The 56611-nt window shown below is 42.2% G+C and carries 51 protein-coding genes, 6 pseudogenes and 1 CRISPR repeat array (1 of these 58 running past the window's edge); of the genes and pseudogenes, 25 read left to right on the forward strand and 32 right to left on the reverse strand.

From position 1 onward, the window contains the following. The 8 genes from cas7e to PSI14_RS11670 all read left to right on the forward strand — a co-directional run. Positions 1 to 290 carry the end of a type I-E CRISPR-associated protein Cas7/Cse4/CasC gene (cas7e, locus tag PSI14_RS11635; protein ID WP_273576043.1) on the forward strand. 748 nt of this gene lie to the left of the window's left edge, so only the last 290 of its 1038 coding nucleotides appear in the window; the start codon falls outside the window, past its left edge; it ends in the stop codon at positions 288 to 290. A 12-nt stretch (positions 291 to 302) separates the two neighbouring features. Then, positions 303 to 1064 (forward strand): type I-E CRISPR-associated protein Cas5/CasD, encoded by a 762-nt coding sequence (gene cas5e / locus PSI14_RS11640; protein WP_273576044.1) that lies wholly within the window; start codon positions 303 to 305, stop codon positions 1062 to 1064. Next, a complete protein-coding gene (cas6e, locus tag PSI14_RS11645) occupies positions 1051 to 1725 on the forward strand; it encodes a type I-E CRISPR-associated protein Cas6/Cse3/CasE (RefSeq protein WP_273576045.1) in 675 nt (224 codons plus the stop codon). Before cas5e ends, cas6e begins: the two co-directional genes overlap by 14 nt. Further along, a complete protein-coding gene (gene cas1e / locus PSI14_RS11650) occupies positions 1725 to 2645 on the forward strand; it encodes a type I-E CRISPR-associated endonuclease Cas1e (RefSeq protein WP_273576046.1) in 921 nt (306 codons plus the stop codon). Before cas6e ends, cas1e begins: the two co-directional genes overlap by 1 nt. Before the next feature lie 2 nt (positions 2646 to 2647). Further along, positions 2648 to 2941 (forward strand): type I-E CRISPR-associated endoribonuclease Cas2e, encoded by a 294-nt coding sequence (cas2e, locus tag PSI14_RS11655; RefSeq protein WP_273576047.1) that lies wholly within the window; start codon positions 2648 to 2650, stop codon positions 2939 to 2941. 82 nt (positions 2942 to 3023) lie between these two features. Next, positions 3024 to 4456: a CRISPR direct-repeat array (repeat unit 29 nt; unit sequence GTGTTCCCCGTAGGTACGGGGATAAACCG). A 601-nt stretch (positions 4457 to 5057) separates the two neighbouring features. Then, positions 5058 to 6077 carry a hypothetical protein gene (locus PSI14_RS11660; protein ID WP_273576048.1) on the forward strand — a complete coding sequence of 340 codons (1020 nt, stop codon included), beginning with the start codon at positions 5058 to 5060 and terminating at the stop codon, positions 6075 to 6077. Then, the gene (locus tag PSI14_RS11665) at positions 6077 to 7228 is read left to right on the forward strand and encodes a BamA/TamA family outer membrane protein (protein ID WP_273576049.1); all 1152 of its coding nucleotides are present in this window, start codon (positions 6077 to 6079) and stop codon (positions 7226 to 7228) included. Before PSI14_RS11660 ends, PSI14_RS11665 begins: the two co-directional genes overlap by 1 nt. A gap of 35 nt (positions 7229 to 7263) precedes the next feature. After that, positions 7264 to 8358 carry a DUF4056 domain-containing protein gene (locus PSI14_RS11670; RefSeq protein ID WP_273576091.1) on the forward strand — a complete coding sequence of 365 codons (1095 nt, stop codon included), beginning with the start codon at positions 7264 to 7266 and terminating at the stop codon, positions 8356 to 8358. A 74-nt stretch (positions 8359 to 8432) separates the two neighbouring features. On the opposite strand, the gene PSI14_RS11675 is transcribed toward PSI14_RS11670, so the two are convergent. Further along, positions 8433 to 8903 (reverse strand): MarR family winged helix-turn-helix transcriptional regulator, encoded by a 471-nt coding sequence (locus PSI14_RS11675; RefSeq protein ID WP_273576050.1) that lies wholly within the window; start codon positions 8901 to 8903, stop codon positions 8433 to 8435. Positions 8904 to 9373: 470 nt separating this feature from the next. Between PSI14_RS11675 and PSI14_RS11680 the strand changes: the two genes are divergently transcribed. After that, positions 9374 to 10621: a VWA domain-containing protein gene (locus PSI14_RS11680; RefSeq protein ID WP_273576051.1), complete on the forward strand. Its 1248-nt coding sequence runs from the start codon at positions 9374 to 9376 to the stop codon at positions 10619 to 10621. A gap of 53 nt (positions 10622 to 10674) precedes the next feature. Here PSI14_RS11680 and PSI14_RS11685 read toward each other — a convergent pair whose 3' ends face one another. Both PSI14_RS11685 and PSI14_RS11690 read right to left on the reverse strand, forming a co-directional pair. Beyond that, complete coding sequence (locus tag PSI14_RS11685; RefSeq protein WP_273576052.1) at positions 10675 to 12480, reverse strand: ABC-F family ATP-binding cassette domain-containing protein; 1806 nt, start codon at positions 12478 to 12480, stop codon at positions 10675 to 10677. 377 nt (positions 12481 to 12857) lie between these two features. Beyond that, positions 12858 to 13439, reverse strand: coding sequence for an Ail/Lom family outer membrane beta-barrel protein (locus tag PSI14_RS11690; RefSeq protein ID WP_370688849.1), 582 nt, complete (start codon positions 13437 to 13439; stop codon positions 12858 to 12860). 453 nt (positions 13440 to 13892) lie between these two features. On the opposite strand from PSI14_RS11690, the gene PSI14_RS11695 reads away from it, so the two are divergent. Further along, entirely contained in the window at positions 13893 to 15167 is a 1275-nt protein-coding gene (locus tag PSI14_RS11695; protein ID WP_273576053.1) for a bifunctional O-acetylhomoserine aminocarboxypropyltransferase/cysteine synthase, read from the forward strand. Positions 15168 to 15568: 401 nt separating this feature from the next. Here the strand turns inward: PSI14_RS11695 and PSI14_RS11700 are convergent, their stop codons facing one another. The 5 genes from PSI14_RS11700 to PSI14_RS11720 all read right to left on the reverse strand — a co-directional run bounded on the left by PSI14_RS11700 (position 15569) and on the right by PSI14_RS11720 (position 20897). Then, entirely contained in the window at positions 15569 to 16846 is a 1278-nt protein-coding gene (locus tag PSI14_RS11700; protein ID WP_273576054.1) for a F390 synthetase-related protein, read from the reverse strand. Continuing rightward, on the reverse strand, positions 16843 to 17649 hold the full coding sequence (locus PSI14_RS11705; RefSeq protein ID WP_273576055.1) for an MBL fold metallo-hydrolase: 807 nt from the start codon (positions 17647 to 17649) through the stop codon (positions 16843 to 16845). The genes PSI14_RS11700 and PSI14_RS11705 overlap by 4 nt, the downstream gene beginning before the upstream one ends. Continuing rightward, entirely contained in the window at positions 17642 to 18661 is a 1020-nt protein-coding gene (locus PSI14_RS11710) for an NAD-dependent epimerase/dehydratase family protein (RefSeq protein ID WP_273576056.1), read from the reverse strand. Before PSI14_RS11710 ends, PSI14_RS11705 begins: the two co-directional genes overlap by 8 nt. After that, positions 18658 to 19656: a 3-oxoacyl-[acyl-carrier-protein] synthase III C-terminal domain-containing protein gene (locus PSI14_RS11715; RefSeq protein ID WP_273576057.1), complete on the reverse strand. Its 999-nt coding sequence runs from the start codon at positions 19654 to 19656 to the stop codon at positions 18658 to 18660. Before PSI14_RS11715 ends, PSI14_RS11710 begins: the two co-directional genes overlap by 4 nt. A gap of 587 nt (positions 19657 to 20243) precedes the next feature. Next, positions 20244 to 20897 carry a phosphatase PAP2 family protein gene (locus PSI14_RS11720; protein WP_273576058.1) on the reverse strand — a complete coding sequence of 218 codons (654 nt, stop codon included), beginning with the start codon at positions 20895 to 20897 and terminating at the stop codon, positions 20244 to 20246. 379 nt (positions 20898 to 21276) lie between these two features. Between PSI14_RS11720 and PSI14_RS20200 the strand changes: the two are divergent. Continuing rightward, a pseudogene (locus tag PSI14_RS20200) lies at positions 21277 to 21450 on the forward strand (phosphorothioated DNA-binding restriction endonuclease); the annotation flags it as partial. A 57-nt stretch (positions 21451 to 21507) separates the two neighbouring features. On the opposite strand, the gene potD reads toward PSI14_RS20200, so the two are convergent. From potD to PSI14_RS11775, 11 genes are all read right to left on the reverse strand, one after another. Continuing rightward, entirely contained in the window at positions 21508 to 22557 is a 1050-nt protein-coding gene (gene potD, locus PSI14_RS11725) for a spermidine/putrescine ABC transporter substrate-binding protein PotD (protein ID WP_273576059.1), read from the reverse strand. Between the two features lie 219 nt (positions 22558 to 22776). Further along, a complete protein-coding gene (gene potC, locus PSI14_RS11730) occupies positions 22777 to 23556 on the reverse strand; it encodes a spermidine/putrescine ABC transporter permease PotC (RefSeq protein ID WP_273576060.1) in 780 nt (259 codons plus the stop codon). Further along, the gene (gene potB, locus PSI14_RS11735) at positions 23553 to 24413 is read right to left on the reverse strand and encodes a spermidine/putrescine ABC transporter permease PotB (RefSeq protein ID WP_273576061.1); all 861 of its coding nucleotides are present in this window, start codon (positions 24411 to 24413) and stop codon (positions 23553 to 23555) included. The genes potC and potB overlap by 4 nt, the downstream gene beginning before the upstream one ends. After that, positions 24397 to 25512, reverse strand: a complete 1116-nt coding sequence (gene potA, locus PSI14_RS11740) for a spermidine/putrescine ABC transporter ATP-binding protein PotA (RefSeq protein WP_273576062.1) — start codon at positions 25510 to 25512, stop codon at positions 24397 to 24399. Before potA ends, potB begins: the two co-directional genes overlap by 17 nt. Before the next feature lie 437 nt (positions 25513 to 25949). Then, positions 25950 to 26582: a bifunctional 4-hydroxy-2-oxoglutarate aldolase/2-dehydro-3-deoxy-phosphogluconate aldolase gene (locus PSI14_RS11745; RefSeq protein ID WP_273576063.1), complete on the reverse strand. Its 633-nt coding sequence runs from the start codon at positions 26580 to 26582 to the stop codon at positions 25950 to 25952. Then, the gene (locus tag PSI14_RS11750) at positions 26548 to 27558 is read right to left on the reverse strand and encodes a sugar kinase (RefSeq protein WP_273576064.1); all 1011 of its coding nucleotides are present in this window, start codon (positions 27556 to 27558) and stop codon (positions 26548 to 26550) included. Before PSI14_RS11750 ends, PSI14_RS11745 begins: the two co-directional genes overlap by 35 nt. Before the next feature lie 3 nt (positions 27559 to 27561). After that, on the reverse strand, positions 27562 to 28980 hold the full coding sequence (gene uxaC / locus PSI14_RS11755; RefSeq protein WP_273576065.1) for a glucuronate isomerase: 1419 nt from the start codon (positions 28978 to 28980) through the stop codon (positions 27562 to 27564). Between the two features lie 19 nt (positions 28981 to 28999). Further along, entirely contained in the window at positions 29000 to 30502 is a 1503-nt protein-coding gene (locus PSI14_RS11760) for a fructuronate reductase (protein WP_273576066.1), read from the reverse strand. A 77-nt stretch (positions 30503 to 30579) separates the two neighbouring features. Then, positions 30580 to 31764, reverse strand: coding sequence for a mannonate dehydratase (uxuA, locus tag PSI14_RS11765; RefSeq protein ID WP_273576067.1), 1185 nt, complete (start codon positions 31762 to 31764; stop codon positions 30580 to 30582). A 123-nt stretch (positions 31765 to 31887) separates the two neighbouring features. Further along, the gene (locus PSI14_RS11770; protein ID WP_273576068.1) at positions 31888 to 33198 is read right to left on the reverse strand and encodes a TRAP transporter large permease; all 1311 of its coding nucleotides are present in this window, start codon (positions 33196 to 33198) and stop codon (positions 31888 to 31890) included. 151 nt (positions 33199 to 33349) lie between these two features. After that, positions 33350 to 33856 carry a TRAP transporter small permease gene (locus PSI14_RS11775; RefSeq protein ID WP_273576069.1) on the reverse strand — a complete coding sequence of 169 codons (507 nt, stop codon included), beginning with the start codon at positions 33854 to 33856 and terminating at the stop codon, positions 33350 to 33352. Positions 33857 to 34117: 261 nt separating this feature from the next. Between PSI14_RS11775 and PSI14_RS11780 the strand changes: the two genes are divergently transcribed. From PSI14_RS11780 to PSI14_RS11790, 3 genes are all read left to right on the forward strand, one after another. Next, positions 34118 to 35110, forward strand: a complete 993-nt coding sequence (locus PSI14_RS11780; protein WP_273576070.1) for a TRAP transporter substrate-binding protein — start codon at positions 34118 to 34120, stop codon at positions 35108 to 35110. A 119-nt stretch (positions 35111 to 35229) separates the two neighbouring features. Continuing rightward, positions 35230 to 35979: an FCD domain-containing protein gene (locus PSI14_RS11785; protein ID WP_273576071.1), complete on the forward strand. Its 750-nt coding sequence runs from the start codon at positions 35230 to 35232 to the stop codon at positions 35977 to 35979. Between the two features lie 206 nt (positions 35980 to 36185). After that, a complete protein-coding gene (locus tag PSI14_RS11790) occupies positions 36186 to 36509 on the forward strand; it encodes an antitoxin of toxin-antitoxin stability system (protein ID WP_273576072.1) in 324 nt (107 codons plus the stop codon). A 318-nt stretch (positions 36510 to 36827) separates the two neighbouring features. On the opposite strand, the gene PSI14_RS20050 is transcribed toward PSI14_RS11790, so the two are convergent. Both PSI14_RS20050 and PSI14_RS11800 read right to left on the reverse strand, forming a co-directional pair. Beyond that, positions 36828 to 37760, reverse strand: a complete 933-nt coding sequence (locus PSI14_RS20050; RefSeq protein ID WP_306309279.1) for an HNH endonuclease family protein — start codon at positions 37758 to 37760, stop codon at positions 36828 to 36830. 126 nt (positions 37761 to 37886) lie between these two features. After that, positions 37887 to 38483 (reverse strand): annotated as a pseudogene (locus PSI14_RS11800) (DUF262 domain-containing protein); the annotation flags it as partial. A gap of 277 nt (positions 38484 to 38760) precedes the next feature. On the opposite strand from PSI14_RS11800, the pseudogene PSI14_RS20205 reads away from it, so the two are divergent. Both PSI14_RS20205 and PSI14_RS20210 read left to right on the forward strand, forming a co-directional pair. Continuing rightward, positions 38761 to 39132, forward strand: a pseudogene (locus PSI14_RS20205) (IS1 family transposase); the annotation flags it as partial. Between the two features lie 253 nt (positions 39133 to 39385). After that, a pseudogene (locus PSI14_RS20210) lies at positions 39386 to 39541 on the forward strand (hypothetical protein); the annotation flags it as partial. Positions 39542 to 39579: 38 nt separating this feature from the next. Here the strand turns inward: PSI14_RS20210 and PSI14_RS20215 are convergent. Continuing rightward, the gene (locus PSI14_RS20215) at positions 39580 to 39702 is read right to left on the reverse strand and encodes a helix-turn-helix domain-containing protein (protein WP_370688850.1); all 123 of its coding nucleotides are present in this window, start codon (positions 39700 to 39702) and stop codon (positions 39580 to 39582) included. 124 nt (positions 39703 to 39826) lie between these two features. Here PSI14_RS20215 and PSI14_RS11810 point away from each other — a divergent pair, with 124 nt between their 5' ends. From PSI14_RS11810 to PSI14_RS11820, 3 genes are all read left to right on the forward strand, one after another. Next, on the forward strand, positions 39827 to 41023 hold the full coding sequence (locus PSI14_RS11810) for an MFS transporter (protein WP_273576074.1): 1197 nt from the start codon (positions 39827 to 39829) through the stop codon (positions 41021 to 41023). 462 nt (positions 41024 to 41485) lie between these two features. After that, positions 41486 to 41848 carry a ubiquinone anaerobic biosynthesis accessory factor UbiT gene (gene ubiT, locus PSI14_RS11815; protein WP_273576094.1) on the forward strand — a complete coding sequence of 121 codons (363 nt, stop codon included), beginning with the start codon at positions 41486 to 41488 and terminating at the stop codon, positions 41846 to 41848. Further along, complete coding sequence (locus PSI14_RS11820) at positions 41842 to 42360, forward strand: GNAT family N-acetyltransferase (RefSeq protein ID WP_273576075.1); 519 nt, start codon at positions 41842 to 41844, stop codon at positions 42358 to 42360. The genes ubiT and PSI14_RS11820 overlap by 7 nt, the downstream gene beginning before the upstream one ends. Positions 42361 to 42418: 58 nt before the next feature. On the opposite strand, the pseudogene PSI14_RS11825 reads toward PSI14_RS11820, so the two are convergent. Further along, positions 42419 to 42703 (reverse strand): annotated as a pseudogene (locus PSI14_RS11825) (GIY-YIG nuclease family protein); the annotation flags it as partial. Between the two features lie 294 nt (positions 42704 to 42997). Between PSI14_RS11825 and bhsA the strand changes: the two are divergent. Further along, positions 42998 to 43249, forward strand: coding sequence for a multiple stress resistance protein BhsA (bhsA, locus tag PSI14_RS11830; RefSeq protein ID WP_273576076.1), 252 nt, complete (start codon positions 42998 to 43000; stop codon positions 43247 to 43249). A 117-nt stretch (positions 43250 to 43366) separates the two neighbouring features. Beyond that, positions 43367 to 43798, forward strand: a complete 432-nt coding sequence (locus tag PSI14_RS11835; RefSeq protein ID WP_273576077.1) for a YhbP family protein — start codon at positions 43367 to 43369, stop codon at positions 43796 to 43798. A gap of 46 nt (positions 43799 to 43844) precedes the next feature. On the opposite strand, the gene nrdG is transcribed toward PSI14_RS11835, so the two are convergent. The 4 genes from nrdG to pyrI form a co-directional block, all read right to left on the reverse strand. Then, a complete protein-coding gene (gene nrdG / locus PSI14_RS11840) occupies positions 43845 to 44309 on the reverse strand; it encodes an anaerobic ribonucleoside-triphosphate reductase-activating protein (protein ID WP_273576078.1) in 465 nt (154 codons plus the stop codon). A gap of 4 nt (positions 44310 to 44313) precedes the next feature. Further along, a complete protein-coding gene (nrdD, locus tag PSI14_RS11845; protein ID WP_273576096.1) occupies positions 44314 to 46248 on the reverse strand; it encodes an anaerobic ribonucleoside-triphosphate reductase in 1935 nt (644 codons plus the stop codon). A gap of 289 nt (positions 46249 to 46537) precedes the next feature. Continuing rightward, positions 46538 to 46924 (reverse strand): 2-iminobutanoate/2-iminopropanoate deaminase, encoded by a 387-nt coding sequence (gene ridA / locus PSI14_RS11850; protein WP_273576079.1) that lies wholly within the window; start codon positions 46922 to 46924, stop codon positions 46538 to 46540. A gap of 148 nt (positions 46925 to 47072) precedes the next feature. Then, positions 47073 to 47537, reverse strand: coding sequence for an aspartate carbamoyltransferase regulatory subunit (gene pyrI, locus PSI14_RS11855; protein WP_273576080.1), 465 nt, complete (start codon positions 47535 to 47537; stop codon positions 47073 to 47075). Positions 47538 to 47854: 317 nt separating this feature from the next. Here pyrI and PSI14_RS11860 point away from each other — a divergent pair, with 317 nt between their 5' ends. Both PSI14_RS11860 and PSI14_RS11865 read left to right on the forward strand, forming a co-directional pair. Then, complete coding sequence (locus PSI14_RS11860; RefSeq protein ID WP_273576081.1) at positions 47855 to 48538, forward strand: M15 family metallopeptidase; 684 nt, start codon at positions 47855 to 47857, stop codon at positions 48536 to 48538. A 68-nt stretch (positions 48539 to 48606) separates the two neighbouring features. Continuing rightward, positions 48607 to 49818, forward strand: coding sequence for a DUF819 family protein (locus PSI14_RS11865; RefSeq protein ID WP_273576082.1), 1212 nt, complete (start codon positions 48607 to 48609; stop codon positions 49816 to 49818). A 75-nt stretch (positions 49819 to 49893) separates the two neighbouring features. On the opposite strand, the gene PSI14_RS11870 is transcribed toward PSI14_RS11865, so the two are convergent. The 4 genes from PSI14_RS11870 to PSI14_RS11885 are packed head-to-tail and all read right to left on the reverse strand — an operon-like array spanning position 49894 to position 52475. Further along, a complete protein-coding gene (locus PSI14_RS11870) occupies positions 49894 to 50637 on the reverse strand; it encodes a metallophosphoesterase family protein (protein WP_273576083.1) in 744 nt (247 codons plus the stop codon). Beyond that, on the reverse strand, positions 50634 to 51332 hold the full coding sequence (locus PSI14_RS11875; RefSeq protein ID WP_273576084.1) for a VUT family protein: 699 nt from the start codon (positions 51330 to 51332) through the stop codon (positions 50634 to 50636). Before PSI14_RS11875 ends, PSI14_RS11870 begins: the two co-directional genes overlap by 4 nt. Then, entirely contained in the window at positions 51329 to 51811 is a 483-nt protein-coding gene (locus PSI14_RS11880) for a hypothetical protein (protein ID WP_273576085.1), read from the reverse strand. Before PSI14_RS11880 ends, PSI14_RS11875 begins: the two co-directional genes overlap by 4 nt. Positions 51812 to 51821: 10 nt before the next feature. After that, a complete protein-coding gene (locus tag PSI14_RS11885; protein WP_273576086.1) occupies positions 51822 to 52475 on the reverse strand; it encodes a helix-turn-helix domain-containing protein in 654 nt (217 codons plus the stop codon). An 803-nt stretch (positions 52476 to 53278) separates the two neighbouring features. On the opposite strand from PSI14_RS11885, the gene PSI14_RS11890 reads away from it, so the two are divergent. Next, positions 53279 to 55597, forward strand: a complete 2319-nt coding sequence (locus PSI14_RS11890) for an FdhF/YdeP family oxidoreductase (RefSeq protein ID WP_273576087.1) — start codon at positions 53279 to 53281, stop codon at positions 55595 to 55597. Between the two features lie 59 nt (positions 55598 to 55656). Continuing rightward, the gene (locus PSI14_RS11895; RefSeq protein ID WP_370688851.1) at positions 55657 to 56010 is read left to right on the forward strand and encodes an STM2901 family protein; all 354 of its coding nucleotides are present in this window, start codon (positions 55657 to 55659) and stop codon (positions 56008 to 56010) included. Here PSI14_RS11895 and PSI14_RS11900 read toward each other — a convergent pair. Next, positions 56001 to 56611, reverse strand: a pseudogene (locus tag PSI14_RS11900) (reverse transcriptase domain-containing protein); the annotation flags it as partial. The gene PSI14_RS11895 and the pseudogene PSI14_RS11900 sit on opposite strands and share 10 nt — an antisense overlap.

The following is a 56611-nucleotide window of genomic DNA, read 5'->3' on the forward strand; positions in this document are numbered from 1 at the left end:
AAGCCGCCGTTAAAATCTCCCCATCCGGCAAACAAAATAGCTTCGGTTCCCGCGCTTATGCCAGTTATGTGATGGCAGAAAAAGGCGAATATCAGCCCCGTTCACTGTCTGTCGCGTTTTTAAAGCCCGTTGACGGAGAAGATCAGGCAACCGACGCCATCACAGCATTGGAAAAACAGGTGAAAAACTTCGATAACGTTTATGGCACTTGCGCTGATACACGCTATAGCATCAATGCCGTCACTGGCGAAGGTAGTTTTGTCGAGTTGGTTCAGTTCGTGACTGAGTAAAAAGGAGCCGATATGAAGACTTACTTGGTCTTTCGCTTATACGGCGCGTTAGCCAGTTGGGGTGTTGACGCGGTCGGGGAAAACCGGCCAACAAGCATTTATCCCACCCGTTCAGCTATCTTGGGGCTATTGGGCGCTGCGCTGGGTATCCGGCGTGATGATGAGACACAGCTTGCTGCGTTGCAGCAGAGTGTTAAAGTCGCCATCAAACAGAGCGTTGCTGGCTCATTGATGCGGGATTACCATACTTCTCAGGTTCCCTCTCAAGAGAAAAAACGGACTCACCTGACGCGCAAAAGTGAGTTAAGTGATAAATCTAAATTAAACACCATACTGTCTTCGCGGGATTACCGTGCTGATGGCTTGTGGATTATCGCCATTTCATTAACAGAACAAGCCAGTTTCACGCTTTCCGCCTTGCACGACGCGCTGGTAAAACCGGTCTTTACGCTGAGCCTTGGACGAAAATCCTGTCCTTTGGCACTTCCGATGATGCCGCAACTGGCAGAATATCCGTCACTAAAAACAGCCCTTGATACGCCTTTTCCGCCCTTAACCCAATCAGAGAAAGCTGATCGCTATCGGTTAAGCAGTTATGGCTATGATGTAGTGAGCTACTTTTGGGAGGGAGATAAAGGCGAGATTGATATTCCTGATACCGCAGTATTGACCAGCCAGCTCTGGGATGAACCATTATCACGCCGCCGCTGGCAGTTTACACAACGCACGATGCACCAGATATCGATAACGGAGGGAACACATGTATCTGTCTAAAGTCACTTTGCGACCTTCTGTTTATCATATACAAGCACCGTCACGACAGACGAAAAACGATGTCTATTCTTCCCACCAGCTCTTGTGGCAACTGTTTACAGAACAACAAGAGCGCAATTTCCTTTTCAGGGAAGAGAGAAATTTAAATGGCAGACCTGAATTTTTTGTGTTGTCCACCACCACACCGATCATCAATTCCCCACGGTTTCAGATCCAGACCAAGCCTTTTGCCCCTCAATTACATAACGGGCAAAAACTGGCATTCAAACTCCGCATAAATCCCACTATTTGCCTGACGGATAAAGATTCACGCAAACAACAACGCCATGATGTTTTGATGCATGCCAAGCGTCAGGCGCAGGATTCTGGTATCGGTGCTGATGAGATTGAAACATTGATGATACAAGCTGCTCAAACTTGGATACAAGATGAGAAACGGCGGGCTAATTGGGGTATCCGCTTCGATTTCACCCCAGATATTGAACGCTACACCCAACATCGCAGCTTCAAAGCTTCTGGTCAGAAAGTGGCATTTTCCAGCGTAGATTATCAGGGCGTGCTTACCCTGTCAGATAGTGAGCTTTTTCTTGAGCAATACCGCAAAGGATTTGGCCGGGCAAAATCCTTTGGTTGTGGGTTAATGCTGATAAGGGCACTGTAATGGCATTTATTCCATTAAAACCCATTCCCATCAAAGACAGAAATTCGATGATCTTTATTGGCATGGGGCGTATTGATGTCAAAGATAATGCGTTCGTTGTGATTGATGAAGTCAACGGTGAACGTATGCATATTCCCGTCGGCTCCATCGCCTGTATTATGTTGGAGCCGGGCACTCGTATCAGCCATGCCGCAGTGAAACTGGCCTCAACAACCGGGACATTACTCATTTGGGTCGGAGAAGCGGGTGTCAGGCTCTATTCCGTAGGGCAGCCGGGAGGTGCTCGTTCAGACCGATTGCTTTATCAGGCCAAACTGGCGCTGGATGAGGATTTGAGACTCAAAGTTGTCCGCAAAATGTTTGAATTGCGCTTTGGTGAACCGGCTCCCCAAAAACGCAATGTTGAGCAACTTAGGGGAATAGAGGGCGCTCGTGTCAGGAAAATCTATCAAATATTGGCAAAACAATATGGGGTAAAGTGGCATGGACGCAACTACGATCATACAGATTGGGACAAAGGGGATCTCATCAATCGCTGCATCAGTGCCGCAACCTCCTGTCTGTATGGCGTGACGGAAGCCGCGATTCTGGCGGCTGGTTATGCGCCTGCCATTGGTTTTCTGCATACAGGCAAGCCCTTGTCATTTGTCTATGATATTGCGGATATCCTGAAGTTTGATACCGTCGTTCCCATAGCGTTTAAAATTGCTGCCACCAATAGCATTGGACCTGATAGGCAAGTCAGGCTTGCCTGCCGCGAAAAATTCAGAACAGAAAAAATTCTGAAACGCCTTATTCCCTTAATTGAAGAAGTCCTTGCCGCCGGCGAAATTTCCCCACCGCCCCCACCTGCTGATGCACAGCCCCCCGCCATTCCTGAACCGATATCCATCGGCGATATTGGGCACAGGAGCCAATAAATATGAGCATGACAGTTGTCGTAACAGAAGCCGTTCCCCCTCGGTTACGGGGACGTTTGGCCATTTGGTTACTGGAGATACGGGCAGGCGTTTATGTCGGGGATATCTCCCATAAAATCAGAGAGATGATTTGGGAACAAATCACGACGCTTACCGAAGATGGAAATGCCGTTATGGCATGGCAAACCAATACCGAATCTGGATTTGATTTTCAGACCTTCGGTGAAAACAGAAGGGAACCGATAGATTTTGATGGCCTGCGTTTAGTGAAGTTTAAACCACTTCCTGAAGGTTAGTTTGGCGGAGTTAAAAGGCGATTAAAATGGTAGAATTTTTCCTGTTAATAAAGTTATTTTAAAACAGATGGTTATACTTAGCGTGTTCCCCGTAGGTACGGGGATAAACCGCCTTGCGGCCAGAAATCACGGCTATCAATGGAGTGTTCCCCGTAGGTACGGGGATAAACCGTGCCGGACAACGATGCTGATATTGAGTTTGTTGTGTTCCCCGTAGGTACGGGGATAAACCTGGTTTTGCTCAATCGATGCCACGTCAACATGGGTGTTCCCCGTAGGTACGGGGATAAACCTTCAACGTCACCATCTTTTAACCGGCGATGCCGTGTTCCCCGTAGGTACGGGGATAAACCGAATAATTTCTGGTGTCGGGTAGAACTGGTGACGTGTTCCCCGTAGGTACGGGGATAAACCGGCGAAAACAGGCACACGGGTATATTTATTTCAGTGTTCCCCGTAGGTACGGGGATAAACCGTTGAATCATTTAAAAAACTTTATCAGGATTTAGTGTTCCCCGTAGGTACGGGGATAAACCGTGAGTGATTCATGAATCACGCTGCGGGCTTTTGTGTTCCCCGTAGGTACGGGGATAAACCGGATTAAAACCATGTCAGATAAAGAATCACCATGTGTTCCCCGTAGGTACGGGGATAAACCGGCGAAACCTCGAAGGGTGCGACCAACGAGGCTGTGTTCCCCGTAGGTACGGGGATAAACCGCCTTAGATTTCCTGCTGATTTCATGGGGACGGGTGTTCCCCGTAGGTACGGGGATAAACCGGCCGCCTGTGTGTCACGAATTGTTTTTTCTGTCGTGTTCCCCGTAGGTACGGGGATAAACCGGTTGAATGGGATACTGTCTGTACGCAAAAAAAGTGTTCCCCGTAGGTACGGGGATAAACCGCTGTCAGAAATCGGCGCGCATGGAAGCGCCGAAGTGTTCCCCGTAGGTACGGGGATAAACCGTTATTGGTACGGCTGGCTCAGGTAAAACTATGGTGTTCCCCGTAGGTACGGGGATAAACCGTTGACCGCATCCAGATACAGTTCTGGCACTTGGTGTTCCCCGTAGGTACGGGGATAAACCGGATTCCAGCCAGTCGGCTCACCACTTTTAACCGTGTTCCCCGTAGGTACGGGGATAAACCGCCAAATATAAATATGCCTCGCTGGATGATATTGTGTTCCCCGTAGGTACGGGGATAAACCGGAGGCCGCATGAGACATTTTGATTACAACCGCGTGTTCCCCGTAGGTACGGGGATAAACCGGAGGCCGCATGAGACATTTTGATTACAACCGCGTGTTCCCCGTAGGTACGGGGATAAACCGTACGATTACAGAACCGTAAATACACATCTAACGTGTTCCCCGTAGGTACGGGGATAAACCGAGTCGGGCATGAGTGAAGTTCAAGCAGAGAAAGTGTTCCCCGTAGGCACGGGGATAAACCGCTGCACGGTCTTCTGCCTAAAGGAGTTTATGCATGTTCCCCATAGGTACGGGGATAAACCGATGGCCGTATCGATTATGAGATAAGACACTGGGTCATTCAAAGTCATCAGCACTGTCATCGAAAGAGAATATTATATTTAAAGCCAATCAACACTTTGAATACATCATCGGATAAACCAGCCCTGAGTAAGCGGGGTTGGTTTCATGATGGGGGCTTCCGCAATTACAAGAGCAACCTCAAACTTTTATGCATAAAAACACATAAAAATAACTACTGATTAAATAAAATCATCATGTGCCAAAGAGAATTTATCAATAATATCTTTATGGTGATTTATCTTGGTTTAATGAATATATAAATAATAATAAAAAATTTTATTTCAATCGTCTTACTTTAAGTAAGAAAAATATATAGCAACAAAAAATCAACCAAAAAATAATAACTCTATAAAATTAATTGTTTTATCAAAATATTAAGGAGATAAAATCAACTTTATTTGATGATAAATCGAACGAATATTCCAAATTGTGCGATATTCTATCTACAAGCATAATTCGTTAATGATTGTCAAAAATACCTATGATAATCTACGCCGCTTTCCATCCTGCATTGTTCATTTGATAGACAATTAACTGTCAAAAATAGGAAGCGAATTTATTTATGAACTTAACTAACACCAGTAAATTGTTAGCCGCTACTCTGTGTCTTGCAACCTCGTATAGCTACGCAGATAGTGAGCGTCCACTTTTTTCATTGACCATGTCAGAATCCGGCGTTCAGAAAACGAATAATGATGGTAGCTTATCCCGCTCTACCAAATCTGAATCGCGTATTCTGCCAATTTGGGGTGATGAAGCTCGCGCGAAAGGTTACGACCTGCCTGAGCCGTTTGGTGTTAGTTATGGTTATATGAATCTGCGACAAGATGTTGTCGTAGATAGCATTAAATTTCAATTCACCAATCCCCTTGTAGATAATGCCTTCAGAAATATTATTGCCGTCAATGCTGGAGATACTCGGGGAAAAAATGAATCTCATATGCTTAAACTGGATACTTGGGTATTACCTTTTCTAAATGTATATAGTGTATATGGGAAAACCAAAGGTACATCAAGAACTAATCTTGATAGCATTTACTTTATGAACATGGAAGAGCCTTGGCAAAAGGATATTCCTTTTGAATTGAATTTTAAAGGAAAGACCTATGGTGGTGGAGTTACTTTTGCTGGCGGTTATAATCAGTTTTTTGCCACATTAGATGCCAATTATACACGTACTAATCTTGATATTTTAGATGGTGATATCAGCGCTTTTGTCCTCACTCCTCGTGTTGGTTATGAATTTGTGTTTGAGCCACTCTTTTCCGGACAGGGAAATAGTAAGGTTCAAGTATGGGTAGGTGCTATGTACCAAGATATCACCCAACGTTTTAAAGGTGATGTCAGCAAGCTCACTTTACCACCTGACCTAGCTGGCTTGTTTGAACCAATTAAAAATAATCCAGCTGATAACGGCAAATTTCAATCAGACATTAAATTCGATGTCGAACAACACCTTGCCCACAAATGGAATAATACTGTTGGTGCACGGGTCGAAATTACCCGTAATTTCAATATCCTGTCAGAAGTCGGTTTCGGCAACCGTAACAGCTTCTTTATTTCCGGTGAGTTCCGTTTTTAATGTTTGATCGCGCAATATTCAAAAGGCTGGTGATTTCCAGCCTGCTTATTTTTACCATTTCATCTGCACACGCTGATATCTTGCCTGATCGGCAAAAAATTGATGGTTGGTTAAACGAATTAGGCGGCAGCAACCATTTTGATGACCGCAAGAAAATTGACTGGGGCGTATTACCCGGCCCTTTTTACACCCCTGAAATGGGTGTGGGGATTGGTGTTGCCGTAGTTGGTTTATACCGCCCTGACAGTTCTGATCACATTAGCCAGACATCTTCATTGGGACTCAGTGGTTTTGGATCATCAACCGGTGCATTTGGCTTGAATTTCACCAATTATAATTTTCTTGCCAACGATCAATGGCGGTTATTTGTTTCCGGCACACTGAATAACACTCCAACTTATTATTGGGGCAAAGGCTATAACGCCGGTAAAAATAATAGCAATAAAGAGAAATATCATTCGCAGGAATTTGATATTCGTCCCCGCTTTCTTTATCGCGTCACCAATGCCACTTATATGGGATTAGGCTGGAATTTTTCATCCATCAACGCCAGTAATCCAGATACCGGCGCTAAACGCTATTTTGATCAATCTGTTGGCGGTCGCTCCATAGTAAGTTCCGGTGTAAGTGCCTACTTTAGTTATGACACACGGGATTTCTTGCCCAATGCTCAGCAGGGGCAGGCATTTGAGATCGTTTATACTTATTTTTCCCCTGAGTTGGGTAGCGATCACCGTTTCCATACCACGCAATTGCAGTTCTCAACCTATCACCAGTTATCTGAAAAAACGGTTCTGGCCTTTGATAACTATGCCCGTTTCAGTTCAGGCGATGTGCCGTGGAATCAGCTATCATTGCTCGGTAATGGTCAGAGGATGCGCGGCTACTATGAAGGGCGTTATCGCGACAACAACATTTTCACATCACAGCTAGAATTAAGGCATAAACTTGACTGGCGCCACGGTGTGGTCGGTTGGATAGGCACCGGCACATTGGGAAACTCCCCTTCACAATTGGGAACAAAACATTGGCTTCCTTCTGTTGGTGTTGGCTATCGTTTCGAGTTTAAACCTCGCATGAATATCAGATTAGATTTTGGTATCGGTAAAGACAGTACTGGGTTCTACTTTCAGGTCGGGGAAGCGTTTTGAGATTATTAGTTACCCTGTGCCTCTGTTTTTTATTGATGGCATGTGAAAATAAGCTTCACCCTGTTAATTCGGTAGAGCCAGCCCTCGTCAGTGATACTCACGAACAGTCGCAGGAAAATTGGGACGCATTACCTCCTATTGCTCCACCTGAGGGTTTGAGAGCCTGTTGTGCTTTCGGTTATAACCTTAAGGCCCAACTATGGAGTATTCCTATCCCCTTCTACAATATTGACAATATTGTAGAAGCCAAGACATTGGGTGAGCATCACTACAATGACAGTATTATCGGTGCCAGTGCTGCATTGTTGGGGGTAAGCAATGAAAAAGTTGGCTTGCTCTATACCCATAAAGGTGGGTTTATTGATATTTCTCATGTGAGAGATACCGCCGACTATACACTCTATCTGTTCAGTCAAATTAATGCCCATCTTGGTCAAGAATGGAAATTAACCCTGAATAATGAGCTTGCTGCACGCAAAATTCACTTTTTGGCTTTTACGCCGCCGGAAGATCCTGCTGAACACTATACACTGAGTGCTTATTTGGCTGCCAAACTCGCTTTTCAACTCGCAGCCTGGCATGAAATCGCACAATGGTACGGCTATCAATCCGTGCCGGGATTTTCAGAAGGCATTTCGGCTTTTTCTCCGGAAGATCTCTATTCGAATCTGCTGGGCGCACGACTGGCATTGACGTTGATCTTGGAAGGCCACGCATCTTCTGTGGCGCAGTTCTCGGCCTCCATGGCTAAGATTTTGCCGACTGCTTTGCATGAGCTTGGGGATTACCCCCAGTCAGGTACAAAAGAGATGTTTGATAGCATAGATGGCTTATGGTGGAACAGTTATCAACGCATTCCCGAAAAGTTTCTGGTACTGCAACGAAATTACGATATCCACGATAATCGCTATCCATTAATGCCTTCAGGTAAAGAGAGCGTTGCCTTGCGACTGTCTCTGCCTGAACACTATCAGCATTTTTCATTGGGTAAACTGGCTGAATTCCAGTTATGGCCAACCAGTGAGATGAAAAATCTACCTGTTCCAAAACAATATTGGACAGTGAAAGATTTTAAAATGTTGGCGGAAAATGCCCAACGTGAAGACAAGCAACAACTGCTGATCAAATAGGCAATTATAAAACCGATCTTTCAATAACATGTAGAGGAATATACCTAATTGATAGGTGTATTCCTCTATCCGGATTACTTACTCAATCCCCCCAAAACTCTACGTATTGGGGTATGTTGTTTAATCAGTTCCTGCAAAACCTCTTTCAATAACTGACTTTTTCCATTGCCCAGTGGCTCCAGCACGCTTTTTTCATGAGATTCTGCCTCGGTCAGCAACCCTTCTACCACTTTTTGCCCCGTTTCAGTCAAACGTACCAACGTAACACGGCGATCACCGCCACCATTGGAAAAACGAGCTACATACCCCTGTAATTCTAAACGTTGTAAAACACGAGTAATGGTCGGCTGTTTGCTCACCGTTTTCTGTGCCAGAAAGCTAATGCCAATCGGTCCACTTCCCGCTAACGTCGATAATACCCGCCACTCCAGTACTGACAGTCCTTGCGATTCAACAATATCATGGAACTCAGAAGAAACTAGCATCCATGCCTGCCCAAGCAGGGCAGGCAAGTAATTGTCAACAAACACTTTTGAATCTGGCATAAGTTGAACAACCCTTTTTATCTCAGGAAGTTTTTTGTTTTCCGATTTTAAAAGGTTCCCCTGTGAAAAACACGCCCACGACAGTCATTCAGCCAATATTTTCCTGATAACAGTGAGCCAAATCTCGGAACGTATGTATTCAGTCCAAGTTGTTTCAATATCATGTAGATTGTCGCCACAGATGAAGAAATAACAAACAATCCCGCCGATCTTCGATTAAAGCTACACAGAACATTTATTCTCACGACCGATCTCAAGAATAATCGCCCCTTTTTCCACCTATCTAAAAAGCCTATCAAATGAAATAACGGGATAATTTTGCTTATAAATGCGCTATTTTTCCGCAGTGATTCCCTCTACAATTCTGACAAAAAAATCCTGACAAAAAATAACGGCCGTTTAAGGCAAAGATTATATGTGGTAAGGCTCCCGTCAGGGACATTAGCTACGCACTTAAAAGGACATCAAGCATGAATCTTCAAGCAGGACAGAATATCGTTCTATCTACGACTTCTCTTCGATTGACGCTCTCTTACCCAACATCTCCTTCTTTTCGCAGTGAAGTAGATGCTTCCGCTTTTCTGTTGAATGCCAGTGGTAAAGTCAGGGGAGATAGTGACTTCTACTTTTACAATAATCCCACCGCCGCAGATAACAGCTTGGTTTTGGAGACATCTCACCAAAGCAGCATCATCACTCTGGATCTGACAAAAATAGATGCCGATGTGAGCAAAATTGCTATCACGCTGGTGATAGACGGCCCGGATTCAGTTGCCAATCTTCAACAACTGAAATTTGAAGCCCCAAATATTGCTAGCTTCACTGTTTCAACCGCGGGTAGAACTGAAAAGGCCATGATTGTTGCGGAAATTTATCGGCACTCCGGCAACTGGAAACTTCGGGCTCTTGGGCAAGGATTCAATGGTGGGCTGGGGCCTCTGGCTGTGAATTTTGGTGTCGATGTGGAGCAACCTGTGCCTTCAGATAATCCACCTCCTAGCCCAACTATCAGCCTTGAGAAAAAATTACAGGACAAAGCACCACGCCTTGTAAGCCTTGCCAAAAATGCAACTATCAGCCTGAATAAACACAAACTGCAATCAATAAAAGCACGAGTTGCATTTGTTCTTGATGCATCAGGATCGATGCACAATCAATTCAAAAAAGACTATGTGCAGGCTGTGCTGGATCGTATTGCGGTACTGGCTGTGCAATTTGACGATGACGGTTCAATGGATCTCTGGGGATTTGCCTCAAAACACAAAAAATATCAGGACGTAACCCTTGATAATCTTGATGGCTATATTCATACAATACAGACCGCTATAAAACGCTCTATGTGGGAAATTCTTCCTGGTCTCGGCGGTGTAAATAATGAACCACCAGTTATGGAAGAGGTTATCGACTTTTTTAAAGACAGTGATCTACCTGTCTATATTGTGTTTATTACCGACGGTGGTATTAGTAAAACTCGTCAGATCAAAGATGCTATTCGACGTTCAGCAAATTATCCTATTTTTTGGAAGTTTGTTGGTCTGGGTGGTTCGAATTACGGAATACTGGAAGATCTCGATAACTTTACCGATCGTCGTCTTGATAACACCCATTTCTTTGCGATCGACAATTTTGCTACCGTAAAAGAAGATCAGCTGTACGATCTGTTATTGAAAGAGTTTAAAGACTGGCACGATGCCGCCGCCGCTGAACGAATTCTGTAATTATGCAGTATGTAATTTATAACGATGAGCGCCCCGAATTAGGGGCGCCAGATTTATTCTAAAATTTCATAGAGTCTCTTAATTTCCTTTCTCCATATCTCCTGATTTTTCAGCTTCTGATGTTTCGGTTTCCGAGCCAAATCCTCCGCCAGATTTTTTTCCAATACCACAATACGTTGAAGAACTGTCTCTTCATCCGCTAAATCCGCTAATATTTCTGATTCATCAAGTGTGCTTCCCCGATCTCTAACTACTTCTTTTTGAGAAGAGATCACCTTTTTTTGAGAAGAAATCACTTTTTCATTCAGGAATAGATAATATCCATCGCTGGATGTCACTTCTTCCAACTCGCCATTTTTAATCAGCAAAAAACGATTGGCGACGTTATCAATAAACGCCTTGTCATGCGAAGTAATTAATATTGTCATTCCGTTATTAATCAATTCACTTTCCAATTCCATTTTGCCAAAAATATCCAAATGGTTAGTCGGCTCATCGAGAATCAAGAAATTATGTTTATTTAATTTCAAGATTAAAAACATTAGCCTGGAGCGTTCACCACCACTTAATCTTCCCACCAATTTATTAAAATCCGCATATTCAAACCCTGCTGCAATCAATTGTTGCTTACAGGTGATATCGTCGATATTCGGCGTGTTATTTCTAACCACATCAAAAATCGATTCATTCAGCGGGATTTTCTCTAATTCCTGATCGAGATAGCCCATATTACACTGCGGGGAAAAAATGATATTTTCGATATCGTAAGCCGAATTTTCCAACTGCGTATCTTGCTTACTTCTTGCCTTATTGTAAGCCTCAACAAGGGTATGAATCAGGGTGGATTTCCCCACGCCATTGTCCCCCAACAAAGCAATTCTATCTCCCGGCCGGATATACAATCCATTGGTAGAAAATAAAGAATTAAACTGCCCATTCAGTTGATAACCAATCCATTTTTCCTCAATCTGCAACATCTGTTTGGATTTGATCGTGTCAGCATCCAACGATAAACGATAAGTTTCACCTTCGGTGGTTCTGGTCTTACTCTGTTCGAGTTTTTCGACACGCTTTTCCATCGATTTGGCTTTTCTGGCGAACTTTTCGTTATCGTAAAGTTTTGCCCACAGTGCCAAGCGTTTTGCGCTTTCCTGTATGCGTCGAATATTTTTCTCCTCTGCTTTCAATCGCAGAGCATCAGACTCATCTTTTTCTTGTAACGCTTCAAATGCCTGACTGAATGGCAGGGAAAACGACATCAGTTGTTGGTCACGCAAGAAAACTGTCTGATTGGTAACGTTATCCAGAAAGTTTCTGTCATGGGAGACAATGATAAAAGCACTCTTTAGATTATTATTAAAAAAATCCTCGAAGAATTTCAGGGTATTGGCATCCAAGTGGTTACTGGGTTCATCGAATAAAATAATATCGGGTTCCACGACCGCACTCATGGCAAACATCAACTTTGTCTTCTGTCCACCGCTGAGATCAGCGACTTTAGTATTAAAATCAGTATCCTGAAAGCCAAAATTATAAAGCATAGATGCAGCTTTATAGTCACCATATTCATCAACTTGTTTCACTTTTTGGGAAATAGACTCAAGTAAGGTCATTTCAAGCAATGCGCCGTCAATAAACTGAGAAACCATTTCCAATCTCAGACCATTAGCATACTCAATAAGCCCTTCATCCGGTTTTTCAATGCCAGCCAATAGCTTAAGTAAGTGAGTTTTTCCTGTGCCGTTATAACCGACCAATGCAATTCTGTCGTTTTCTTTCATAGTTATGGAAAGATTGCTAAATAATGGCTTTGAATTAATACCAAAGTTAACCTTATTACAATGAATCAGCGTTGACATTGTTATGTCCCCATCATAAAAAAGCTTCGTTAATCTCAGACTGATGATTATTTTTCAAACAAAACTTATATATTCAAAGAAAAATCAGGTCAAGCCATTGTCATAATAAATGAATACATAACTACTAAATTTTATGTAACTTAATGTTATTATTTAATCCCTTTATGAGTAAATTCCGTCAATTATGATAGGAATGATAATTATGTGAATCCATAATTAACGCAATAATTACAAAAAGGTACTTTCCAATATAGAAAAGCACCTTTTGTTATAAGAATCCGATCTTGATTTAATCCCAATAGATATTGAGAGCTGCATCAAAGAGAAATAAACATCCCCCCGAACACATCAAGAAATATACGCCTTAAATTTGTTGTTTAGAAACGATATCCCACACCGATATTAAATCCATTAATGTTAAACCGATCTTCATGACCTTTTAATGATGAACCTTCATAGCCAGCATAAAGGCTGAGATTTGGCATGGGATTGATTTCCACTCCTGCGCCATAGGCTAAACTGGTTGATTTATTATCCGCTTTTACAGAATAATAAATTATTTCCCCATTTCTTCCACGCTCAGTTTCACCCTCGGAAAGATCGACTTTTGAATGGGCAAAACCCAACAATCCATAAACACTCATATAATCATTAATTCGGTAAGCTGGGCCAGCCATCAACGAATAATATTTTAGATCAGCATTGGCTTTCCTAGGCCCGTAATCATTATAGCCGCTATGACTTTCATTACCTTTCATATACGCAAATGAGCCAATAATACTCACAGGAGAATCCCATTCATAACGGTAGTGAAGATTCACACCGCGAAGATTTTTAATATCTTGGATTTTACTTTGAGCGTAACCCACTGCGACAGTCTGTGAATCAGCATAAGCGACTGAGCCACACATAAAACCGGATACGACTAAAGTTGCAAGAAGCGCCTTTCTCATCTCCATTAACGATTACCTTTTATGTTTACTAAACGTTTTAACCGTTTAAAGTATAGATAGTTTCGGTCAGGCTATCGGGTAAAATGCAACAAATGTGAGGAAGATTGAATTATTAACATTATGGTATCAATTTAATTTATAGAGATGCTTCATCAAAAAACCAAATACCTCCCTTTTAACCCAGTATCAAATTGATATCTATTGATATTTATTTTTGATGTTGATCCAACACAATATCACTTTGTAAATTGGCTATAATTTTTTCTTTAATTTTATTAGTCAACAATAAGACATAGAATGATAATTGTACTTATATTCCAGTATGAAATAATCTCTTATAAGATATATCTGTAAGCTAATACAGGAACCGCAATCAACATCCAACAAAAAAACGCGCCACTATTCTTGATTATCAGTCTCAAACACCCGTTACACTTTACTTAACTAAAGGAAATGAGAATGAAATTAGAAACACTATCTATCCATGCCGGTTACTCATCAGATCCAGCAACCAAAGCTGTTGCTGTCCCCATTTATCAGACGACTTCCTATTCTTTCGATGACTCCCAACATGGCGCAGATCTTTTTGACTTAAAAGTCGAAGGCAACATTTACTCCCGCATAATGAATCCAACAAACGATGTATTGGAAAAGCGGGTCGCCGCTTTAGAAGGGGGTATTGGTGCGCTTGCAGTGGCTTCTGGGATGGCGGCGATCACCTACGCTATTCAAACCATTGCAAGGGTTGGGGATAACATTATTTCGGTGGCGAAACTCTATGGTGGTACTTATAACTTAATGGCACACACTTTCCCAAGCATTGGGATTGAGACCCGTTTCGTGGCTCATGACGATATTGCTGCCATTGAAGAGATGATTGATAAGAAAACCAAAGCAATATTCTGTGAATCCATAACCAATCCAAGCGGGAATATCATTGATATCCAAGCACTGGCAGATATTGCCCACTGGCACGGAATTCCCCTGATTGTCGATAATACCGTCGCCACTCCTTATCTATGCCGTCCGTTCGAGCATGGTGCAGACATTATTATCCACTCCCTGACCAAATATATCGGAGGCCACGGTACTTCGATTGGTGGAATCATTGTTGATTCAGGAAAATTCCCATGGGAAAAACATCAAGATCGCTTTGCCATCCTAAGCACACCGGATGCCTCGTATCACGGGATAACTTATACCGAACATTTTGGTGCCGCAGCCTTTATCGCCCGCTGCCGTGTTGGGCCACTGCGCAGCACTGGGGCGGCACTTTCACCATTTAATGCTTTTCTCATCCTACAAGGTCTTGAAACTTTGGCACTTCGTATGGAGCGTCATACTGAAAATGCCCTAAAAATCGCCCAATATCTGGAAAAACACCCTCAAGTGTCATGGGTTAAATATGCGGGATTGCCTGCACACCCAGAGCATGATTTGGCTGTCCGTTATATGGGGGGAAAACCGGCTTCAATTCTTTCTTTCGGCATTAAAGGGGGAGAAGATGCGGGCATCCGTTTTATTGATGCCCTGCAACTGATTGTACGTCTGGTAAATATTGGCGATGCCAAATCATTGGCTTGTCACCCTGCATCAACAACTCACCGTCAGCTAAATGATGAAGAACTGGTAAAAGCAGGTGTATCACGGGATCTGATTCGCCTATCTATTGGAATCGAACACAGCGACGACATTATTGCAGATCTTTCACAAGCGTTGGATGCGGCAAAATAATTATTAATATTGTTTTACCGATAAAGATATTCAACAAGAATATGAATCAGGGCTGGCTAAAACCAGCTCTTCACCATCAGGCTTTAAATGTTATCCATGGTCTCACTCTTGCCACTGACTGAATTAACCCCGCCTGCTCTTGAATTTCGATCACTGGCATAATCGGTTTTTGACATCCTCTGAAGGCCGAGGTTTTACGGCGCACTGGATAAAATCAGGGGTCATATTTTCGCCATCAAACCAGCTATCCCATCCTTCTCCTACCGGCGTTATTTAAGTTCATTGAAAAGCGTAGCTCTTTCATGAGATATGTTAATGGGATATACATTACTTGATTTGCCTTAACTTCACGTAAAAACGAGCAGTATTAAACCACCCGTTCTACAAATTATTCCTTTAAACTATCCCTTTTTCCTGATAATCCGACGACGTTTATTAAACAGATCCGGCAATATCGTTTGTGATACGCACCGCCACTCAAGTTTATCGATATCAACACCCTGTTTGGCAAAATAGTCTGACAGCGCTGATTGGCATTGCTGGAGAATCTCAATGGCACAATCGCCTTCTAATTTCAGCAACAACTCCGTTTGCGTAAGTCGATAATCACTCGTCAGCGGCAGGGTATTGGCAATGATCCGTGAACAAGGATCGGCGAAAATACTCACTATGCCCCCGTCAAGCGCAGGTAAAATTAACTGATCATCACTACGCCCTTCAACGCGCTCTATCGCCAATGCTGGATTGCCACAAGTACACGGGGTTTTCTTCACCACCAAAATATCATCAAGCTGATAACGCACAATTGGCTGAGATTCCCGTGTAAAATCAGTAATGATCGGGTTAAAACGGGATTCATCAATCCATTTTGGCTCTATATGAAGAAATTCTTCATTAAGATGCAGGGTTCCATGCGAGCAAGTACACGCCAGAAAACCTTCCGTTGCCTGATAAATTTCTCCCACCTCCCTGAATACGTTCTCCAACAATTGACGATCCTGCGGCTCCAGCACTTCTGCCACTGAGATCACTTTCGCTGGTGACAAGGACACTTCACCTTGTTGAATTTTCAAGGCGAGCGCCCGCAGTACTTGAGCAGGAGCCACGATAATCGTTGGTTTATACTCTGCCAACGCTTGCACCTGCTGATTAAAATCAGCGAACAAATCAAAAAAACGGAAGGATATCCAGCGATTCTGAACGCTGTCGTAGAGATTGTTTCCTGCCCGCAAAAACAGCGCGACCCGCTCACCATGAAATAAACCGTTCGGTAGCATTTTGGCGAGCATAGTTCCAGCCCAAATATCCCGCTCTTTAGGGCTGATAACGAAAATCCCCCGCTGCCCTGATGTGCCCGATGACATTCCAACGCTGAATTTACCGACCGTCGGTTTGAAATCGCGTGACTGTTCGCTCAATCGCGCACACTCCAAGAGCGCATCACGCTTGAGACCTGCCGTATTCATCCGGTCAAAATTTTCCATCATGATGGCTTTATTCATGAGCGGATATTCCACCAACGGTAAATCACCATATGAGGCAAAATAAGGGCTTTTCGCCAGTACCCTGAGCCTGAATTTCGCTAGCTCTCTCGATTGATGTTGTTCAAGCTGCTGTCGGTTGGAAAATTTCCACTGTTTTTTAGCTCGCCAATAGTACCAAAGCGTTTTAAGTATCATTCCAAATCTCCCTCGTGACATAGCTGGATAGGAATCTGCTTTTGGTCAATTTGGTGCAATTTATTCAATGTTTCGTAATAGGCGCGGCTGTCATCCATAATGATATTCGCCAACTTTGCAGGCCCACGCAGTTCACGGTAGTTACTTGGTGACCAAGCCGCATCGCCCGCCAACAATACCCACCCCTGTTCAGTCAATATACAAAGGCCGAGATGCCCCGCCGCATGACCGGGCAGTGGAATAATAAACATCTGTTTCTGGCTTTCTGGCACAGCATAACCTTCACCCAATACCGCCAATTCTTCTGGCAGCGGACTGGTTTCAAACCCTTCATAAAAACAGGCTCTGGATTCAAAATCTTCTGGGATTAATCCCCGTACAAATGCTTTTTTCAGCGCAGCAATACCGCGTAAGTTGCGAGTTTTCCGCCAACCTTCCCCCGAACAGATAAATTTGGCCTGTGGGAAATCCCGCAATCCAGCAATATGATCACCATGAAAGTGAGAAATGATAATGCCATCAATATCACGCGCTTGAATGCCCTCTTCTTTCAGTTGCATCACCAATGCATCTTTGGTGTCAAAGTAGACTGGCGTGACTGTGCGATATAACCGAATAACCCCACTGCGGGTATGATCGTAAAAATGACTGGCATATCCAGTATCGAGTAGCCAACGTTTGTCATTGCACTCCAGCAACCATGCGCGGGCCGGAAATTTACATATGCGCAGACTGGCACCTTTCAGTGCCATGCAGCCGGGATGAGTGCAGTATCCCACTTCAAAAACACGCATCTTAACCATGTAATCCCGCCTGCTGATCTATCTGTTTTAACCAATTGGCCGTTAAATGAATGCCTTCTTCCATGGTATAAATCGGCGAGTACCCCAGTTCTTCCCGTGCCTTTGAGTTATCCAGTGTCATGGAATAATAAGCCGCCCCAATACCGTAACGAGTCAGTAACGGCTCTTTTCGGGTGAGCATAGCCATTCCTTCCAATACTGCCGCAGCACCATACAGAAATGGATAAGGCAATGATTTGATTCGATAGCCAAACTGCATCTCATCAAATAACTGTCCTAAGGTTTTCGCCAATGGTTGTGGCTGCTGATTGGTAATGTTATATATCGCCCCGCTTTGTAAGCCTTCGCGTTGGGTCGCCAATGACATGGCATGGACAACATTCATTACATAAGTGAGATCCAAGGCATTTTTCCCACCCGCAGGCAAGGCCATAACGCCTTTACTGGATTTAACCTGGACCAGCAGGCGCGGCAATAACACTCGGTCATGTGGGCCAAATAACCCACGGGGGCGCAAAATAATATAAGTTGTGTCTGGATAGCGGCGAATCAGTTTGAGTATGCACTCTTCCGCCAGAAACTTCGTTCGGGCGTAATCATTGGCGAAATGCTGACTACGCTGATTTTCAGTAATATGCTGTTGGTGTGAAAAATTAAAATATACGGCTGGCGTAGAAATATGGACAAATCGCTGGATACCGCATATTCCTGCCGCCTGCGCCAATATATATGTCGCAGTCAAATTGATACGTTCAAACTCATCAGGATCACCCCAGGGAGAAGATTTGGCGGCACAATGCCAGACTGCATCACAATCTGACATCAGCTCGATTGCTTCATCCACCGTTAGCGTCCCCAGTTCAGCACGGCGAAATTTAGCTCCCAATTGAGTTAACAACTCTCCCGCCTGCGGATCACGCCCGGTTGCCACCACCGCCTCCCCGCGCGATAACAGGTAATCAACGGCATTACGACCTAAGCCGCTTGTTGCTCCAGTTACAAGGATTTTCATGGTCTTAAAATCATCTCACTTAATGAAAGCCCAGCCGCTGTGCCAAGCAACATCACATAATCACGGCCATAATAGCGATCGGTAATCATGGCTTCATGCAGAGCACTAGGAATCGATGCTGCGACCTGATTTCCGCGATAACGATAAATATTCATAAATCTCTCATCCCTGATATTCAATCGATTACGAATATGTTTCAGCCCCAAATGGCTTGCCTGATGGGGAACCACGGTATCAATATCGGACATTTCAAGATTTGCGCTCGCCAGTACACGCTCTGTAAAGCCTTCAATTAATGAAGCAGTCAGTTTAAACAGTGGCTTACCTTGCATCTGGAACAGAAAATCACTATCTTCCATGCCCGCACGAAGATTCTTGCGAGTTCCGCCAGCCCGGATCTCACATAATTCGAGACCTTCTGGATAAGTCTCATGTTTGTAGGTCACAATCCCGCTTTGCCCATCCCCTCTTTCGACGATCATACAAGCCGCTCCATCACCAAAAATCAATGAAGATTCCTGATGTGACCAGTCAATGCCACGGGAAGCCATCTCTGCGGAGACAATCGCAATACGCCGATACTGTCTGGTCGCCAACAATCCGCTGGCAACACTCAGAGCAGAGATAAAACTCACACAGCTTGAATTAATATCAAAACAGGCAGTTCCTGCCTTTAATCGGCTCATTTTTAAAATATGTGCCGCAGAATAAGGTAAAGCTTGAATCGGGATTGCAGAAGCTGAAATTAACAGATCAATTGAATCCGGCTGGATTTGATGTGTTTTTAAAGTATCATGTAATGCATCTACGGCTAATTTAGCTTGAGATGCCTGATAATCAGAATGATAACGATATTCTATTCCGGAATGCTTTTCTACAAAACCACTCGGTTTATTTAATTTCAAATCTAAATCGGATGAATACACTTTATTTTCTGGCAAAGCAGTGCCAGACGCAATGATCTTTAATGGGATCAATTCATTTGAATTTTTCATTTTATTATTACTTCCAAGTGTTAATTTTTTGTTTAAATTTATTATCAGAATATAAAGTTAGTTCTGAGTATAGGGTTAGATTAAATAAGTATTTATCAGATAGTCGGTCAAACAGGAAGTAGATATTTATGATACATCATATTACTAAATTGAAATATTCAACACAGATGCATGAAAAATAAAAATTTTTCCCGGCTCACTATTTCGATGCTATAAAATTTTTTTAATGAAATTAAAGTTCCATGAGATTTAATCATGGAACTTGTTGTATTTATGTGAAATAAAGATAAATGTTAATTTACAAATAAACCAACTGAACTTAGTCATAAGAAATAGTTTTATTGGTTTTTTATTTCAATGAAAAACCATTTAAGTCCAGTTCTTCAAAAGAAACAGCAATTAAATATTAATCCAATATTTTTGGTTATTTGCACCCTAAAATGAAATAAATCGCCTAGCTCATAAAGTATATATTTAAAAACAAAAATGATGAAAAAATTACTCTGAATAATATATTGCTGTTCAGAAAAATGATTTCAATAAATCAAGTGCTATTTGATTCCTATTCCATCTTATTTTTCTGCCGCTCATGCACTACTCCGTTTGCTGGTTGGCTTGCGATCAGAACGATCCGCAACCGCCTGTAAAATTAACTGACACAAGATGCCAATAACAATTGCTGTTAATAACCCTGCCATAAGATCGATAAATAAATGCCGCCGCAATTGAATAATGGAAAAACATATCGATACTCCCCACGTTAACCACAACAGCCGCCAGGATTTTTGTTTTCCTTGCCAAAGCGCATACACAGATAATGCGGTCAACGAAGCATGTAATGAAGGCAAACAATTTTGTGATGAATCTATCGCGACCACATGATTAAGTAGCTGATCCACAAACTTATCACCTGTAATCTGTGGATAATCGAGCGTTGTAGGATAGAGCAAGTAGATCAGGCCAGAAAATAGGGCACAACCCTGCATTGCCAACATTAACCAACGTACACGGGATAATGGACTGAACAGATAAGCCAACGGTATCAATAGGAAGAAAGAGAGATAGAACCAGATGCCATTGGAGGAAAATACGATCCATTCATCAATGGCAGAAAGTCGCAATATCGTCACTTGCTCGTTTAAGTAATAGTTAGCCGTAAAATAGTAAACAATAAAAACCGTTCCCCATCCTAATAAACAACATAATAGCCGGTATCCTAACCGTTCGGTTCTCCAGTTCATTCTGGCCTCTTTATCATTTGACAGTCTGTATTATTCATCATCTACTCCGCCTCATTTCTCACGCCATAATCCATTTATTGCATCAGCCACAAGCATGTTCATCGCCTGGATTTATTTAACTTAAGGTCTAAATCAGAGGATATAATTTCTGTTCCGGCAAAAAGTCACCAGAGGAAATAATCTTTAATAAGAGCAATTCCTTTATATTATTAATTTTCACAAAACATTTCCGTTTGTTATTTTTATTTTAAATTCTCGCTTCAGAAATAATGTTTTCTGAGCACAGGATTAGAATAAACTATTATTTATCAGACAATCGAGGGAACAGAAAGAGGATGTTTATTAAATAGAAGAGAACTAAAGTTAAATTCACATCCAATCAATTGACAATAATATGAATTTACTGGTTTCAGAAAGTATTAATGGCGGCCAGATAGTTAAACAACTTTTTTGGAATTTTGCAAAACAGCCAATATTACGCCCCCAGAACAAAAACTATTATCCGTTGGAAAGTTTCATCGCTTGGCATCGTAACCAAGTCTTTAAGGAATAATCCTCAGATATTAAAAGGGGAAGCAACGCTTCCCCAATAACTTAATTGAATTTCAGATCACTGACCTGCTTTCAATTTTTGGAAATACTCTTCGTATAAGATATTGGCATTGCCAACATCATTCTGCCATTCTCCTTTTTGGATCACGGCTTCATCTGGATAGAGAGACTTATCTTCTGTCATTACCTTAGGCAGTAATTTCTTCGCTTCCAGATTCGGGGTTGGGTAACCAATTTTTTTGGCTACTTGTGCTGCAATCTCTGGACGCAACAAGAAATTGATCAACTTCATCGCACCATCGACATTCTTGGCATTCGCTGGAATAGCCAAGCTATCCATCCAGAAAATCCCGCCTTCTTTCGGCCAAATAATCTCAACAGGTGTGCCAGCCTGACGTGCAACATAAGCAGAGCCAGTCCACATCATACCGATATCAACCTCACCTTCCATAAATGGGTTAGCAGGGTTGTCAGAGTTAAATGCCAGTACATTTGGCATCAGTTTTCTCAGTTCCTGATAAGCGGCTTCAATCTCTTTCGGATCGGTGGTATTGCCGGAATAACCCAATTTCAGTAACGCCATCTGGAAAACTTCACGGGCATCGTCAGTCAGCACTAAGCTGCTTTTGTACTTCGGTTGCCAAAAATCAGCCCAAGAAGAGAGGGTTTTTGGATCAATAGTATCGCGATTAACGCCAATTGCCGTTGCTCCCCAAATATAAGGGATAGAGTAATCGTTATTCGGATCAAAAGACTTATGCAGCAAATTCGGATCAAGATTATGGAAGTTGCTCAGTTTGCTGATATCGATTTTTTGCAACATCCCTTCTTTACTCATCTTGGAGATAAAGTAAGTGGATGGAACCACTAAATCATAAGCGCCGTCTTTATAGGTTTTCAGCTTGGTATACATGCTCTCATTGGATTCATAGGTGGAATAAATCACCTTAATCCCAGTTTCTTTAGTGAACTGGTTGAGCAAACCAGGCGGAACGTATTCAGTCCAATTGTAGAAATACAGCGTCTTGCCATCATTAGCAGCCGCATTTACCGAGCCAATGCTTAATGCCATCATCCCTGCGGCTAACAGATAAAACCACTTTTTCATGTCATGTTTCCACACAGTTAGTGCGTCAGTATCGTATATAGGCTCTGCATGAACCTACCCCCCAAAAAACGGCTATTATAAAAGCGACGTTTCATGGGGTAAAGTGACTTGTTTCTTGCTGAATAGACGGTTACGAAAGAAATTTTGGTTAATCGGGGAAAAATTCTATTTTTAATAGAGCAAAAGCGTGGTCAACCTACAACCACGCTTAAAAGAAGATTAAGACTTACCCATGCGATCACGCATTACAAATTGGCTAATCATCACCAAAACCAACGACATAAGTAACAAAATCGTTGCCAATGCGTTCACTTCCGGCGAAATTCCTACTTTTACCATTGAATAGATCTTAAGTGGCAGGATTTCATAGCTCGGCCCCGTCACAAATGAGGAAACAACCACATCATCCATCGACAGGGTAAAACTCAGTAACCAACTCGCCATGACTGCTGGCATCGCCAACGGCAGAATGATTTTTCGCAGGATGGTCAGTTCACTTGCTCCCAAATCACGTGCTGCTTCCAGCATTTTGACATCGAAGTCTTTCAGGCGGGAGTAAACCGTGACAACCACAAACGGCAGGCAGAAGGTGATATGCGAAAACAGCAGTGACCAGAACCCCAGTGAGATGCCGAGCAGCATAAACAGCACCAGCAAGGAAATCGCCATCACGATATCCGGCGACATCATCACCACAAACAGCATACCGCCAACGAATTTTTTGCCACGGAACGAGTAACGATACAACGCCACCGCAGTTAAAGAGCCAATCAAGGTCGCAAACGTGGCGGAGGCTACCGCCATCGTCAGAGAGTGACCTGCCGCTTGAAGCAGGCTGTCGTTGGAAAACAGTAAACTGTACCATTCAGTGGTAAAACCCTGCCATTTAATACCAAAACGTGATTGGTTAAACGAACTTACCAGCAGAATGATAATCGGAATATACAGGTAAGCATAAACGATGGTCATGAAGCCACCGCGCAACAGGCGTCTGATCATTCCAGTTCCACCTTCTTGTTCAATAGCTTAGCCGCACGATAGTAAACCAGCAACATCAGCCCCATTACCAGCGTCAGACAGATGCTGGTCGCCGCCCCAAACGGCCAGTCACGGATGCTGAGGAATTGGCTCTTAATCACATTACCGATCAGCAGGTTCTTTGCTCCGCCCATCAAGTCAGCCACGTAGAACAGCCCCATCGCTGGCAGCAATACCAGCAAACAACCGGCGATAATGCCCGGCATGGTGAGTGGCACAATGATGCGGATAAACGTCTGCAATTTCCCTGCCCCTAAATCGCGCGCCGCTTCCAGACAGGGTTTATCCAGTTTCTCAATGCTGGAATAGAGCGGCATCACCATAAACGGCAGCAGGATATAAACCAGCCCCAATACAACCGCTTCGGGGGTATACATAATGCGCAACGGTTTATCAACAATCCCCACCCACAGCAGAAAATCATTCAAATATCCGCGGGTACTGAGGAACATCTTCAAGCCATAAATACGGATTAACGAGTTCGTCCAGAACGGTACGATCAGCAGGAATAGCATGAGTGGGCGCAGTTTCTGCGGCATACGTGCCAGGAAAAAAGCGAATGGATAGCCAATCAACAGACAACACAGCGTCGCCACAATCGCCATATTCAGCGAATGCAGCAACACCTCGGCGTACAGTGGATCGAACAATCGGGTATAGTTATCCAGCGAGAATACCATCTTCACTAAATTGGCATCATCACGGGTCAGGAAGCTGGTTCCGATAATCATCAGATTCGGCAAAAAGACGAACAGCATCAGCCAAGCGACGATGCCCGTAATGACGATATTCTGGAATAGCTTACGCGTCTTCTTCATCGACCAGCACAACCTCCCAGCTTTCTACCCAAGTCACGGCAATTTTCTGGTTCAGGGAATGGTCAACATCAGGATCATCTTCGTTAAAGAACTCACTCACCATGACCATCTTGCCATTTTCCATTTCGACCACTGAATCCAGCGTCATGCCCTTGTAGTTACGCTCACGGACATAACCAATCAGGCCCGATACTTGCTCACCGTTGTTGATCTCTTCGACGCGCAGGTCTTCCGGGCGCAGCAATACTTTCAGCGTTTGCCCGACCGTCACGGGCAACGAAGTGAAAATATCACATTCATGGCCTTCGACATTGGCGCGTATCCGCTGCTCATCAATACGCTGCAATACTTCAGCATCAAAGATATTGATTTCGCCGATAAAGCGGGCAACAAACAGGTTTTTCGGCTCTTCGTAAATCTCACGCGGAGAACCATCCTGTTCAATGCGTCCGTCGCGCATAACCACGATGCGGTCTGACATTACCAGAGCCTCTTCCTGATCATGGGTAACGAAGATAAAGGTGATGCCGAGCTTACGCTGGAGCGCCTTCAGCTCATTTTGCATCTGCTTGCGCAATTTGTAATCGAGCGCGGACAGTGATTCATCCAGCAGCAGGACTTTGGGTTTATTGATTACCGCACGGGCAATCGCCACACGTTGCTGCTGGCCGCCGGAAAGCTGAGCAGGTTTACGCTGGGCAAACTCTTCAAGCTGAACCATGCGCAATGCTTCTTCAACACGCGGAGCAATCTCTTTTTCCGGTGTCTTCTGCATTCGAAGTCCAAAAGCGACGTTTTCAAATACGGTCATGTGGGGGAACAGGGCATAACTCTGGAAAACCGTATTGACGTGACGGTGCTCGGCGGGAATATCGGTAATATCCTGCCCTTCCAGTAAAATTTTGCCACAATCAGCATCTTCTAGCCCGGCAATCAAACGGAGTACTGTGGTTTTGCCACAACCGGATGGCCCCAGAATGGTCAGGAACTCGCCATCATTGATTGTCAGATCAAGCTGTGAAATAACTTGTTTGCCGTCGAAGCCCTTATTCAAGGCTTTCAATTCAACAAGTGGTGTCAGAGAGGTATTCTCAGTCATTTATGCTATCATCTATCCCTTGGAATAATGCAGATAGAACCGCCACGGGAAAAGACTGTGTCAGCTAGCAGGAAGCATCATTTCTCCGCTAAAGCTCAAAGCCAGTGGCGCCGGTTGAAATTACGAAGCGCGCATGATAAACGCAGTAAGCCCAAATTGAAAGCTGAAACAATAACAATATGTCATTTTTTATTATCATTTCACAAATGGTAACATTGCACACTATCTTGAACCCAATTTAATCGCTTGAAAATAATTTACTACCGGATGCTTTCAATCATTTTTAATTTATTTTATTTTCACTTAAAAACTTAATATATGACCAGTGGCTGGCAGAAAAGACATTAACCGGGAAATGTCATGTGACCAGCCAAGCGTTACACTCAACGTATCAGAGAGATATAAACTCAGGTAAAAATCATAAAGAAATTATCACCTCAGCAGGCATTCACTAACTCAGCCGCCTCTCGTGCCAATTTACCTATCTTTTTCCACTCTTTATCTTGGATCAACTGTGCGCTAACCATCCATGATCCACCACATGCCACAATTTGTGGGATAGCAAGATAATCGCGAATGTTCTTCACACTGATCCCACCTGTCGGCATGACTTGTAACTGTGGGTACGGTGCCAGTAGCGCTTTAATCATCACCGTGCCACCCGATGGTTCAGCAGGGAAGAATTTGACAAAATCGATGCCTAATTCCAGCGCTTGTTCAATTGTGCTGGCGTTATTCACACCGGGAATGATCGGGATACCGGTTTGCCGGCATGCCTGTACAGTATTTGGGTTAAGCCCCGGAGAGACGACAAACTCTGCCCCTGCCGCTTTTGCCTGACGAACCTGTTCACTGTGAAGCACGGTTCCTGCACCGATCAGCATATCTGGCCGTTCAGCCTTCAGCAGGTTAATCGCTTCGGCGGCACGCTCGGTACGAAACGTGATTTCAGCAATAGGCAGGCCGTTATCTGCTAATGCGTGACCAAGGGGAATGATATCTCTGGCCTCTTCAATGGCTATCACAGGCACGATTTTAATCTGACGCAAACGTATCATCATCTCTTGCATTTTCATTCTCTCCGATTTCGTTCGACTTTAAAAAACGCGCGATAACCCCTTGGGTCGCTGCCTGCGGAATAATTGCCCCTTTATGCTGTATCACCCTCCCGGCGAGCTGATGCCCCATTAATGCGGCATCATGAATGGATTTCCCATTTAACCGCCCCGCGATAAAACCCGCATTAAAAGCATCGCCTGCCGAAGTGGTATCAATGACAGGTGTCACAGGTTGGGTCTTAATAGGTTGTGTGGCCTTGCAACCGCTTAAGTCACGATAAAAACAGCCCCGTTCACCCGCTTTGATAATGGCTTGTTTAACCCCCATTCTTTTCAGGCGATGAAAACTTTCCTCAGTTGAAGTATCTCCCCAGAGGCTCGTTTCATCATCGTCAGTGACTAACGCAATATCAGTGATGGCATACATTTGCTGATAACACGCACGAGCTTGCGTTTCATTTTCCCATAAGGCCGGACGATAATTACTGTCAAAGAAAATCACTTTCCCGTCAGAAGATAACTGTTTCAAATCAATGAGCAGCCGTTGGCGATCATTTTCCGGCAAAATCGCCAGACTGATCCCGCTGAGATAGAGCACATCCATGTTCTGCAATCGCTGGCGCAATAGGGGGTAATCAGCATGCTGCAAGAGATAACGCGCTGCTGAGTTATTGCGCCAGTAAAGAAATGTACGTTCACCTTTTTCATCAAGTTGGATCAGGTATAAACCGGGCTGACGCGCGTTATCACGTAACACTAACGAAGTATTAATGCCTTCTTGCTGCCAGCGTGAGATCATGCCTTCACTCAAAGAGTCCGTTCCCATCACCGTGACGAAATGGACATCAAACATATCGCCTCCAGCGCGAGCCAGATAGACCGCGCTGTTCAGCACATCACCGCCATAGTTTTGTGTCATGGCACCAAATGGGATGCCATTCAGCTCAATCATACATTCGCCAATCAGAGCAATTTTCTGAACCTGCATCCTTTAACCCTCCATAGCCTGAAAATAACGTTCAGCATTATTGAAGCAGATATCCTGAACTATCTGCCCCAGCATTTTTTCATCATGGGGGATTTCGCCATTTTCGACTCCGTTCCCCAGCATATTGCAGAGAATGCGCCGAAAATATTCATGACGGGTATAGGATAAGAAACTGCGTGAATCTGTCAGCATACCGACAAACTGGCTTAATAACCCTAATTGGGAGAGTTGCTCTAATTGACGCTGCATACCGTCTTTTTGATCGTTAAACCACCAGCCCGATCCAAATTGGATTTTGCCCCCGGTAGTTCCGCCCTGAAAGTTGCCAATCATAGTCGCGATCACTTCATTATCACGGGGGTTTAAGCAATAAAGAATAGTCTTCGGTAACTCATCGGTTTTATCCATCTCATCCAGCAAGCGCGATAATGGGTAAGCGATATGATTATCCCCAATGGAATCAAAACCGCTGTCTGGCCCTAACAGATTAAACATCCGCGTGTTGTTATTGCGCAAAGCACCAATATGCATTTGCATGACCCAGCCACGTTTTGAGTACTGCTTTCCTAACCAAACCAGCACCGCAGTTGTGAATTGTGCTATTTCTAATTCACTGAGTAATTGCCCTTGTCTGCGCTTTTGCAAAATGATATCTAACACGTTTTCACTGGGGATCGGTGCATAACGTACATGTTCAATACCATGATCCGATGCCACACAACCGTGATCCTGAAAGTGTTCGAGACGCTGCTCTAATGCCTTCAATAAATCCGTAAAACACCCGATAACGACATCTGCGGCTTCCCCTAATCGTTCGAGATAGTCACAAAAACCCGACAACTCAATTTTGAAGATTTTGTCCGGACGCCAGCTTGGTAATACTTGGATAGTAAAGTCTTTATCTTTTGCTATCTGTTGATGATATTCGAGAGAATCAATGGGATCATCCGTTGTTCCTGCCATTCGTACCTGCATTTGCTGCATAATGCCACGGGCAGAAAATTCAGGCTGAGAGAGTTTCTCGTTCGCCTCATGCCAGATAGCCTCTGCGGTGTCAGGCCCAAATAATTTGCCTCTCATACCAAATGGGCGTCGCAATTCCAGATGTGACCAATGATACAGTGGATTACCGATCGTCAGAGGAACCGTTTTCGCCCAAGCGAGGTACTTTTCGTAATCACTGCTTTCAGCATCGGTAATAAGTGCCTCTTCAATCCCTGCCGCACGCATCGCCCGCCATTTATAATGATCACCCTCCAACCAGATTTGACCAAGATTGTGGAAACTACGATTTTGCGCAATCTCTTTTGGATTGAGATGACAATGATAGTCATAGATAGGCATCAATGCGGCGTAATCATGATAAAGGCAGCGGGAAACATCATTATTTAACAGGAAATCTTCACACATAAAGGTTTTCATTATTGTATTTCCTCTATGGCTAAAGAGCCGCAATCGCTTGGCGGGCGCCAACTTTCAATAATTTTTGGTAGGCTTTGGTAACGTTATCAACAAATTCACGGTTTTTTGCCAATTTTTTACCAAAGATCGATTCAATTGCCAGTAACGCTTTCACCACCTCTTCCACCACAGCAACAGAATGACCATATTTGGCATAATCATATTTGGCAAAAATCGCCGCAAAGGTCGCTTTTAATGGGTCACGCACATCAATGGGTCGGCCTTGTTCATCCACACCACTGATATAACGCATCCAACCCGCTACACCAAGCGCTAAGTGGCGGTAATCTCTACCATAGTCACTACTCTGCACGAGATGCCATTCAATAGAATCAACCATGCGCTGTGGCAATTTCTGGCTGCCATCCATCGCAATTTGCCATGTCTGATGTTTTAACGCCGGGTTAGCGAACCGTTCGATCAGGTTATCCACATAGGCCACTAAGTCGGTATCTTCAGGCATCGACAGAGTCGGGGCTTGTTCATTCAGCATCAGTGCATACACTGCCCGACGATAATCGGCATTTGTCATCGTATCGGAGATATGCGCATAGCCGCCCAAATAGCCCAAGTAAGCCAGAAATGAATGAGCGCCATTTAACATGCGCAATTTCATCATTTCAAATGGCGCCACATCGTCCACAAATTGCGCACCGGCAAGATCCCAATCTGGACGCCCATTCACAAAGTTATCTTCAATCACCCATTGGCGGAAAGGTTCGCAGGCAATAGCACACGGATCTTCAACGCCCAGCCGTTGGGCAATTTCGGTTAACGTTTCTGGGGTGGCTGCCGGCACAATACGATCCACCATCGTGCAGGGAAATGTCACTTGGTTTTCTATCCACTGTGCCAGGTTTTCGTCCTGCAAACGCGCCAGACTCAATACGGCCTCGCGGGCAACATGTCCATTTTCCCGAACGTTATCGCACGACAAAATCGTCACCGCGGGTAGGCTTCGTTCAAAACGCAATTTTAAGGCCGCGGTGATATACCCTATGGCTGATCTTGGCACGGCGGGATTGGCAAGATCTTTAATAATCAAAACATTATTTGGATCTAAACGCCCTGTCGCGGCATCGGTACAATAGCCTTTTTCGGTGATGGTCAAAGAGATGATGGCGACATCAGGATGCGCCATTTTTTCGATAATCGCCTGAACGCCATCGATTAAGGGGTGCATCCCTTCTTTCATCGAGCCAATAATTTTTAATGTGATCCCCTCCTGCCCTTTCTCTGCGACGGTATAGCGCATGGATTGTTTTTTCAGATTTTCAATCAGTGAAGCATCATTTAGCATCAGATTAACTTCACAGAATCCCCAATCACTGTCTGTTTGTTCTAATACATGATGCGTATAAAGCGCCTGATGCGCCCGATGAAATGCACCACAGCCTAAATGCACCATACGGGAAGTCAGGCGTTCGGTTGTCCAGCGAGGGCATGGGACAGAAGTGACCACATTGACAAGATTTTTTTCCATGACGGACTCACAAATAAGCGGTAGTGAGTGACATTCATCCACTACCATGCAGGGTTCAAGGGCTGATAGCGCAGAAATTATTTTTGGTAAAATGCACGATGAATGCCCAACTCAAGACCACGAATTTCAGCCAATCCTTTCAGGCGGCCGATTGCCGAATAGCCGGGGTTTGTTTTCTTTTTCAAATCATCAAGTATTTGGTGACCATGATCAGGCCGCATTGGAATAAGGTGATTTTCACCCGCAGCCAACCGGCGATGTTCTTCTTCTGCAACCGCTTTGATCACTTCATACATATCCACATCACCGGCAAGATGTGCTGCTTCGTGGAACGTGGAGGGGTTTTCTTCCCGTAGGGTTGAGCGCAAGTGGAGGAAATAGAGACGGGAACCAAATGATTTGATCATCTTCACCAAATCATTATCCGCGCGCACGCCATAAGATCCGGTACACATCGTATAGCCATTGGCATTGCTGTCTACCGTTTCCGCCATCCAACGCATATCCTCTATCGTAGAAACAATGCGTGGCAGACCTAAGATCTCACGCGGGGGATCATCAGGATGAACGGCCATTTTGATACCGGTTTCTTCCGCAACCGGAATGATCTTTTTCAGGAAATAAGCAAAGTGCTCACGCAATTTGGCCTTATCAATGCCTGTATAACGTTTTAGGTGTTGGCGAAGTTGTTCTAAGGTATAGCCTTCCTCTGCACCAGGAAGACCAGCAATAATCGTGTTTGTCAGTTTTTGTTTTTCTTCTTCTGTCATTGAAGCGAAGCGTGATTGTGCTTGCACAATTTCATCATCGGGATACTCTTCTTCTGCGTCAGGGCGTTGCAAAATGTGAATATCAAAAACGGCAAATTCTATTTGATCAAAACGCAACGCTTTTGAGCCATCAGGTAATTCATATTCGAGATCAGTACGTGTCCAATCCAGGACAGGCATAAAGTTGTAGCATATTGTTTTGATCCCGCAGGCAGCGAGGTTACGCAAGGTTTGTTGATAGTTTGCGATCCATTGCTCGTAATCTCCTGTCTGCGTTTTGATATCTTCATGAATGGGAACACTCTCTACGACTGTCCACTCAAGTTGATTAGTTTCAATCAGTGCCTTACGTTGTTCTATCTCATCGATAGGCCAGATTTCGCCATTGGGAATATGGTGTAATGCCGTTACAATCCCTGCGGCTCCTGCCTGACGGATATCCGCTAATGAAATAGGATCTTCAGGCCCATACCAACGCCAAGTTTGTTTCATAACTCCCCCTATAAACCAGAACGTATTTCCGTGACTTCTACAGTCATCACCTAAGATTTAATAAAACCCCCAAGAAACGATTATCATCAATTCCTCTTTGGTCAACCAATTAAAGAGCGCGCTTTAAGAGGGGGTATAATTCAAGACTAATTCAGGTAACCATAAACTCAATTGCGGCAGATAAGTCACAAGCGCTAGCGCTGAGATCAGCGCAACATACATTGGGAGCAACGGTTTCAGTACCTTATCAATACTCACCTCCCCCACAGAGCAACCCACGAATAAAGCACTGCCTACGGGAGGTGTACAAATTCCAATGGCTAAATTAAACGTCATGATGATGCCAAAATGAACAGGGTCGATCCCCATGCTCATCGCAACGGGTAAGAAAATCGGCGTGAAGATCAAAATGGCAGGTGTCATATCCATAAAGATCCCCACAATCAGCAGGATAATATTAATGACAAGCAGGATGGTCAGTGGATTATCAGAAACCGCCATCAACGCATCCGAAATCAGATACGGCAGATCAGCATTGGCCATCGCCCAGGACATCCCCATTGATACGCCAATCAGCAGTAAAACAATCGATGTGGTAACGGCTGAATCAAGAATAATTTTAGGCAGTTGCTTGAAACTGACTTCACGATAAATAACCACTGCGAGGATAAAACTGTAGAGCACCGCAATGGCTGATGCTTCTGTCGCCGTGAAGATCCCCGCAATAATCCCCCCCATAATCACCACAATCAGCATTAATGACGGGATGGCTTTCCACGCTGTACCCAAAAACTCGCTCCATGTTGGCCGGGGTGCAACAGGATAGCCCTTCCTCTTGGCAATAATGGCAGACACAATCATGAGTGAAACTCCCATAATAATGCCGGGGATATAACCCGCCAAGAACAAGGCAGCAATGGATGTCCCTCCCGAAACCAACGAGTACACAATCAAGGTATTGCTGGGTGGGATCAGCAAACCAGAAGGGCAAGACGCGATATTTACAGCCGCAGACAACTCCGGATCATATCCTTCTTTTCTCTGCATCGGCGCCATTGTTCCCCCTACCGCAGCAGCGGATGCCACTGCCGAGCCTGAGATTGCCCCGAAAAGCATGTTCGCCATAATATTGACGTGCATTAATGATCCCGGCAAACGGCCGCCAATCACCTTAGCCAGATTGATCAAACGCGCCGCAATCCCACCTTGGTTCATCATATTCCCGGCAAGAATAAAGAACGGGATCGCTAATAATGAGAAGTTATCGACTCCCGCAGCCATACGTTGCGCAACGACCGTGATCGCAGATTCCAGCGGCAATGTCATCGTAATGGCGACTAACGAAGATAAGCCGATTGCAAAAGAAACGGGGACACTCAATGCCAGTAATATTGCAAATGTGCCAAAGAGTGCGGTAATGACAGACCAATCCATACTCTAACCTCTTATCTACCCTTCATCTTTCAAGCTGCCTCTTTGTTGGCTGCGCTCACTTGGCAAATCTCAGTCACACAGTTATCTATGTTTCTGGGATTCGTTCCCTTGCCGCTGCGATGCAACTTGAAATCTATTGGGTATCCACAAATTAATGACTCTCAGACACCACTGGCGGTTGACCAGAAAAATGCTGAACTATCGAGATCACATCAACCATCGCATAGAAAATCATCAATATTCCGCTAATAGGCAAACATAAATAGATGTATCCCATCTTCCAACCTAATGCAGGTGTGATTTGACCATTTTCCAGTGTCGATGAAACAAGAAGGCTGCCACCATAAAGCAGCACAATAGAAGAGAACGAAATTATTGCTGCCTGAATAATCAGACCGATAATGCTTTTCTTTACTCCGGTTAATTTCATGACCAGCAGATCGATAGCAAGATGACGATGCTGTCCCGTTGTATATACAGCGCCAATCATTGCGACCCACATAAACAGATAACGTGCTAATTCATCTGTCTCAGTGCTCGGTGCACCCAGGACATAACGAGAAATAACCTGCCATGACACACATAAAACCAAAAAGGCCAGCAGGCAGATGATAAAAAATGCCAAACTTTTATTGGTAATCGCTACAAGGTTTTTCATTTATTTTATCCCTGTCATTTTGGTTTACCAATTAAAGTCTACACAGACAGCAGAGTCTATACTGATCGCACTAAAAACAGAGAAATAACTCCCTGAAAGAGGGTGAGAGAGATCACAAATCTGAAAGGTTAACCAATAATGCCATTTTTTTGTGATTGAGGTAGACCAATTGAATTTTGCCTTTTGCCCAATCAGTAAGATCTGATTATGGTTGTCCACAGAAAATAACAAAAACCGACACTTACCTCTGGAGAATCAAACATGCAGAATCGCAAACGAATTTTAAACATTGTGACGGGCATAGCGACTGGCATCATATTTATGCTGGGGACATCTCAGGCTTTCGCCGTAACAACACTGAAACTTAGCCATAACCAGAACCGAGACCATGCTGTTCATAAGGCCATGACCCGGTTCGCGAACGAAGTGAAAGAAAAAACTAACGGGGAAGTCCGTATTCGCATCTATTCTGATTCTCAATTGGGCAACCAACGTGAATCCATTGAATTGATGCAAAACGGCGCCTTGGATATTGCTAAGTCCAATGCAGCAGAATTAGAAGCCTTCTCTCCCGCTTATGCCATTTTCAACTTGCCCTATTTATTCCGCGATAAAACGCACTATCAACAAATAATCAATAGCGATATCGGTAAAGAAATCCTCGATTCAAGTCAAACCATGGGGTTTATTGGTCTCACTTACTATGAGGCAGGCGCACGCGGTTTTTATGCGAAAAAGCCGATTAAAACGCCTGAAGATCTAAAAGGTTTAAAAATTCGCGTACAACCCAGTCCAACCGCCATTGCGATGGTGAAAGGATTGGGAGGCAATCCAACGCCATTAGCTTATGGTGAACTCTATACCGCATTACAACAAGGGGTTGTGGATGCCGCGGAGAACAACATTATTTCTTTTACGCTAAGCCGCCATAATGAAGTAGCAAAATTCTTTTCGCTGGATGAGCATACGATGATCCCTGATGTGCTGTTAATATCGAACAAGTCATTGAATAAATTAACGCCTGAACAGCAAGAGATTGTAAAAAAAGCAGCACTGAACTCTTCAGAATACATGATTCAACTTTGGGAAAAATCAGAACAGGAAGAGCGTGCAAAAGCAGAAAAACAAGGTGTTGAGTTTATTGTCGTGGATAAAGCCCTCTTTCAAGACGCAGTTAAACCCCTGTATGACAATATTGCTAAAACACACCCGGAATTATTCGAAATGGTAAATAGAATGCGTAAAGTAGAATAATTTTCTCTCAAAACCACCTATTGTAACAAGAATAGGTGGTTATATTTCTGGCATTGATGTCTTAGAATACCATCATTTTTAGTCGTTCCATTTAAGTCTATTACCTTACGGCGGCATTAATGATGAACTTTGCAGAATCCAAGCGCCCCTATCATGAAGTAGCCCAATCACTACGCCAGATGATTATCGATATGGATTATTCTCCCGGTGATCGTCTGCCTACAGAGCGTGAAATTGCAGAAAAATTCGGCGTTTCTCGCACCCTTATTCGTGAAGCATTAATTGTATTGGAATTGGAAAACCTCATTGAAGTACGCAAAAGCTCAGGTATTTATATCATTCGCCTGCCATGCGCTTATTCAAGCGATACAACCATCAATGCCGCAGGGCCTTTTGAGTTATTACAAGCACGCCAATTATTGGAAAGTAATATCGCTGAGTTTGCAGCGCTCCAAGTGACGCCAGTCGATATTGCCAACATGCGCAACGCATTAGAAAAAGAGAGAAATGATCTGATTTCGGGAGAAAGTGAATCCGGTGATAGGGAATTTCATTTAGCCATCGCGCAGGCAACGCATAACAGTATGTTAGTTGAATTACTTAAACAGTCTTGGACGTGGCGTGAGAATAATCCTATGTGGATAAAACTGCACAGCCGAATTGCCAATACTGACTATCGTAAAGCGTGGTTGAATGATCATCAGGCAATTTTGGCGGCTATGATCAAAAAAGATCCCGCAGCAGCGAAGCAAACGATGTGGCAACATTTAGAAAATGTGAAACAGAGTTTGCTTGAATTATCAGATGTCGATGATCCTAATTTCGATGGGTATTTGTTTGAGTCTTATCCGGTTGGTATTGGGAAGTGAGTTTGTAATGATGAAGAGAAAGGATGTTGGGGTAGTTGGTTGAGGTTTTTGTTTGAGAGGAGTTGCAGTTATTTGCAGCTCCAGAAAACTCACCAATCATTAGTCCGATATAGCCCTTCATAACATACTAATTTTGAGTTAAATATAGATCTATACTTAGCCTTATATTTTTCATGCCATACATTTTTTCCGATCGGAGGTTTTCTATGTTACAGAAAGCCCTGTGCGGCTACACTACAACCATCAGTAAATTTAAATCCAATCCCAGTGCAGCATTAGCAGAGGCCAAAGGAGATGCTATTGCCGTTTCATCCAATAATCAGATCCAATTCTATGCTGTTCCTGCTGCGCTTTTTGAGGAGATGAGTGCGTTTTGTGAATATGCACAAAGAGGAAAAACCGAGCTGAAAAGCATCCCTGCTAATTTCACAACAGAAGGACTGAATATGAATAAAATTACCACTAAAATGGCTGAAAGAATTAGAAAAGGTAAGACCGAAGACTATGAAGAGTGGTCAATGAGGAAGTAGTAAAGAAAGTTATATTGTTACCAAATAATAAAAAGGATATTTAACGGTGGTAAGCATATTCATACACCGTGGTTTGAAAGAAACTTTAGGTGAACAGAAAACGAAGGCTCTGGTTGATGACTTTCGTGCCTATAAGAGAAGGAAATGGCTTACCCATTACCTTTGGCGCAGAGGTATTTCGAGAGAAATACTAAATAGTTTATATAGACACCGATTCAATTCAAGTTGGTGTCTATATGGTTCATTCAGTATATTCAATGATTATTTAGGGTTTTATCAATCCACAACAAAGTACAAACTAAATTAATATTATAAATATTAATCTACAAGCCATAATTTAATTAATTGCTTCTTCAGATAGTTATGCCTTCTACATAGGGTTTCAATATTCCAATCATTAACTCTACAAACATCACGAGTTAAATCAAAAGAACTTTTGCTATTTTGTTTCTCATATATTGATTTTTTCTTATCAAAATCAGAATTTTGAGCTTCTGAATTTTTTACTCCACTAATTAGTGTTAAATTCCCAATTTTATGCAGCCATGAAGCATGCTCATTAACATCAAATCTCTCAATCCAATATTGGTTAACTCGAGTCTGAGGCATTATATGTTCAATAGTTATACGTCCGGTATATGTTTTAATAACACTCTCATCCTGCTGCTCCATATCTAGACGTAATAAAATAGCTTTAATCAAATTAACCTGATTAGGCCTAGGCTCATATAAATCCGCATCCAAAGATGCAATAAACCCTTTATTATCGGCGTGTTGATTAATATGATTCATTATTTCTTGAAATGATAAATCATTATTTATAGCGACCAAAGAAGAATAACAAACCATTTCCCGCTTGCTTTTTATTTGTTTTTTTAACCAACCATGCATATATACTTTTTCAAATGCTGAGATGAACTGTGAAAATTCATTCCAACCAAAATCTTCAGTTCGCATCATTCTATTTAAAAAAGCCATTATAGGAGGGATCCATTCATCAGTAGCTAGATTAGTAAGAGATACAATCCTACGCTTAACTTGTGGATGTTCAAAATCATTCTCTAATATTCTCGTGTAGTTTTTTGCTGAGTTAACCAGCATTAAAGACATATTAATAGCATTTCCATGAAATTGCTTCTCTAGGTTATCAATAAATGCTTCAAATCCTTTTTGTAAAACCCTGTCACGATCCTTTTTCTCAGATAGCTTATGAAAAGCAAGGAATTTATCTAGTCTTTTGACACCCACCATATCTTCAATCTGGGACCATGCTGATTCGATCTGACCAGCATTCTTTTTATATAAAGATGCTGACTCAAAAAGAGCATTTTTTAGTAAATCAGCGTTAGTCAATGGTAAACCACGACTATTAAGAACATTAAAAAGGCGAAATGATGAAGCAAAGTCATCAGCTTGAACAAAAACTATATATACATTTTGTAAAATATATTTAGCCAATAGTTTTAAGTTATCAATTGAAATACACTCCAAATACTTCCTTATTGCTTCTGAATTATCTATAAACACAAGATCCGTATCAGATGGTTTCTCAGGTCTATAATCTTTTAAATCTTGTAATATATAATATTTATATAAATCATACTCTTTTTTTCTAACAATAAGTCTAGGTTCATCTGTTTCATCTGAATAAACATCTATTGGTAATATACGCTTCTGGAGATCATCTTTAATTCCTTGTACAGGTATTAGTTTTTTGAGTTCCGAAACAATTATACTTAAAGTAGTAAGTCGTTGTTGCCCATCAACAACCTCATATTGGTTATTACCTTTATTTATACAAATCATACTCCCAATAAAATATTCATTCTCTGACGAGAGAGTACTTTGATAAATATCATCTATTAGTTGCTCTGCATTATCTATAGTCCAACTATACGGACGTTGATAAGATGGTATTATATATTTTTTATTTTCTGTTAAAATGTCTTGTATTTTACACTCTTTGGCTTCCATTTTTCCATCCGCACTATATTAACAGTAAAATCTAAATTAGGTTGCTAACTTATTTCATAAGGCATTGATATTTAAATTATAATTCTTTTTATAAAAAACTCAACTTTTAATTTAAATGATTTATTGACATTAGTCACATTGTAAATAACAAAATAAAAAATCCATTATAGAAAAACACACTTAAATTAAATCAGATCCCTTAATCAGGGAATAAATAATCAAAATAAATCATCTGACTATAGAGTTTATCACTATCATTTAATTCTGTTATTCGTAATTTGAGTTTGTTGGAAATAAAAAGCAGCAACATGGGTTATGGTATGCTTGGGAGCCTCGCCTCAAGAGTATCATTGCGCATACTTTCGGAAGACGAAGTAAGAAAACGCTCAAGAAGTTATTAAAAAAACCATCCCGATTCAACGGGACTTTCTGGTATATAGACAATTTCAAAACTTACAAGATGTTACCGAAAAATAAGCCTCTTATCGGAAAAAATTTTACACAACGTATCGAGCGTGAAAATCTCACCCTACAAAACCGAATTAAGCGATTGAATCGTAAAACATTAAGTTATGCAAAATCCCCGGAAATACATGACCATTTTTTCTTTAATTATTGGACATATTTCAAATCTTTGATCAGAATCTGATTTTTATTACTAAATTATAATATAGACAATAAATTTCATTTAAATAAGATACAATTAACTTTTTAGCGTTATGTGTGAAATATTGATGTCTTGTATGAGTTTAATCGCCGAAAATGAGTAATTAAATTTTTCTTTTGGAGATTTAATAATAAATAAGTCACCAATAATTTTATCTTTATTACCTTTAAGGCTATAAATCTCACTATTTTCATTCTCTCTGTCAATGCGTAATCCACTAATATTACGAAAATATATGCCTGAAACAACTTTCTCAAAAGGGCCAAACTCTATTAGAGGAAGTTTAATACTAAAGTTGTCATCAGATATTAAAAGAGAAGGATGCGAATTAATTAATAAGAAATTTCCGGATATTGATATCCTTATTAATAATGCTGGAATTTTTTCTCCTAAGCCAATTTTTGAAATTAGTGATGATGAATGGCTTAACTATTTTAATATCAATGTCCTAGTTGTAGGAGATAGCCCCAAAGTCCGGGCAGCAGCGGTAAAACTACCTGTGTCGATGATTCTGATAAATACACTTAAGTCTTCAAGGTTACGCAGTACCATTGATGACACCTTATCATAAGTTTTTATCCATTATGGATATTTATTGCACTAAATGGAAGCATGATACTGATTACTCATCTCGAATTCAGATTGATGCATTTTTAGCGTATAAGGAGAGTCTTCAATGCCATTCGTGATATATATATTTTCGCTTTGTGCATTTGCGATAGGGTTTACAGAGTTCATCACTATTGGACTGATATCTGTGATGTCAGTAGATCTTGGTGTAGATGTAACCAGTATTGGGTTAACAGTGACGGCTTATGCATTAGGCGTTGTGATTGGGGCACCCATTTTGACAGCACTGGCATCTAATTGGTCGAGAAAACGCTTACTTCTTACTGCAATGTTGGCATTTACTCTTGGGAATCTAATAGCCGCCGCATCAGCAAATTTGGTTATTCTTTTAGTGGCACGTTTATTATCTGGTCTGGCACATGGCGTTTTTTTTGCTGTGGCTTCTGGTGTTGCGACTCGGTTGGTTCCGTCTGAACGTGCTGGAACTGCCCTCGCTTGGGTATTCGGTGGTGTCACTATTGCCATGTCTTTAGGCGTTCCTATAGGAACTTGGCTAGGTAGTATACTCAATTGGCATGTCATATTTTTAATTATCGCTGTTTGTGGATTGATTGGAACGATTGGTATTGGATTCAAAATGCCAAAAGATGCCGGAGAGCAGGCTATGAAGGTATCTGCTAGCTGGCGTCATCTTATTATCCTTTTTGATCGACGTTTACTGGCAGGTGCAAGCGTCCCGATGTTTTCCTATACCGCTTCTTTTGCCCTGTACACATTTATTACCCCTATATTATTGACGATTACAGGAGTAAGTGTTGAAACAGCCAGTGGAGTATTGCTTGCGTACGGTATTGGAGCCGCTGTTGGTACGGTTTGGGGTGGTCGATTGACAGATCGACAGGGAATGGATCTTGCCTCACTTATTCTTCTTGTCGGTATTGCAGTTGTGCTTGCAGCTATGAGTTTCAGTCTTACCAATTCTGTACTGATGATTGGTTTGACGGCTTTACTTGGGTTGGCAACTTATGGGGCAATTCCACCGTTGCAGTCAAGGATACTTATGTTAGCGGAGAGGCACACACCATATGCAATGGATATAGCTTCTGGCATGAATATTGCCGCTTTTAATGCTGGGGTTGTTCTGGGTTCGGTGATTGGTGGTACTACAGTACGAGGGTGGGGATTAGAAACACTAACATGGGTAGGTGCAGGAATTGGTGTTCTGGCTATTGTATCCCTTGTATGGCAAATGGTTATTCCATCCATGCGTGAGCAGCGTACAATACTAAACTTTATGAAATGATGACTTTCGGTTATTCCATCCATGCGTGAGCAGCGTTCAATCTCTAACTCACCATAATTATTCTGTCGATCGCTGTACTACAGGAGCGGTGTCCATTGAGATGCAGAAAAAACGCCTACTTTATTAAATTATAAGATTTTCTGTTACAGGAAAAAGCTGACGCTTTGGAAGAAACGATAACTTCCAAAGCGTCAGCTTGCGTGGTTTGGCTGCCTTAGAAAACATGCCTGAAGGTTTTCATCACAATGGCTATGGATAAGCCCCGCAAAAATAGCTTTTGACGATGTTTGCCCTGTAGACGTTTTGTGATAAGGGATTTATTATCGATTCTTGATATATACCCTTCGTCTTTCAAGTTGCCTCTTTGTTGGCTGCGCTCACTCACCCCGGTCACATAGTGATCTATGCTCCCGGGGATTCGTTCCCTTGCCACCACGACGCATCTTGAAATCCATTGGGTATATGATCGGGAAATACAGCAGGATAGGGCCTGCATTACTGCGCTTTCCATTAAAAGCAACTTCTTTTATTTTACAGCGCCAGGTACAGGAGCAGTTTCTTGGTTGGCAATTTCGAGAGGCATTCAACGATTTCATCCTTATTGCTGCCCGTAAGGAAGATCCTGATACATTGTTTTTTCAGCGTCGTTTGCGAGTTGAAGGAAATACAGAATTGGGACTACATGTGAAAAATCTTATGGATTCTATCGAACTGGAATCTATACCACCCATTCTTCGCTTTGGTTTATTGCGTCTGGCTGAATTTATCAAAGCGGGACAGAAAGAGGGCGCAGATCAGAACGATCGCGCGTTATCGTCATGTTAATCAGGGTCGAAATTCCTGTCGATGCTATGGGGATTGATCGTTTGCTACGCCAATCTTTTGAAACATCGGCAGAAGCTGAGTTAATTCATCAACTAAGAGAAGATGGTTTGTTGACACTGGGTATTGTTGCGACCGACGATGAAGGCCATGTGATTGGCTATGCCGGTTTCGCTCCTGTTGATATCAATGGTGAAGATCATCAGTGGGTTGGCCTGGCACCATTGGCGGTAGCAGAACAGTATCGTAGTCATGGGCTTGGTGAAAAATTGATTTATGAAGGGCTGGATAGCCTGAACGAGTTTGGTTATGGAGCAGTCGTGGTGCTGGGGGATTATGAATACTACCACCGTTTGGGTTTTAAACTTGCCAACGAATATCAATTGTATTGTCAATGGCCTGATTGTGAAGATTACTTCCTGATCTACACTCTGGCTGATATTTCACAGGGGGATTGTCATGGACGGGTTACTTATCCTGCCCATTTTGATTGCCTGTGGTCATTGTCTGAGTGATTGCTTCTTTTGCTGAACTCTCTGATTGAGTGAAAAGCTTCTCAGATAAACCGATTTTTATTAAATAAGTCGTTATGCAGAGAGGCTGGTCAATAACCAGCCTCTCTTTCTGCTGTTTACTCAGTTTCTTCACGCGATATTCTACTTTCAATGCCATTCCCTTATCTCTGACCGGACTTTGATAAACCAATGTCAAGGGAGCTTTTCCTCTCAGAAATTTTGCGCCTTTTCCAGCCACATGTTGCATAAATCGACGGGATATATTTGTGGTAACTCCAGTATATAGTAACCCGTCCCGTGTTCTGATCAGGTAGATATACCAGTTAGATACTTTAATATTCATTATCTGTTTTTAATAATCTCAACAATTTGGTTTCTATAAGAAATTAATTCATGTTTCAGTTATAAACATAATTATCAGTGTGATCCTAAGCTGGTTTTTTGATGTTTTGTTAATATAACTAAATGAATTTGTTTGGATTATATGTCATTTATTAACTAGTAACAGTGTTTTTCATTCAAATAAATTGAAATATTATAGCAATAATTGCTAATTATCATATCCTGAACAGGCGTATAACATGCTCACACATACGAGGTATTCATTCGGTTTTTAAAATTAGCAGAGAAGCAAAATATGAAAAATGTAAAAAATATCGTCGCAGCTTTAGCATTATGTGTGGTTTCATTCGGTTCTTTTGCGGCTACTGAAGTTCAAGTTGCTAAGGGAGATAAAATTGGTGTTGTTTCAGTTAATGGTGCAGCTACACTAGATAGCCTGACCGCAGAGTTATCCAAAAAAGCTGAAAAAGCTGGCGCAACATATTTCCGCGTTATTTCTGCAACGGGTCAGAACCAACTCAACGGAGTTGCCGAAATTTATAAATAATTTATAGTGTTTCTATACAAATCTCTTGGTTTATTTAGTCAAATACAGAACATGTAACTGGATAGAAAACCAGTCGTGTTCTGTGAGTACTTGAATAAAATAACGATATGGAAATATATGAATTTAAATAAAGAAATTTTAATAATTTGTCAATATCTCGCCAAGCAACATGTATTCACTCTTTGTACTTTTTCAGCTCAAGATCTATGGTGCGCTAGCTGCTTTTATGTCTTTGATGTTGATAGCATGGCATTTTGGTTTATGACCGAATCCAATACCCGCCACGGTCAGATGATGCAAAACAATCCTATTGTTGCAGGTACTGTTGCAGGTCAAACACGTAATATCGCGCAAATCAAAGGTGTTCAGTTTCGTGGTGAAGTCATTCCGTTGACAGGTGAAGCCGAAACTATCGCCAGAACGCGTTATTGCCGCCGTTTTCCCATCGCCCTCACAGCCAAATCCCCAATCTGGCAGCTCGATATAAATGAAATCAAAATGGTGAATAATGCCCTCGGTTTTGGCAAAAAATTGCATTGGCAGCGTTAATGCCGCTGCTTGATCACTAAGGGCATTTTTTATCTTAAATCATTCTCTATCTTAAATAATGAATGATCTGATTATGACTGCCTCGCCAGATTAACGAAGGATCATACAGCGCTTGTTCAAACTTCCCATCCACCACAACATGGATATAACTGATCACTTCTTGTTGAGCTTCATTTAATTCATTGAGGATATAGCCTGTCCATAGCCAGATATCCTTATCTGGACATTCTTCTCGTACACGTTTAACCAGCCGCAACACGCTGGGAATATTATGGGGATGCAGAGGATCGCCGCCAGATAATGACAAACCTTGTCGTTTAATACGGTTATCTTTCAGATCAGCGATGATCTGATCTTCAATGACCTGCGTAAAAGGCCGGCCCGAATCGACCCGCCACGTGCTTTGGTTGTAACAGCCACGGCATTGGTGCAAGCAACCTGATACGAACAGCGTACAACGAGTTCCTGGGCCATTCACCACATCAACCGGATAGTATTGATGATAATTCATGGCATTAACCGACTTGCCCATTGCCGAGATGTTTCACGCGGCGTTTTACTTCTTCCTGCTTACCTGCGTTGAATGGGCGGGCATCTGGGCTGCCGAGGTAACCACAAACACGGCGAATAACTGAAACATGAGCTGAATCATGATTGCCGCATTGGGGGCAGGTGAACCCTTTACTGGTACAGGCGAACTCTCCGGTAAAACCGCATCGGTAGCACTCATCAATTGGGGTATTGGTGCCATAGTAAGGCACACGTGAATAGCTGTAATCCCAGACATCTTCCAAGGCTTTTAAATTATGTTGCAGATTGGGATACTCGCCGTAGCAAATAAATCCGCCGTTTGCCAATAGTGGATAGGGGGATTCAAAGTCCAGTTTATCGTAGGGATTGACCTTCTTTTCCACATCCAGATGGAAACTGTTGGTGTAATAGCCCTTATCGGTAACACCTTGGATCATCCCAAATTCAGCGGCATCTAAACGGCAGAAGCGGTCGCATAAATTTTCGCTTGGTGTGCTGTACAAACTAAACCCATAGCCCGTTTCCAGCTTCCATTGATCGACTGCCTTACGTAAGTGTTTAACAATGGAAATGGCTTTTTGTTGGCGCTGTTCATCATCAAAGAGATGAATGTGATGACCATATAACGCGTTTATCGTTTCATGGAGACCGATATAGCCCAACGAGATAGAAGCCCGACCTTGCTTAAAAATATCGGCAATACTGTCATCGGCTTTCAGACGTACACCGCAAGCACCTTCCATATAGAGAATCGGGGCAACGCGAGCCTTAGTATTTTCTAGGCGAGAAATTCGGGTCATCAGCGCTTTTTTTGCAAGCAACAAACGCTGTTCCAAAAGTTGCCAAAAATCAGCTTCATCACCTCTGGCTTCGAGTGCAATACGGGGAAGATTCAAGCTGATAACGCCCAAATTATTGCGCCCTTCGTGAACTTGCTGACCGTTTTCCTCATAAACGCCGAGAAAACTGCGGCAGCCCATTGGCGTTTTAAACGACCCTGTTACCTTGATCACCTGATCATAATTGAGAATATCGGGATACATGCGTTTGCTGGCGCACTCCAGTGCCAATAATTTAATGTCATAGTGAGGATCACCAAACCGATGATTCAACCCATCGCGAATGGTAAAAACCAGTTTAGGGAAAACGGCAGTCTTGCGATTTTTTCCCAAACCAGCAATGCGGTTGCGCAGAATCGAGGTTTGAATCAGGCGGGATTCTTTCGTTGTTCCCAACCCGAAACCGAAAGTAACAAACGGAGTTTGTCCATTGGCGGTATGCAGCGTATTGACTTCATATTCCAGAGACTGGAAGGCGTCATAACACTCTTTTTCTGTGCGAGCTTCTGCGTAGGCTGCCTGATCTGCAATATTCCACTCTTTGGCAATGACTAGATGCTTGTCATAACTGGCTTTTACAAAAGGAGCGAGGACTTCATCAATGCAATTAATGGTCGTGCCACCATAAATGTGGCTGGCAACTTGCGCGATGATCTGCGCGGTAACCGCAGTGGCGGTGGAAATGGATTTAGGCGGCTCAATTTCTGCATTACCCATTTTAAAACCGTTGGTCAGCATGCCCTGTAAATCGATCAGCATACAATTGAACATAGGGAAAAACGGGGCGTAATCCAGATCATGATAGTGAATTTCGCCTTTATCATGTGCCCGCACTACATCATGCGGCAGTATATACTGCTTGGCATATTGTCGAGCGACAATCCCCGCCAATAAATCACGCTGGGTTGGAATGACTTTACTGTCTTTATTGGCGTTTTCATTGAGCAGAGAGAAATTGTTTTGCTCGATCAGGCCACGAATTTCTTGATCCAGCCGATCATGCCATTCATGGGAAGCCTGTCCACAGGTATTGCTTCTACTAACGTCAGCTTGACGGTCATCCTGTTGCGTCACAACCATTTTCACAATATGGCTCCTCAATATGTTATCCACAGGCGAAAATGACAGGAATATTCGTTTTTTGTTTGGATGTGGATAATCTTGTGTATGCTAACTACTAGATACTAAAATCTATATGTAGTGATTTTGTTTTATTTAAACACAATATATAGATCATTTAAGCTAATATACAACCTCAAAAGTTGATCTGAGACAAAGAAAGAGAAGGTTATCAAGAAAGGAAAAGAGAGACACAAGGCGGGGCTAACAACCCTGATACCGGAGTTATCAGGGCTGAGAGAACGACAAACTAGCGACGAACGGCGATCGCTTCGATTTCGATTTTCACATCTTTTGGCAGACGAGCAACTTCAACACATGAGCGAGCAGGGAACGGCGCATTATGTTCAGCGAAGAACGCTTCGTAAGTTACGTTCACGGCAGCAAAGTCATTCAGGTCTTTGACAAATACCGTAGTTTTTACGATATCAGCCACTTTCAGGCCAGATTTTTCGATGATAGCTTTAACGTTTTCCAAAGACTGACGGGCTTGGGCAGTCACCTCTTCAGGGATAGCACCGGTTTTTGGATCAACAGGGATCTGACCGGAAGTGATAACCATGCTGCCCAGATCAACACCCTGAACATAGGGACCGATTGCTGCTGGTGCATTTTCGGTATGGATAGAACGTGACATTAGAAACTCCTGTTTGACGTCTAAATGGAAAAATTTCCTGGATCGCTATTATAGTGATCCTCTGTCCCGCATCAATTGATACAGGACATTCTTATAAATTGCTTGAGCTTGTAGATTATTTGAACCTGTAAATTGCTTGAATAGAGGATTAATCGTTATCGATGACGGCCTGACGATCAAACTCTTTCTCACAGTATTTACAGCGCAACACCACATCGTCTTTCTCTGACATGATATGGAAGCTACTGTCGACGGGTTCATTATGGCTGATGCAATTGCTGTTCGGGCAAACAAGGATACTGTCGATCTGATTTGGCAGATTGATGGGCATCTTTTTTACTACAATGTAATTTTCAATGTTATTGATTGTCGCGTGTGGCGCATACATGGCGAGCTGGTTTGCTTGTTGCTCTGTCAGAAAGGTGTTTTCAATCTTGATCAGATCTTTTTTACCCAGATGATTGGAAGGCAGATTCAGGCCAATGGTAACACGCTGGTCTGTTTCTGTGAGTTTGAACAGCGACAATAGCTTAAAGCCGACATGAGCCGGAATGTGATCGATAACCGTGCCACATTTGATAGCTTCTACTTGTAATTGATGGTCTTGCGTCATGTTGTGTCATGAATACCGTTTCGGTATTCCTCCTCCAGATATTAGGGGATCAAGGAAATCGGTTTATTTTGTCACAGACGATTTGGTATTTCACCTGATTAACTTTTTAATTTTAAAGACGATTTAATTTAAAAAGCGACTTAATTCAATGATAGAAAATAAATAAAATTTGATGGTTTTCACTAGTGTTGCTAATCTGTAAATGTATTGTTATTTAAATAATTGCATTTCAATATTACAGCGTAAGGTCGAACATGTTGTTCTCTATTTCTTCTGAAAATATAGATCTGAAAAAAAGTTCTGTGGAAAAAATCCCAGTGACGAAAGTTTTTGATTGGAAAATAATTAATGAAATTCCTATTTATGAATGTGGTGAATCTTTAGAGAAAATTACTTGTTCAGATAAATTAAAGCAAACATCGGTTTATTATATTGCGGGAATAAAAGGCGCCATTGAATATTGCATGGTGAGAAAAAGTGTGGCTGAAAAATTAGTGATGGCTTCGCAATTACTTCCTTTCCATTTAGGGATTTTAGTATTGGATGGTTGGCGTTCACGGGAAACTCAACAGGCATTGCAAGATAAAACGCAGGCAAAGATAGCGGCTCAATATACTGAATTATCTGCTGAAGAACAACAGAAACTATTACGGCAATTTGTGGCTCCGGCACCTGTAGGGAAAAATCAAATCAGCCCGCATCTGACGGGAGGATCGGTGGATGTTACGCTCTTCGACATGAAATCTGGTCATGCACTGTTTTTGGGAACAGAGTTTGATGAAGTCAGTGAACTTTCCTATACCGCAGCATTAGAAGAAGAGCCAGAAAAAAATATGCCTGCCATGTTATATCGCCGATTACTGTATCAAGCCATGACGCAAGTGGGGTTCACCAATTTACCGACTGAATGGTGGCATTTTGATTACGGTAACTCCATGTGGGCATTTTATGAAAACCGGACTGCCATTTATGGTGCAATAGATGAAATTCCACGCTTTTAATAAGTAAATACTTTAATGAGTCAGTGAGTAAATATCTTATTTTTATTTGGAAAATATCAGGATAAATAATGAAGAGCACATTGATTGCAGCCGATAATTCATTAATGCTCTGGGCTTTTATTATGATTGCTGTTGCTGCCGCCATAATGTCTGAGCAGCATTTCAAATGGGCATCTAAAATACCGGGAGCCGTGATTGCATTGATAATTGCGGTCTTTGCTTCCAATTTACATATTATTCCTACTGCGGCACCGGCTTACGATGCTGTCTGGGAGTACATCCTGCCATTGGCGATCCCTCTATTATTGTTCAAAACTAATCTGCACAGTATTTTTAAAGAGAGCGGACGGTTATTGATAATTTTCCTGATTTCTTCCATTGCTACCATGATTGGCACGATCGTTTCTTTCTGGCTTTTCAGGGCCTACATACCCGAATTAGATAAAATCAGTGGCATGATATCCGCCTCTTACACAGGAGGAGGTGTTAACTTTGCGGCAATGGCTGCCAAGCTGGAAACGTCCCAAAGCATGGTGGCATCGACCATTGTTGCTGATCATTTTATGATGGCAGCTTATTTTATTATCCTGATGGTCTTATCCGGCTGGGGAGTGGCGAGAAAATTCTGGGGCAGCCCCTATACTGACATGGTTGAAAATACGCCTGATTTGAATAAATCTCAGCCATTGGCAGCGGCTTATTGGAAACCGAAAAATATTGCCCTGAAAGACATAGCCTTATCGCTGGCATGGTCGATTTTTATTGTCGCACTGTCATTTAATCTTTCATCATGGTTAAAAAGCCTGCTTGGACAACCAAATAACATTTATCAAGAACTGGTTTTCAGCCTGATTTCCGACAAATATCTGCTGCTTACTACTGTCACTTTTATTATCGTCTCGATATTTAGAAAGACATTCAGCAAGCTGAACGGTACTCAGGAATTGGGTACTTACGCCATCTATATGTTCTTTGTGGTGATTGGCATACCCGCTTCCATTCAAGCCATCATCAGTCATGCGCCACTACTATTTGCTTTCGTCTTTGTGATTGCCATGATCAACTTGATCCTGACCTTTGCTGTAGGCAAAGTGTTTAAATTCAGCCTTGAAGAAAGCATTCTGGCGTGTAATGCCAATATCGGCGGGCCAACAACCGCTGCTGCAATGGCAATCAGCCGTGGTTGGATAAATCTGGTCGGTCCGATAATGGTGATTGGTACAGTCGGGTATGTAATTGGCAACTATGTTGGGACGTTTGTTTATTTTGTCGTGGGATGAAATAGAGGGATGAAATAGCGGCATGAACAAGCGCAGCTAACAGCGCTGCAACTTGAAAAATAGAGGGAATCAACATTAATAAATACACGACGTTATAGAGACATCAGATGAAAAATCTATGATGTTGAAACCAAAGCCTTTTGATATCTTGACGGTGTCTATACCCGGTAGCCATTGGAATACAACAGCGGGAGCAACACATGTTGTCATCGTATTATGATGCCAAATACGTGCAGTATGTGCATGCCCGCTGCCGATAAATTTAACTTTATATTTCTCACAAAGAGCCAGTAATTCTTTGCCATTATTTAACATGCAGCTATCTACAATTGGTGTACCTACAGGAATAGCATGGTGATGCATGAATATAGCGATATTAACATTGCTGTTTTTAATCATTTTTCTTTCTAGTTCAGCTAAGTTAGCTTCGGATATCAAACCAAAATCTTCGCCTTCAACAACAGTATCGACTGAAATAAAATGCCAGGATTTATTTTTATACTCGCGGGAATTGAGAATATACTGGTTTTGTTTTTCTGCGAGTACGATGTCAAAATTATTCTTGAGATCATGATTACCCAGTATCGCTATATAAGGTGTTTTTAGTGACTCCATTTTTTGCAGAAAATATCCGTAGGCTTCAACATCTCCATCATTTGCAATGTCACCGGATACGATGATTAACTCTATTTCAGTGAGTGTTTTTATTCTGCATATTTCATCACAAACAAAATCAAAATTTTCATAAGGATTTACATCAAACATTTTTTGACCGCGGTTTCGGGTCAAATGTATGTCTGTTAAGTGAATGATTTTCATTTTTTATTACCTCTGAAAAGAAATGGATTGTATGATATGTTCCAATCGTAAGTATCAGTTGACTCTAATTTTTTTATTTTATCGGCTAAGAAGATGCCTATTGGTAGAAGAATGATGGACATGACGACTTTATAAGACCATGTAGTTGCAATTATTGTCACTAATTCATTAAAACTATATTTTGAAGAGAGGCTTATAGGATAGGCTGATAGAAGGAGAGCGGCTTGAGTAATCATTGAAGCAATGATATATCGGATGAAAAAAAATCGACCAAGGAAGACTTTTTTTAAAGAAGATATGACGAATCCGTTTATAAAATAAGAAATAGGTACTGAAGTCCATGTTCCTACCATGACTCGCCAGAATTCCCCAAACAGTGCTTGAAAATTCATTGATATTTGATTGTTTTCTGGTTGTGCATGCGATGCGGCAAAGATAATCATGACAAAAATTGATTGGCATAGAACTATTATCCAGACAGTATTGACTCCTTGCCGATATCCATAAACCTCTGTCTGAATTGTAGATATTAAGAAATAAAAAGAGAATAAGATCCCACTGAATGTGATTTTAAAACCACCAAAGTCTAGAGTCTTATAGACGAGAACATCACAAGTCACCATTATTGTGACAGATAAAGCAACAAATAGAGAATCATATTTGAATTTTGTTTTGTTGGGATAAGAGTGTGTCACTTTATTACCTTTAGTTTCGTGGGATTAGATGATTTTATTTTTTCTGTTCTTGAAATTTCATCAGAAATTTTTCTTCCGTCTTTTAATCCAGACATATAGGCTATTTTTACAAGGTTTGTTGGATCTAATTTATCTACTATATTCTGATCTATCAGCAATTCCTTTCCACTTATTTCTCTGCGAGAATAAGCATTCTGTATTGTGAATGAAAGATCTCTTCTCTCTTCTATTATTTCGAATTTCTGTTTTTCTCTCATATCATACTCTTCAAACCGAGTTATGAATATGATATCAATGGGGTTTATATTATATAATAACTCACTATCAAAAATATCTTCTGCGGTGGCTTTTATACATGTATGAGTACCTAGTTCTTTTAATATATAAAATCCATTTTCTTTTATTGGTTCAAATTTTTGTAAACTATATATATAACGAGGTTTAAATGTTTTTTTGAAAAAATCAATTATTTTACTCATGATGAAAATCCTATTTTAATTTTTTAATTGATTTAATCACAACTCCAATTATTGTGTAATTATGAGTTAATATAGTTTTAGGCTCGTTTTCAATCCCTAATATAGAAAAATAAATTCCACTTTCACCTACAAAAATTTGTCTAAAGCAAATCGGTGCATCTTTAATTTTGACGAGAACGACATCACTATCACAAAAGCTTTCGGTTTTGGAGACAATGGCAACCGTGTTGCTGTCGAAGTACGGAGATAATAAGTTGTTTGAAAATTCCACTGCGAAAAGAGAGTATTCATGATGACTATTAATACTTATTTTATATAAATTTGTATTAACTGTTTTTCCGGCTATATAGCTATCCAAGTCGCCATAACGAATTAGAGGTATTGTTGAAATAATTTCTTCGTTTTCATTTGACTTATACAATTTGTTGTCGGTAATTTCACCAAGGTTTACACCAAATACATCCGCAATGGATGAAATAGTTGCGATAGTGGGGTTTCCGACACCCCGTCTGAGGCTATTAATAGTCGCGATTCCCAGACCTGTCAATCTGCTCAGGGTTTGCGGGTCTATATTGTTTTTTTTCATTAAAAAATCAATATTTTGTGCTATGTTGGATAACAGGGTATCAGCTTCGGTTGATTTTTTATTGTTCAATTCTTGCATTATATCATCTCTTTGATAATATATTATCGTGCGTTGATATTCATAACCTAATCTTATCTATTAGGGTTTGGTAATACAAGTGCTCAGCATCAGGGAAATTTAGCGTTTGTGTTGGACATACTAAGGAAGGGATATGAAAGAAAGGAATCATATCTGTATGGTGGGAAGAGTAAATTTTGTATCAAGAAATAGCGTTTTTGCTCGTTATGTTCAACATTTACTTGCTGAACATAACGAGTAATTGATGTTTATACTCATAATATAAAGAGAGCACTATAATAATTTCAAATGTAAATAATAGAATGGAGTTTTATTGAATTGCTAAATTAATGTTTATATCAATATTTGCTTGTGTTGATATAATGAATGTAACCTAATGATATAATTTAATATGTATATTTTAAATTGTTATCAAAGCAGCTTTTGAATAGAAGCCTTACTCACCACTTGACCTCTGATATCATATATTTGATCTCCATCACATTATTGTCGTTATTTATTGTCGTTATTCATGACCGTTACTAAACATCGTGAACAACGCTATCCACAAGTATCTCTCATACAATAACTCGGTTTTTTCGTGATGTAACCACGGGATAACTACCATAATGAATGGATAGGAGTATGATTATAAAAAAGTGGTCATCACCTGTTTTTTGGTTATATCGTGAAGTATGACTACTCGGTTCGTCCCTATGATTACATCGGTGGTAAGCCGCCAATGGATGAAATCGGCGTTATTGGTTCACCTGCAAATCTGTGGCCAGTCTGTGTTGACCACGACATAAAAAATAGAGATTTTTATGAAATTCAAATCAAAAATAAAACCTTACCATGCGGCTGCTGGTGGCTGGGGTTCACTGGAGGCAACAACCCGATTTGTCTTTGATAGTAAACAGGCACTGAAAAATATGGTTAACCTGATGCGCATGAACAAGCCCAGAGGCTTTGATTGTCCCGGATGCGCGTGGGGAGATGACAATAAAAGCCTTTTCAGTTTTTGTGAAAACGGTGCCAAAGCAGTCACTTGGGAAGCGACTCGTCGGCATATTGATCGGGAATTTTTCGCAACTTACAGCGTGAGTAAACTCTACCAACAAAGTGATTATTTCCTTGAATATCAAGGCCGTGTGGTTGAACCAATGAGCTATAACCCGCAAACGGATCATTATGAGCCGATTAGCTGGAATGATGCTTTTGCCCTGATAGCCAGCCATATAAAGGCAATGGAGAACCCCAATCAGCTTGAACTGTATACCTCTGGGCGTGCCAGCAATGAGGCCTCATGGCTGTATCAATTGTTTGGCCGCGTGGTGGGAACAAATAACTTCCCTGATTGTTCCAATATGTGCCATGAAGCCAGTGGCTACGGCATGTTGCAAAGTTTGGGAGTTGGGAAAGGCACCATTCGGCTGCCAGATTTTGATCATGCTGATGCCATCTTTATATTCGGCCAAAACCCCGGTACAAACCATCCTCGGATGTTGCATAGCTTGCGGCATGCTGCTGAACATGGCGCTCGCATTGTCACATTTAATACTTTGCGTGAGCGCGGTTTGGAACGTTTCGCAGATCCACAAAAACCGCTCGAAGTCATCACCCCAATGGCAGGGGAAATTAGCCACCGTTACTATCAGCCCAAACTTGGCGGAGATATGGCTGCGGTGCGCGGGATTGTGAAGGCACTTTTGGAAACCCATAACCTCCTACTGGCCGAAGGCAAATCAGGTATTTTTGATCTGGAATTTATTTCAACTTATACCGAAGGAGTGGATGCTTACTTACAAGAAGTCGCTGCAACCGGATGGTCATTTATCGAGGATCAATCGGGATTGACTGAAGCACAATTGCGCGAGGCGGCAACCATTTACCAGAACGCTGAGCGCGTCATTTGTACTTGGGCGATGGGGATCACTCAACACAAACACTCTTTGGTTACTGTGCGTGAAATCGTCAACCTTCAATTGCTTTTTGGTCAGTTGGGTAAACCCGGTGCCGGGCTTTGTCCGGTGCGTGGTCACAGTAATGTGCAGGGCAACCGGACAATGGGGATTAATGAGAAACCAGCCAAACCTTTCTTGGATAGCATGGCAGCCCATTTTGGTTTCGAGCCACCTCGTACTCATGGTCATAACGTTGTGAAAGCGTTGAGTGCCATGTTGCGTGATGAAGTTAAGGTGTTGATCGCACTGGGTGGGAATCTTGCGGCAGCGGCTCCGGATAGCCCACGAACAGAAGAAGCCCTTAAACACTGTGATTTGACCGTACACATCAGCACAAAATTAAATCGGAGTCATCTTGTTACCGGTAAAAAAGGTGCTCTTATCCTGCCGACATTAGGCCGTACTGAACGAGATATTCAAGCCACAGGATCGCAATTTGTGACGGTAGAAGATTCTTTCAGCATGGTTCATGCCTCAGAGGGCGTGAACAAGCCGTTATTTGATAGCCAGCGTTCTGAGACTGCGATTGTTGCAGGCATTGCCAATGCGACAGTAGGTAATACCGCGACGATTAACTGGCTGGAATTAGCAGGGGATTACAATAAAATTCGCGATCACATTGCAGCGACCATTCCAGGATTTGATGGTTTTAATGAAAAATGCGAACACCCCGGTGGTTTCTATCTTGGCAATGCTGCGGCTGAATTACGTTTTGCCACACCAAGCAAAAAAGCTGAATTCAGCCATGCTCCGTTACCAAAAACACTGTTCCCGCAAATTGAAGGCACTGATGTTCCTTTCACGTTGCAGACCCTGCGCTCGCACGACCAATACAACACCACGATTTATGGACTGGATGATCGTTATCGCGGGGTTTATGGTCAGCGGGAAGTGCTATTCATGAATCCGGAAGATATTGCCCAATCGGGGTATCAGGCTGGCGATCTGGTTGATATCGAGACTGTATGGAATGACGGTATTAAGCGCAAAGTTTCGGGTTTTAAGCTGGTTCCTTATACCATTCCTCGCGGAAATCTTGCGGCTTATTACCCAGAAACTAACCCATTAGTGCCAATGGAAAGTATCGGTGATGGTACGGGTACGCCAACTTCAAAATCTGTACCCGTGAAATTATCTCTCACTGAACAGAATGAATCTGAACTTCAGCGTCTTGTATAAGATGCTTGTAGTTAAAATCAGTTAGTCACAAGCCCGTCGATTCAGCCCGGTTTTTAAAAATAACGATACGATCTTCATCATTAAAAACCGAGCTGGTTAGAAAACAGTTTACTGTTGTCGATGTAGTCGCTATTGCTTCTATGCTGGCGAGTCTACCAGTGTTAGACGCGCCTGGTAAGGCAGGAGGTGGCGCTACCAAAGGTACAAGTCCTCTTTCCGTTGCGAGACGCAAAACCATTACATGGGGACAACTGTTGAAAGGCAAGTGGGCTTATACGACCAGTCTTGCTACATTTGTTGGTCGTTGGCTTCCGTGGGTGGGAGCCGTGCTGACCGCTTATACTCTTGCTATCATAACTCGAAATGTTATACACCGTTATAAACTGATTGTTGGCTCAGGGAGGAATCTATAGATTATTCGCATACTTTGGTAGATAAACTGCCCAACTCGTCTCTGGTTATCAGATATGCCGTGATAATTTATCCAGCCTCTGATCACTCTGATGACGGTATTCAGGATTTGCCGTTTGTCGGTACTCAGATTCTTCCATAGAAAGTCCCTGAGTCCCTTCAATTTAGCGGCGAAACGGTCTTTTCGGCTGGTAAATTTCAGTCGCCAGAAACCCTTTCGCGTTTTCCCCCAATAGCAGGTAAATCCCAGAAAATTGAACGTTGGCAAGCGTTTTCCTGACTGGTTAGCTCACATTGCCGCAATGTGACCCGCAGGAATTAATTGCGATTTGTCTTCATGCAACTCCAAGCCATACTTATTCAGTCTCTTAGGTAATACCTTGTAGAAACGTTTAGCTTCACTGGGATACTGGAAAGTAAACACCATGTCATCAGCATACCTCACCATCTCTGCCCGTCCATGGATATGGGAACGGCTGATTTCATCAAACCAATATCTATCACATGATGCAGATAGATATTGGCCAGCACCGGCGACAGGATTGAACCTTGCGGACACCCACGTACATTGCTGGATGTCTCTTTACCCACTATGACGGGCGC

This window comes from Xenorhabdus anantnagensis, from assembly GCF_028598555.1.
Classification (GTDB): Bacteria; Pseudomonadota; Gammaproteobacteria; order Enterobacterales; family Enterobacteriaceae; genus Xenorhabdus; species Xenorhabdus anantnagensis.

Excerpts from the sequence above, each read along its gene's own strand:
- PSI14_RS11745 (WP_273576063.1), bottom strand. The coding sequence starts at position 26,582 with ATGCAAGAGATGATGATACGTTTGCGTCAGATTAAAATCGTGCCTGTG.
- cas5e (WP_273576044.1), top strand. The coding sequence starts at position 303 with ATGAAGACTTACTTGGTCTTTCGCTTATACGGCGCGTTAGCCAGTTGG.
- PSI14_RS11835 (WP_273576077.1), top strand. The coding sequence starts at position 43,367 with ATGAATTTAAATAAAGAAATTTTAATAATTTGTCAATATCTCGCCAAG.
- ubiT (WP_273576094.1), top strand. The coding sequence starts at position 41,486 with ATGATCGGGAAATACAGCAGGATAGGGCCTGCATTACTGCGCTTTCCA.
- PSI14_RS11775 (WP_273576069.1), bottom strand. The coding sequence starts at position 33,856 with ATGAAAAACCTTGTAGCGATTACCAATAAAAGTTTGGCATTTTTTATC.
- uxuA (WP_273576067.1), bottom strand. The coding sequence starts at position 31,764 with ATGAAACAAACTTGGCGTTGGTATGGGCCTGAAGATCCTATTTCATTA.
- potA (WP_273576062.1), bottom strand. The coding sequence starts at position 25,512 with ATGACTGAGAATACCTCTCTGACACCACTTGTTGAATTGAAAGCCTTG.
- cas2e (WP_273576047.1), top strand. The coding sequence starts at position 2,648 with ATGAGCATGACAGTTGTCGTAACAGAAGCCGTTCCCCCTCGGTTACGG.
- PSI14_RS11885 (WP_273576086.1), bottom strand. The coding sequence starts at position 52,475 with ATGCAAGAATTGAACAATAAAAAATCAACCGAAGCTGATACCCTGTTA.
- potD (WP_273576059.1), bottom strand. The coding sequence starts at position 22,557 with ATGAAAAAGTGGTTTTATCTGTTAGCCGCAGGGATGATGGCATTAAGC.
- bhsA (WP_273576076.1), top strand. The coding sequence starts at position 42,998 with ATGAAAAATGTAAAAAATATCGTCGCAGCTTTAGCATTATGTGTGGTT.
- PSI14_RS11715 (WP_273576057.1), bottom strand. The coding sequence starts at position 19,656 with ATGAAAAATTCAAATGAATTGATCCCATTAAAGATCATTGCGTCTGGC.
- PSI14_RS11880 (WP_273576085.1), bottom strand. The coding sequence starts at position 51,811 with ATGAGTAAAATAATTGATTTTTTCAAAAAAACATTTAAACCTCGTTAT.
- PSI14_RS11685 (WP_273576052.1), bottom strand. The coding sequence starts at position 12,480 with ATGTCAACGCTGATTCATTGTAATAAGGTTAACTTTGGTATTAATTCA.
- potB (WP_273576061.1), bottom strand. The coding sequence starts at position 24,413 with ATGAAGAAGACGCGTAAGCTATTCCAGAATATCGTCATTACGGGCATC.
- cas6e (WP_273576045.1), top strand. The coding sequence starts at position 1,051 with ATGTATCTGTCTAAAGTCACTTTGCGACCTTCTGTTTATCATATACAA.
- PSI14_RS11695 (WP_273576053.1), top strand. The coding sequence starts at position 13,893 with ATGAAATTAGAAACACTATCTATCCATGCCGGTTACTCATCAGATCCA.
- uxaC (WP_273576065.1), bottom strand. The coding sequence starts at position 28,980 with ATGAAAACCTTTATGTGTGAAGATTTCCTGTTAAATAATGATGTTTCC.
- PSI14_RS11670 (WP_273576091.1), top strand. The coding sequence starts at position 7,264 with ATGGCATGTGAAAATAAGCTTCACCCTGTTAATTCGGTAGAGCCAGCC.
- PSI14_RS11675 (WP_273576050.1), bottom strand. The coding sequence starts at position 8,903 with ATGCCAGATTCAAAAGTGTTTGTTGACAATTACTTGCCTGCCCTGCTT.
- PSI14_RS11770 (WP_273576068.1), bottom strand. The coding sequence starts at position 33,198 with ATGGATTGGTCTGTCATTACCGCACTCTTTGGCACATTTGCAATATTA.
- PSI14_RS11790 (WP_273576072.1), top strand. The coding sequence starts at position 36,186 with ATGTTACAGAAAGCCCTGTGCGGCTACACTACAACCATCAGTAAATTT.
- PSI14_RS11660 (WP_273576048.1), top strand. The coding sequence starts at position 5,058 with ATGAACTTAACTAACACCAGTAAATTGTTAGCCGCTACTCTGTGTCTT.
- PSI14_RS11810 (WP_273576074.1), top strand. The coding sequence starts at position 39,827 with ATGCCATTCGTGATATATATATTTTCGCTTTGTGCATTTGCGATAGGG.
- potC (WP_273576060.1), bottom strand. The coding sequence starts at position 23,556 with ATGATCAGACGCCTGTTGCGCGGTGGCTTCATGACCATCGTTTATGCT.
- PSI14_RS11705 (WP_273576055.1), bottom strand. The coding sequence starts at position 17,649 with ATGGTTAAGATGCGTGTTTTTGAAGTGGGATACTGCACTCATCCCGGC.
- nrdG (WP_273576078.1), bottom strand. The coding sequence starts at position 44,309 with ATGAATTATCATCAATACTATCCGGTTGATGTGGTGAATGGCCCAGGA.
- nrdD (WP_273576096.1), bottom strand. The coding sequence starts at position 46,248 with ATGGTTGTGACGCAACAGGATGACCGTCAAGCTGACGTTAGTAGAAGC.
- PSI14_RS11665 (WP_273576049.1), top strand. The coding sequence starts at position 6,077 with ATGTTTGATCGCGCAATATTCAAAAGGCTGGTGATTTCCAGCCTGCTT.
- PSI14_RS11700 (WP_273576054.1), bottom strand. The coding sequence starts at position 16,846 with ATGATACTTAAAACGCTTTGGTACTATTGGCGAGCTAAAAAACAGTGG.
- PSI14_RS20215 (WP_370688850.1), bottom strand. The coding sequence starts at position 39,702 with ATGGTACTGCGTAACCTTGAAGACTTAAGTGTATTTATCAGAATCATC.
- PSI14_RS11710 (WP_273576056.1), bottom strand. The coding sequence starts at position 18,661 with ATGAAAATCCTTGTAACTGGAGCAACAAGCGGCTTAGGTCGTAATGCC.
- PSI14_RS11890 (WP_273576087.1), top strand. The coding sequence starts at position 53,279 with ATGAAATTCAAATCAAAAATAAAACCTTACCATGCGGCTGCTGGTGGC.
- PSI14_RS20050 (WP_306309279.1), bottom strand. The coding sequence starts at position 37,760 with ATGGTGGGTGTCAAAAGACTAGATAAATTCCTTGCTTTTCATAAGCTA.
- pyrI (WP_273576080.1), bottom strand. The coding sequence starts at position 47,537 with ATGACGCAAGACCATCAATTACAAGTAGAAGCTATCAAATGTGGCACG.
- PSI14_RS11680 (WP_273576051.1), top strand. The coding sequence starts at position 9,374 with ATGAATCTTCAAGCAGGACAGAATATCGTTCTATCTACGACTTCTCTT.
- PSI14_RS11690 (WP_370688849.1), bottom strand. The coding sequence starts at position 13,439 with ATGGAGATGAGAAAGGCGCTTCTTGCAACTTTAGTCGTATCCGGTTTT.
- cas1e (WP_273576046.1), top strand. The coding sequence starts at position 1,725 with ATGGCATTTATTCCATTAAAACCCATTCCCATCAAAGACAGAAATTCG.
- PSI14_RS11720 (WP_273576058.1), bottom strand. The coding sequence starts at position 20,897 with ATGAACTGGAGAACCGAACGGTTAGGATACCGGCTATTATGTTGTTTA.
- ridA (WP_273576079.1), bottom strand. The coding sequence starts at position 46,924 with ATGTCACGTTCTATCCATACCGAAAATGCACCAGCAGCAATCGGTCCC.
- PSI14_RS11760 (WP_273576066.1), bottom strand. The coding sequence starts at position 30,502 with ATGGAAAAAAATCTTGTCAATGTGGTCACTTCTGTCCCATGCCCTCGC.
- PSI14_RS11785 (WP_273576071.1), top strand. The coding sequence starts at position 35,230 with ATGATGAACTTTGCAGAATCCAAGCGCCCCTATCATGAAGTAGCCCAA.
- PSI14_RS11870 (WP_273576083.1), bottom strand. The coding sequence starts at position 50,637 with ATGAAAATCATTCACTTAACAGACATACATTTGACCCGAAACCGCGGT.
- PSI14_RS11865 (WP_273576082.1), top strand. The coding sequence starts at position 48,607 with ATGAAGAGCACATTGATTGCAGCCGATAATTCATTAATGCTCTGGGCT.
- PSI14_RS11750 (WP_273576064.1), bottom strand. The coding sequence starts at position 27,558 with ATGCAGGTTCAGAAAATTGCTCTGATTGGCGAATGTATGATTGAGCTG.
- PSI14_RS11780 (WP_273576070.1), top strand. The coding sequence starts at position 34,118 with ATGCAGAATCGCAAACGAATTTTAAACATTGTGACGGGCATAGCGACT.
- PSI14_RS11820 (WP_273576075.1), top strand. The coding sequence starts at position 41,842 with ATGTTAATCAGGGTCGAAATTCCTGTCGATGCTATGGGGATTGATCGT.